This is a genomic window from Streptomyces sp. NPDC000075, from assembly GCF_040301925.1.
GTDB lineage: Bacteria > Actinomycetota > Actinomycetes > Streptomycetales > Streptomycetaceae > Streptomyces > Streptomyces polychromogenes.
This window is the reverse complement of sequence record NZ_JBEPFL010000040.1, coordinates 1-57,671: the sequence shown is the minus strand read 5'-3', so window position 1 is coordinate 57,671 and position 57,671 is coordinate 1. Positions and strand designations below refer to the sequence as shown.

Annotated in this window: 50 protein-coding genes and 1 tRNA gene (1 of these 51 running past the window's edge); 36 read left to right on the top strand and 15 right to left on the bottom strand. The window is 72.8% G+C overall.

Features of this window, described 5'->3' with window-relative positions; genetic code table 11:
• Both ABT403_RS33225 and ABT403_RS33220 read left to right on the top strand, forming a co-directional pair.
• Positions 1-1,416 carry the 3' portion of a NarK family nitrate/nitrite MFS transporter gene (locus tag ABT403_RS33225; protein WP_344151285.1) on the top strand. The gene continues 12 nt to the left of window position 1, outside the view, so only the last 1,416 of its 1,428 coding nucleotides appear in the window; its start codon lies off the left edge, out of view; its stop codon occupies positions 1,414-1,416.
• A gap of 115 nt (positions 1,417-1,531) precedes the next feature.
• Positions 1,532-1,759, top strand: coding sequence for a hypothetical protein (locus ABT403_RS33220; protein ID WP_344151288.1), 228 nt, complete (start codon positions 1,532-1,534; stop codon positions 1,757-1,759).
• A 13-nt stretch (positions 1,760-1,772) separates the two neighbouring features.
• On the opposite strand, the gene mscL is transcribed toward ABT403_RS33220, so the two are convergent.
• From mscL to ABT403_RS33185, 7 genes are all read right to left on the bottom strand, one after another.
• Positions 1,773-2,270: a large conductance mechanosensitive channel protein MscL gene (gene mscL, locus ABT403_RS33215; RefSeq protein WP_344151290.1), complete on the bottom strand. Its 498-nt coding sequence runs from the start codon at positions 2,268-2,270 to the stop codon at positions 1,773-1,775.
• A 123-nt stretch (positions 2,271-2,393) separates the two neighbouring features.
• Entirely contained in the window at positions 2,394-2,939 is a 546-nt protein-coding gene (locus tag ABT403_RS33210; protein WP_344151292.1) for a hypothetical protein, read from the bottom strand.
• A gap of 181 nt (positions 2,940-3,120) precedes the next feature.
• Positions 3,121-3,678, bottom strand: a complete 558-nt coding sequence (locus ABT403_RS33205; RefSeq protein WP_344151295.1) for a carboxymuconolactone decarboxylase family protein — start codon at positions 3,676-3,678, stop codon at positions 3,121-3,123.
• A gap of 184 nt (positions 3,679-3,862) precedes the next feature.
• On the bottom strand, positions 3,863-4,696 hold the full coding sequence (locus tag ABT403_RS33200) for an S-methyl-5'-thioadenosine phosphorylase (RefSeq protein ID WP_344151298.1): 834 nt from the start codon (positions 4,694-4,696) through the stop codon (positions 3,863-3,865).
• A 77-nt stretch (positions 4,697-4,773) separates the two neighbouring features.
• Positions 4,774-5,085, bottom strand: coding sequence for an FmdB family zinc ribbon protein (locus tag ABT403_RS33195; RefSeq protein WP_344151301.1), 312 nt, complete (start codon positions 5,083-5,085; stop codon positions 4,774-4,776).
• Between the two features lie 67 nt (positions 5,086-5,152).
• Entirely contained in the window at positions 5,153-6,484 is a 1,332-nt protein-coding gene (locus ABT403_RS33190) for an MFS transporter (protein WP_344151304.1), read from the bottom strand.
• 415 nt (positions 6,485-6,899) lie between these two features.
• Positions 6,900-8,360 (bottom strand): potassium/proton antiporter, encoded by a 1,461-nt coding sequence (locus ABT403_RS33185; RefSeq protein ID WP_344151307.1) that lies wholly within the window; start codon positions 8,358-8,360, stop codon positions 6,900-6,902.
• 281 nt (positions 8,361-8,641) lie between these two features.
• Between ABT403_RS33185 and ABT403_RS33180 the strand changes: the two genes are divergently transcribed.
• Positions 8,642-11,557 carry a penicillin acylase family protein gene (locus ABT403_RS33180; RefSeq protein WP_344151310.1) on the top strand — a complete coding sequence of 972 codons (2,916 nt, stop codon included), beginning with the start codon at positions 8,642-8,644 and terminating at the stop codon, positions 11,555-11,557.
• Here ABT403_RS33180 and ABT403_RS33175 read toward each other — a convergent pair whose 3' ends face one another.
• Entirely contained in the window at positions 11,558-12,184 is a 627-nt protein-coding gene (locus tag ABT403_RS33175; RefSeq protein WP_344151313.1) for a 5-formyltetrahydrofolate cyclo-ligase, read from the bottom strand.
• A gap of 94 nt (positions 12,185-12,278) precedes the next feature.
• Here ABT403_RS33175 and galU point away from each other — a divergent pair, with 94 nt between their 5' ends.
• The 10 genes from galU to ABT403_RS33125 all read left to right on the top strand — a co-directional run bounded on the left by galU (position 12,279) and on the right by ABT403_RS33125 (position 20,935).
• A complete protein-coding gene (galU, locus tag ABT403_RS33170) occupies positions 12,279-13,181 on the top strand; it encodes a UTP--glucose-1-phosphate uridylyltransferase GalU (protein WP_344151316.1) in 903 nt (300 codons plus the stop codon).
• Positions 13,182-13,185: 4 nt separating this feature from the next.
• A complete protein-coding gene (gene glp, locus ABT403_RS33165; protein ID WP_344151319.1) occupies positions 13,186-14,529 on the top strand; it encodes a molybdotransferase-like divisome protein Glp in 1,344 nt (447 codons plus the stop codon).
• 212 nt (positions 14,530-14,741) lie between these two features.
• Positions 14,742-15,221 carry a cyclic pyranopterin monophosphate synthase MoaC gene (gene moaC, locus ABT403_RS33160; protein WP_344151322.1) on the top strand — a complete coding sequence of 160 codons (480 nt, stop codon included), beginning with the start codon at positions 14,742-14,744 and terminating at the stop codon, positions 15,219-15,221.
• Between the two features lie 32 nt (positions 15,222-15,253).
• Positions 15,254-15,820, top strand: coding sequence for a MogA/MoaB family molybdenum cofactor biosynthesis protein (locus ABT403_RS33155; RefSeq protein ID WP_425580107.1), 567 nt, complete (start codon positions 15,254-15,256; stop codon positions 15,818-15,820).
• Positions 15,821-15,837: 17 nt separating this feature from the next.
• Entirely contained in the window at positions 15,838-16,458 is a 621-nt protein-coding gene (locus tag ABT403_RS33150) for a GNAT family N-acetyltransferase (RefSeq protein ID WP_344151325.1), read from the top strand.
• A gap of 154 nt (positions 16,459-16,612) precedes the next feature.
• Positions 16,613-17,647 carry a divisome protein SepX/GlpR gene (gene sepX, locus ABT403_RS33145; protein WP_344151328.1) on the top strand — a complete coding sequence of 345 codons (1,035 nt, stop codon included), beginning with the start codon at positions 16,613-16,615 and terminating at the stop codon, positions 17,645-17,647.
• A 128-nt stretch (positions 17,648-17,775) separates the two neighbouring features.
• Positions 17,776-17,849, top strand: a tRNA-Ala gene (locus tag ABT403_RS33140).
• A 184-nt stretch (positions 17,850-18,033) separates the two neighbouring features.
• The gene (locus ABT403_RS33135; protein ID WP_344151331.1) at positions 18,034-18,156 is read left to right on the top strand and encodes a hypothetical protein; all 123 of its coding nucleotides are present in this window, start codon (positions 18,034-18,036) and stop codon (positions 18,154-18,156) included.
• Between the two features lie 860 nt (positions 18,157-19,016).
• Entirely contained in the window at positions 19,017-19,415 is a 399-nt protein-coding gene (locus ABT403_RS33130) for a hypothetical protein (RefSeq protein WP_344151334.1), read from the top strand.
• Between the two features lie 203 nt (positions 19,416-19,618).
• The gene (locus ABT403_RS33125) at positions 19,619-20,935 is read left to right on the top strand and encodes a CoA transferase (RefSeq protein WP_344151337.1); all 1,317 of its coding nucleotides are present in this window, start codon (positions 19,619-19,621) and stop codon (positions 20,933-20,935) included.
• A 31-nt stretch (positions 20,936-20,966) separates the two neighbouring features.
• Here the strand turns inward: ABT403_RS33125 and ABT403_RS33120 are convergent, their stop codons facing one another.
• Entirely contained in the window at positions 20,967-21,482 is a 516-nt protein-coding gene (locus tag ABT403_RS33120) for a GNAT family N-acetyltransferase (protein ID WP_344151340.1), read from the bottom strand.
• 38 nt (positions 21,483-21,520) lie between these two features.
• On the opposite strand from ABT403_RS33120, the gene ABT403_RS33115 reads away from it, so the two are divergent.
• Positions 21,521-22,324, top strand: coding sequence for an exodeoxyribonuclease III (locus ABT403_RS33115; RefSeq protein ID WP_344151343.1), 804 nt, complete (start codon positions 21,521-21,523; stop codon positions 22,322-22,324).
• Here the strand turns inward: ABT403_RS33115 and ABT403_RS33110 are convergent.
• Positions 22,306-22,998, bottom strand: a complete 693-nt coding sequence (locus ABT403_RS33110; RefSeq protein WP_344151346.1) for a MerR family transcriptional regulator — start codon at positions 22,996-22,998, stop codon at positions 22,306-22,308. The genes ABT403_RS33115 and ABT403_RS33110 overlap by 19 nt on opposite strands.
• Positions 22,999-23,214: 216 nt before the next feature.
• Here ABT403_RS33110 and ABT403_RS33105 point away from each other — a divergent pair, with 216 nt between their 5' ends.
• From ABT403_RS33105 to ABT403_RS33090, 4 genes are all read left to right on the top strand, one after another.
• Complete coding sequence (locus ABT403_RS33105; protein ID WP_344151412.1) at positions 23,215-24,828, top strand: flavin-containing monooxygenase; 1,614 nt, start codon at positions 23,215-23,217, stop codon at positions 24,826-24,828.
• Positions 24,825-25,796, top strand: a complete 972-nt coding sequence (locus tag ABT403_RS33100) for an alpha/beta fold hydrolase (RefSeq protein WP_344151349.1) — start codon at positions 24,825-24,827, stop codon at positions 25,794-25,796. The genes ABT403_RS33105 and ABT403_RS33100 overlap by 4 nt, the downstream gene beginning before the upstream one ends.
• Positions 25,793-26,677, top strand: a complete 885-nt coding sequence (locus ABT403_RS33095) for an SDR family oxidoreductase (protein WP_344151352.1) — start codon at positions 25,793-25,795, stop codon at positions 26,675-26,677. The genes ABT403_RS33100 and ABT403_RS33095 overlap by 4 nt, the downstream gene beginning before the upstream one ends.
• A gap of 110 nt (positions 26,678-26,787) precedes the next feature.
• Complete coding sequence (locus tag ABT403_RS33090) at positions 26,788-26,967, top strand: hypothetical protein (protein WP_344151355.1); 180 nt, start codon at positions 26,788-26,790, stop codon at positions 26,965-26,967.
• Between the two features lie 112 nt (positions 26,968-27,079).
• On the opposite strand, the gene ABT403_RS33085 is transcribed toward ABT403_RS33090, so the two are convergent.
• On the bottom strand, positions 27,080-30,343 hold the full coding sequence (locus ABT403_RS33085; RefSeq protein ID WP_344151358.1) for a S41 family peptidase: 3,264 nt from the start codon (positions 30,341-30,343) through the stop codon (positions 27,080-27,082).
• A 214-nt stretch (positions 30,344-30,557) separates the two neighbouring features.
• Here ABT403_RS33085 and ABT403_RS33080 point away from each other — a divergent pair, with 214 nt between their 5' ends.
• Positions 30,558-31,136, top strand: coding sequence for a TetR/AcrR family transcriptional regulator (locus tag ABT403_RS33080; RefSeq protein ID WP_344151415.1), 579 nt, complete (start codon positions 30,558-30,560; stop codon positions 31,134-31,136).
• A 254-nt stretch (positions 31,137-31,390) separates the two neighbouring features.
• Positions 31,391-33,601: an MMPL family transporter gene (locus ABT403_RS33075; protein WP_344151361.1), complete on the top strand. Its 2,211-nt coding sequence runs from the start codon at positions 31,391-31,393 to the stop codon at positions 33,599-33,601.
• 98 nt (positions 33,602-33,699) lie between these two features.
• Here the strand turns inward: ABT403_RS33075 and ABT403_RS33070 are convergent, their stop codons facing one another.
• On the bottom strand, positions 33,700-34,134 hold the full coding sequence (locus tag ABT403_RS33070; protein ID WP_344151364.1) for an SsgA family sporulation/cell division regulator: 435 nt from the start codon (positions 34,132-34,134) through the stop codon (positions 33,700-33,702).
• A 176-nt stretch (positions 34,135-34,310) separates the two neighbouring features.
• On the opposite strand from ABT403_RS33070, the gene ABT403_RS33065 reads away from it, so the two are divergent.
• The 4 genes from ABT403_RS33065 (at position 34,311) to ABT403_RS33050 (ending at position 38,217) form a co-directional block, all read left to right on the top strand.
• The gene (locus tag ABT403_RS33065; RefSeq protein ID WP_344151367.1) at positions 34,311-35,366 is read left to right on the top strand and encodes an energy-coupling factor ABC transporter permease; all 1,056 of its coding nucleotides are present in this window, start codon (positions 34,311-34,313) and stop codon (positions 35,364-35,366) included.
• 1 nt (position 35,367) lies between these two features.
• Positions 35,368-36,129 (top strand): cobalt ECF transporter T component CbiQ, encoded by a 762-nt coding sequence (cbiQ, locus tag ABT403_RS33060; protein WP_344151370.1) that lies wholly within the window; start codon positions 35,368-35,370, stop codon positions 36,127-36,129.
• Positions 36,117-36,923 carry an energy-coupling factor ABC transporter ATP-binding protein gene (locus ABT403_RS33055; protein WP_425580103.1) on the top strand — a complete coding sequence of 269 codons (807 nt, stop codon included), beginning with the start codon at positions 36,117-36,119 and terminating at the stop codon, positions 36,921-36,923. The genes cbiQ and ABT403_RS33055 overlap by 13 nt, the downstream gene beginning before the upstream one ends.
• 136 nt (positions 36,924-37,059) lie before the next feature.
• Positions 37,060-38,217 (top strand): serine hydrolase domain-containing protein, encoded by a 1,158-nt coding sequence (locus tag ABT403_RS33050; RefSeq protein WP_344151418.1) that lies wholly within the window; start codon positions 37,060-37,062, stop codon positions 38,215-38,217.
• 44 nt (positions 38,218-38,261) lie between these two features.
• Here ABT403_RS33050 and ABT403_RS33045 read toward each other — a convergent pair whose 3' ends face one another.
• From ABT403_RS33045 to ABT403_RS33035, 3 genes are all read right to left on the bottom strand, one after another.
• On the bottom strand, positions 38,262-38,741 hold the full coding sequence (locus ABT403_RS33045; protein WP_344151376.1) for a YbaK/EbsC family protein: 480 nt from the start codon (positions 38,739-38,741) through the stop codon (positions 38,262-38,264).
• Positions 38,742-38,896: 155 nt separating this feature from the next.
• Positions 38,897-40,552, bottom strand: coding sequence for a penicillin-binding transpeptidase domain-containing protein (locus tag ABT403_RS33040; protein ID WP_344151379.1), 1,656 nt, complete (start codon positions 40,550-40,552; stop codon positions 38,897-38,899).
• Between the two features lie 91 nt (positions 40,553-40,643).
• The gene (locus ABT403_RS33035) at positions 40,644-42,410 is read right to left on the bottom strand and encodes a dolichyl-phosphate-mannose--protein mannosyltransferase (RefSeq protein ID WP_425580104.1); all 1,767 of its coding nucleotides are present in this window, start codon (positions 42,408-42,410) and stop codon (positions 40,644-40,646) included.
• 68 nt (positions 42,411-42,478) lie between these two features.
• Here ABT403_RS33035 and rsmI point away from each other — a divergent pair, with 68 nt between their 5' ends.
• From rsmI to galE, 12 genes are all read left to right on the top strand, one after another.
• Positions 42,479-43,375: a 16S rRNA (cytidine(1402)-2'-O)-methyltransferase gene (gene rsmI, locus ABT403_RS33030; protein ID WP_344151382.1), complete on the top strand. Its 897-nt coding sequence runs from the start codon at positions 42,479-42,481 to the stop codon at positions 43,373-43,375.
• A 161-nt stretch (positions 43,376-43,536) separates the two neighbouring features.
• Complete coding sequence (locus tag ABT403_RS33025; protein ID WP_425580105.1) at positions 43,537-44,025, top strand: hypothetical protein; 489 nt, start codon at positions 43,537-43,539, stop codon at positions 44,023-44,025.
• A 9-nt stretch (positions 44,026-44,034) separates the two neighbouring features.
• Positions 44,035-44,925 carry a TatD family hydrolase gene (locus ABT403_RS33020; RefSeq protein ID WP_344151385.1) on the top strand — a complete coding sequence of 297 codons (891 nt, stop codon included), beginning with the start codon at positions 44,035-44,037 and terminating at the stop codon, positions 44,923-44,925.
• 286 nt (positions 44,926-45,211) lie between these two features.
• Positions 45,212-46,885 (top strand): resuscitation-promoting factor, encoded by a 1,674-nt coding sequence (locus ABT403_RS33015; protein ID WP_351650480.1) that lies wholly within the window; start codon positions 45,212-45,214, stop codon positions 46,883-46,885.
• On the top strand, positions 46,882-47,799 hold the full coding sequence (gene rsmA / locus ABT403_RS33010; protein WP_344168467.1) for a 16S rRNA (adenine(1518)-N(6)/adenine(1519)-N(6))-dimethyltransferase RsmA: 918 nt from the start codon (positions 46,882-46,884) through the stop codon (positions 47,797-47,799). Before ABT403_RS33015 ends, rsmA begins: the two co-directional genes overlap by 4 nt.
• On the top strand, positions 47,796-48,719 hold the full coding sequence (locus ABT403_RS33005) for a 4-(cytidine 5'-diphospho)-2-C-methyl-D-erythritol kinase (protein WP_344168470.1): 924 nt from the start codon (positions 47,796-47,798) through the stop codon (positions 48,717-48,719). The genes rsmA and ABT403_RS33005 overlap by 4 nt, the downstream gene beginning before the upstream one ends.
• Before the next feature lie 123 nt (positions 48,720-48,842).
• Positions 48,843-50,165, top strand: coding sequence for an acyltransferase family protein (locus tag ABT403_RS33000; protein WP_344168473.1), 1,323 nt, complete (start codon positions 48,843-48,845; stop codon positions 50,163-50,165).
• A gap of 28 nt (positions 50,166-50,193) precedes the next feature.
• Positions 50,194-51,993, top strand: a complete 1,800-nt coding sequence (locus ABT403_RS32995) for an ABC-F family ATP-binding cassette domain-containing protein (RefSeq protein WP_344168476.1) — start codon at positions 50,194-50,196, stop codon at positions 51,991-51,993.
• Positions 51,994-52,170: 177 nt separating this feature from the next.
• Positions 52,171-53,781, top strand: a complete 1,611-nt coding sequence (locus ABT403_RS32990) for a proline-rich domain-containing protein (protein WP_344168479.1) — start codon at positions 52,171-52,173, stop codon at positions 53,779-53,781.
• Positions 53,782-53,819: 38 nt separating this feature from the next.
• Complete coding sequence (locus ABT403_RS32985; protein WP_344168482.1) at positions 53,820-55,538, top strand: outer membrane protein assembly factor BamB family protein; 1,719 nt, start codon at positions 53,820-53,822, stop codon at positions 55,536-55,538.
• Between the two features lie 155 nt (positions 55,539-55,693).
• Positions 55,694-56,467, top strand: coding sequence for a response regulator transcription factor (locus tag ABT403_RS32980; protein WP_344168779.1), 774 nt, complete (start codon positions 55,694-55,696; stop codon positions 56,465-56,467).
• A gap of 108 nt (positions 56,468-56,575) precedes the next feature.
• Positions 56,576-57,535, top strand: a complete 960-nt coding sequence (gene galE, locus ABT403_RS32975; protein ID WP_344168485.1) for a UDP-glucose 4-epimerase GalE — start codon at positions 56,576-56,578, stop codon at positions 57,533-57,535.
• Positions 57,536-57,671 lie beyond the last annotated feature (136 nt).

The window sequence follows — 57,671 nt, the reverse complement described above, 5'->3', positions numbered from 1 at the left end:
ACGCCCACCCCGTCCGCCGTGCGCTCGCACCGCAAGGAGACCTACAAGCCCGGGGCCGTCATCGGGGACTGGCGGCCCGAGGACGACGGGTTCTGGCAGTCCACCGGCCGCAGGGTCGCCCAGCGCAACCTCTGGGTCTCCATCCCGGCCCTGATGCTCGGCTTCGTGGTCTGGCAGGTCTGGTCGGTCACCGTGGTCAAGCTGAACGACGTCGGCTTCGGCTTCTCCAAGTCGCAGCTGTTCTGGCTGACCGCGATCCCCGGCATCACCGGCGGCACCTTCCGGATCCTGTACACCTTCATCGGCCCGATCTTCGGCGAGCGCAAGTTCACCGCCCTCAGCACGCTCGTCCTCGTCGCCCCCATGCTGTGGCTGGGCTTCGCGCTCCAGGACACCGGCACCCCGTACTGGGAACTGGCCCTCATCGCCGCCGTCTGCGGCATCGGAGGCGCCAACTTCGCCTCCTCCATGGCCAACATCGGCTTCTTCTTCCCCAAGCGGGAGAAGGGCAGCGCCAACGGCCTCAACGGCGGTCTCGGCAACCTCGGCGTGAGCGTCGTCCAGCTGGTCGCGCCCCTGGTGGTCACCGCCGCCGTGCTGGGGCCCCCGGCCGGCGGCCCGCAGCACGACGCGAAGAAGAACACGGACATCTGGCTCCAGAACGGAGCCTTCCTCTGGGTGCCGCTGCTGGTCATCATGGCGCTGCTCGCCTGGTTCCTGATGAACGACCTCAAGGTGGCCGCCGCCCCCTTCAGCCAGCAGAAGGTCATTTTCAAGCGTAAGCACAACTGGCTGATGACCTGGCTCTACGTCGGCACCTTCGGGTCCTTCATCGGTTTCGCCGCCGGCCTTCCCCTGCTCATCAAGAACAACTTCGAGGCGCAGGGATACCAGGCGACGACCTACGCCTGGATCGGACCGTTCATCGGCGCGCTGATGCGCTGGGCGGGCGGCTGGCTCTCCGACCGGATCGGCGGGGCCCGGGTGACCATGCTGTCGTTCGTCGGCATGGCGGCCGCCCTGATCGCGGTGATCTTCGCGCTGCCGTCGGGCGGGGACCAGGGCAACTTCTGGGCGTTCTTCGCCGGCTTCCTGGTGGCCTTCGCCTTCTCCGGGCTGGGCAACGGATCGACCTTCCGGCAGATTCCCGTGATCTTCCGGGACCAGCACATGCGCCAGGCCGTGGGCCAGGGCCCCGAGGCGCAGGCGGCCGCGCTGAAGCAGTCGGAGATGGAGGCGGGCGCCGTCACCGGCTTCTCGTCCGCCATCGCCGCATACGGCTTCTTCTTCATCCCGGCCATGTTCGCGGCCACCGCCGTCACGAACGCGCTGTGGATGTTCATCGGCTTCTACGCGACCTGCCTTGCGGTCTGCTGGTGGTTCTACGCCCGCAAGGGTGCGGAAGCCCCCAGCTGACCCGAGCCGGGCCCGGGGCCCAGACCGGGGACCAGGCCGGAGCCCAGACCGGAGCCCAAACCGGGGCCCAGGCCGGGGCCCGGTCCCCGGGCGGGGGCGGCCGTACCCTTGAGGCATGAGCACCGCCCCCGCCTCCGACCCGCAGTCCCCCGAGCCCGCAGCAGGGGCGACGGCCGATGCCAAGCCGGCCGCGAAGCCCAGGCCGAAGCTGGTCTTCGACGACCCGCTCGACCAGCAGTCCTCGGACGACACCGACCGCGGCTGGGGCGAGCGGCCGCCCGCCGGAGGAAGCGCGGCCGACCTGGCCCGCTTCCTCGACGAGAAGCCCCCGCACCACATCTGATCCGCCGAGGCGCTCAGAAGCCGTCGCGCGCCCCCGGCGTCCTGGCGCTCTCGCCGTTCCCGCTGCGCTGCGCGACCAGGGTGTCGCGGATCTCCTTGAGCACCTCGAGCTCGGTGATCTCGATGGTCTCCTTCACGCCCTCCCGGGCCTTGCGGCGCGCCTCCTGCCGGGACAGGTACTTCGCCATCGGCAGGACCATCAGGAAGTAGACGACCGCGGCGGTGATCACGAAGCTGAGCGTCGCGTTCAGGACCGAGCCCCACATGATGTTGACGCCGGTCGGCTCGCCCTTGGCGTCCACCCCACAAGGTGCCTTCAGACACGAGGTGTAGACATCCAGGTTTTTCGTGCCGATGGCGCCCACCACCGGGCTGATGATGCCCTTCACGATCGAGTTCACGATGTTCGTGAACGCGGCGCCGATGACCACGGCCACGGCCAGGTCCACCACGTTGCCGCGCATCAGGAAGGCCTTGAAGCCCGCCAGGACGCTCTCCTTCTTCTCGCTCACGACTGAGCCTCTCTTCGTCACTGCTGTACACGGAGCCAACGGTTCCGAAAGCTACGGCAGTCATGGCCCGCCATGTCCAATCGGCGCCCACCCCAGAGCGACTTGACTGGGCGCCAGTACGAATCAGCACAACGTCACCGCCAGCCGGGACACCGCACCCGCACCCACCAGAGCCCGCGCGGTATCCCGGGGCACCGACAGCACCACCAGCGCCCCGCCGTCCCCCAACCCCTTCTCCGGCGGCGGGACTTCGGCCACCCGGGCCCCCGACGCCACCACCCTCGGCGGTCCGGCGCGCTCCGCCGCCACCACGTCCACCCGGTCCCCGGGGCGCAGCAGCCGCACCGTGGCCCCGTCGGCGATGCGTACGGGGGCCGACACCAGGCGCACCGCCGCGGGCGACGCCTTCACCTCGGGCGGCGCCGCACCCCGGGAGGCGCGCGCGTCCGTCCCGCCGACGGCCAGGGCGGCCGCCACCACGGCCAGCCCGGCCGAGGCGAGCCGCCGCCTGCGGCGCACCGCACGGCGCAGCCGTCCCCGGGCTCCCCGGGCCCGCCCCACGCGCAACGGCGGGAACGGCGGCACGGGGCGCGCGGGGCGGCACCCGGAGGAAGGGGAGGGCGGGGGAGAGGCCGGGGAAGCGGGGGAGTTGGGAGAGGTCCTGGACATGCTGGTCACCGCCGAACGGGTCGAGATCCGGTGCCCGGGTCCATCGCCCGGACCCTCCCACGATCCGCCCCTTCGCCGCGGCCCGCTCCGGCCTGTGGACGATCCCCAGGTTGTGGACAACCCGTTCACCCGCAGGTGTGGGGCCCAGCCGACTCCGGCCGGCCAGCCGGCCGGCGCTCGGTCAGGCCCGGCCCGGCACCCGGCAGGCCTCCGAGAACCCCTGGCTGGTCAGACCGAAGGCGCTGTTGACCCGCGAGCGCCAGTTCTCGAGCGCGACGACGGCGGTGAGTTCGACGAACGCCGCCTCGCCGAGCCGCCCGACGAGGTCGGCCGCCAGCTCGTCGGTGACCGTCGGCGCGGTCTCGGTCATCGCCTCCGCGTACTCCATGACCAGTAGCTCCAGCCCGGTGAACACCTCGCGGGCCTCGCGCCACCGCGGCACCCGTTCGATCTTCTCCGGTGACAGACCCAGCTCGTGGCCCTCCCAGTAGCCGAAGTCCATGCACCACGAGCAGTTGATCAGGGCCGCGCAGGCCATCACCGCGAGGTGCTTCAGCCCGGCGTCGAGCCGGTTCCACTTCGCCGCCCGCTGCTCCATCCGGACGTACGAGAACAGCACGCGCGGGTTGTGCCCGTACGCCTGACCGGGGTCGAGCACCTTGCCGTAGGTGCGGCGCGAGTACCAGGCGCCGATGCGCATGAGGAGGGTGCGGGGCGGGGTGAGCGAGATGCGCGGCATGGCTGGCCTCTTCCGGAGGGGGGTCCGGTCGACCCCTTCGCCCTGGAGACAGGACGGCCCCGCGGAACGTGACACCGCCCGAGGAATCGTTTCCTCGGGCGGTGCCGGGGGCTCTGAGGGCCCGTACCCGGGCCCTCAGGGCCCCGACGGGCTCCGGCAGGCCTGTGGCCGGTCTCCGGCGCGCCTACGGCAGCTCGATGCCCAGGTCCCAGCCGTCATGGACACGGGTGCACAGGCAGTCGCGGTCCTCGGTCGCCGGGAGGCCCGCCACGGCGTCGAAGAGGACCTCGCGCAGCCGGCTGATGTTCTCGCCGAACACCTTCAGCACCTCCGCGTGCGAGACCCCCTCGCCCGTCTCGGCACCCGCGTCCAGGTCCGTCACCAGCGCCATCGACGTGTAGCAGAGCCCCAGCTCACGGGCGAGGACCGCCTCCGGGTGCCCGGTCATCCCGACCACCGACCAGCCGGCCGCCGCGTGCCACCGCGACTCGGCGCGCGTCGAGAACCGCGGCCCCTCGATGACGACCATGGTGCCGCCGTCCACCGGCTCCCACTCCCGCCCGCGCGCCGCCGCGAGCGCCACCGTGCGCCCCACCGGGCAGTACGGGTCGGCGAAGGTGGTGTGGACGACGTTCGGGACGCTCCCGTCCGGCAGCGGCTCCCCGTCGAAGAAGGTCTGCGCACGCGACTTCGTACGGTCGACCAGCTGGTCCGGAACCAGCAGCGTGCCCGGCCCGTACTCCGCCCGCAGGCCGCCCACCGCGCAGGGGCCCAGCACCTGCCGGACGCCGACCGAGCGCAGCGCCCACAGGTTGGCCCGGTAGTTGATCTTGTGGGGCGGCACGGTGTGGCTGCGCCCGTGCCGCGGCAGGAACGCAACCCGCCGGCCCGCCAGCTCGCCCAGGTACAGCGAGTCGCTCGGGGGCCCGTAGGGGGTCTCGACCTGGATCTCGGAGACGTCCTCAAGGAAGGAGTAGAAGCCCGACCCGCCGATTACACCGATCTCTGCGTTCACCATGCCGCCACCCTAACGGGGGACGCGCAAGGCCCCGCCGCCCAGGAGGGCGTACGGGGCCTTGCGGAAGAGGAGCGAGGTCAGGCGGCCGAGCTGGAGCTGCCGCCCGTGCTCGAGGACGTCGAGGAGGACGCGGCGGCCGGAGCCGAAGCGGTCGACGTCGTGGTGGACGACGAGGACGACGGCTTCGAGGCGGGCGTGCTGCTCGACGAGGCGCCACGGCTGTCGTTCCGGTAGAAACCGGAGCCCTTGAAGACGATGCCCACGGCGGAGAACACCTTCTTCAGGCGTCCGTCGCAGCTCGGGCAGACGGTCAGCGCTTCATCGGTGAACTTCTGCACGGCCTCAAGGCCCTCACCGCACTCGGTGCACTGGTACTGGTAGGTCGGCACGAATTTCCTCCTGGCACTCTGACTCAATGAGTGCTAACGACGCTCCATGGTGACGTATTCCGGCGGATCAGTCCACCGTCACAGGCGTGCGGTGACCGATCCCACGCTCGGCCGCGCGCTCCGGCCCGGTGCTCGCGGGCGTGGCGGCGGCCGGCGCGGACGAGTTCACGATGCGGCTCGGGCCCTGCGGCGCGAGCTTCGCGCGCAGCGCCAGCAGGGTGGCCAGCGCGAGCGCGGTGGCGGCCAGCGGCACCAGGAACCCGTACGAGGACCCGTGCGCGTCCGTCAGGCGGCCGGCCACGATCACGGCGACGGCCTGCCCGAAGGCGACCGCACCGGTCAGCCAAGTGAAGGCCTCGGTGCGCGAGGCGGCCGGGACCAGCTGCTCGATCATCGTGTAGCCGGTGATCAGCGCGGGGGCGATGCACAGACCGACGACCAGGCCGACGGCGCCCATCAGGACGGCCGAGTTCACGGCCCACAGGACCGAGGCGGCGGCGGTCAGGCCGACGTAGCCGAGGATCAGGCGGCGGCGCGGGCCGATCTTCCAGGCGACGGCGCCCATGGTGATGCCCGCGATCATGTTGCCGGCCGCGAAGACGCCGTACAGCAGGCCGTTCGCGCCCGGGTTGCCGATCTCGCTGGCGAAGGCGGTGAGCGACACCTGCATGCCGCCGAAGACGGCGCCGATGCCGAGGAACGCGACGATCAGGACGCGCAGGCCGGGGAAGGACAGGGCCGAGGCGTGCTTCTCGCCGTGGGCCGCCGTAGCGGCGGTCTTCGGCTCGGTGGCGCGCTGCGCGGCGAAGAACAGGCCGCCGAGCAGGGTCAGGGCCGCCTCGGTGGCCAGGCCGGCCGCCGGGTGGACGCCGGTGCACAGCGCGGTGGCGAGCACCGGGCCGACGACGAAGGTGAACTCGTCGGTGACGGACTCGAACGCGGCGGCCGTCGGCAGCAGCGGGGAGCCCTCGAGCTTGGCCGCCCAGCGGGTCCGGACCATGGGTCCGACCTGCGGGACGGAGGCGCCGGCCGGGACGGCGGCCAGCGCGAGCGCCCACAGCGGGGCGCCGAGGAGGGCCAGCGCGGTCAGAGCGGAGACGGCGGTGGCGTGGGCGAGGACGACCGGCACGAGGACGGCGCTCTGGCCGCGGCGGTCGGTGAGCTTGCCCATGACCGGGGCGAACAGGGCCATGGACACGCCGGTGACGGCGGAGACGATGCCCGCGTCGCCGTAGGAGCCGGTGGCGTGCTGGACGAGCAGCAGGATGCTGATGGTCAGCATGCCGAAGGGCAGACGGGCGGCGAAGCCGGGGAGGACGAAGGAGAGGGCGCCGGGCGTGCGCAGGAGCTGCCCGTAGCCGGGTCGGGCGGACGTGTCGGTCGTGACCGCGGATGTCACGGCCTGGCCTTTCCGCTGCCTGGTAGAGCGTCCCCGTCTGCGGTCGGCCGGCCGCCTTGTGAGCGACCGTACCCGTACATGTGGGAGCCCCGAGAGCTGTCCTCTTGCGCAGAACCGAGTGATACCTGGGCGCCCACTGCGGGAGGGTGCCACGGCCGCTTTGCGGTCGCGCCAGCTCTGCGTCAGGCAGAGTTGGTTCGATGTGGTGTGCCTTCATCGTACAGGGCAATCCACTACCACGCCCTGTGATTACGGTGACAAGGCATGTCTTCACCTGCGATTAACTGGAACTTCGCATTCCGACCCTCTGAAATGGGGGCAAGGCCGGGTGCAAGCCACCGAAATTGGCCGATTTAGAATGCCGCTCTAATCGAAAACCGCCGCCCGCGCCGCCCCGGTGGCCACCCTCCGGCACCTAGAGTGACGTTCCGCCACCGGTGCCCAGCCACCCCGCGAGCTTGCCCCCGCGCGCCACGGCGCGCAGCCGGGCCTCCGCCGCGTCCCGCACCGGGTCCGTCGCCACCACCAGCAGTTCGTCCCCCCGGCGCAGCACCGTCGACGGCGCCGGCACGAAGCTCTTCGCGTCCCGCACCACCAGCGTCACCGAGGCCCCGGCCGGCAGCCGCAGCTCGCCGACCTCCACCCCGTGCATCCGGGAGGCCGCGGGTATCGCGAAGGACAGCAGGTGTCCGCGCAGCTTCTCCAGCGGCGCCGACTCGATCCCCAGGTCCGCGGCGGCCTCGTCGGTCTCGCGCAGGTTCAGCTTCCGCGCCAGCCACGGCAGCGTCGGCCCCTGCACCAGCGTGTAGACGACGACGAGCACGAAGACGATGTTGAAGACCCGGTCGCTGCCCTCGATCCCGGTCACCATCGGGATCGTCGCCAGGATGATCGGCACGGCTCCGCGCAGACCCGCCCACGACATCAGCACCTGCTCCTGCCACGCGACCCGGAACGGCAGCAGGCTGACGAACACCTCCAGCGGCCGCGCCACCATCGTCAGCACCAGTCCGATGATCACGGCGGGCCAGAAGTCCCCGGCCAGCTCGTGCGGGGTCACCAGCAGGCCCAGCAGCACGAACATGCCGATCTGCGCGATCCAGCCCAGCCCGTCCGCGAACCCCCGCGTGGCCGGCCAGTGCGGCAGCTTCGCGTTCCCCAGCACCATCGCCGCCAGGTACACCGCGAGGAAGCCGGAGCCGTGCGCCATCGCGCCGGCCGCGTACGCGGAGACGGCGATAGCCATCACCGCGATCGGGTACAGGCCGGAGGCCGGCAGGGCCACGTGCCGCAGGCCGTACGCCCCCAGGAAGCCCACCGCCAGGCCTATCGCGGCGCCGATCGCCAGCTCCAGCGCGATCTTGCCGACCAGCACGTACCAGTGGTCCACCGGCCCGACCGTCGCGAAGGCCACCACCAGGATGACGACGGGGGCGTCGTTGAAGCCGGACTCGGCCTCCAGCACGCCCGTCACGCGCGAGGGGAGCGGGACCTTCCGCAGGACCGAGAAGACCGCCGCCGCGTCGGTCGAGGAGACGACCGCACCGATCAGGAGCGACTGCCGCCATTCGAGTCCGACCAGGTAGTGCGCGCCGGCCGCGGTGACCCCCACGCTGACCGCGACCCCGACCAGCGACAGGACGACCGCCTGCGGCAGGGCCGGCTTGATCTCTTTCCACTTCGTGCCCAGACCGCCCTCGGCGAGGATGACGACGAGCGCGGCGTAACCGATGACCTGCGTCAGCTCGGCGTTGTCGAATACGACGTTGCCAATGCCGTCCTGGCCTATCGCGATGCCTATGCCGAGGTAGATGAGCAGGCTGGGGAGGCCGCTGCGTGAAGAGATGCGTACCGCCGCGACCGCGACGAGCAGCACGAGCGAGCAGACCAGCAGGAGCTCATTGAGCGTGTGGACAGTCAGCGGGCGGCCCTTTCCTCAAAGCGCGCGCGGCGGAACGTTCCGCCCGCGGCGTATTCGGCAAGTGCTTCGTTACCTTACCTAATCTTTGACGGACTCTTTACGCGATACCCACATTGTGAAACGGCGGTTCCCCCCTGTCCTACGGACCTTGACCCCTGGCGGATCAACGAAGGCGGTCCTGCGCCTATGGTTGCTCCCAGCACTCCCAGGACCACCCTGCCCCTCGAAGGACAGCGATGCCCGCCAAAGAATCCGGACCTTCCGTCAAGAAGAAGGGACGACGCGCACGTCTGCTCGTGCTCGTCTTGGTCCTGGCGCTCTTGGCGGGCCTCGGCTACGGCGCGTACTGGAGCGTGGACACCGTGCGCGCTTCGTTCCCGCAGACCACCGGCTCCCTCAAGGTCCCAGGCCTGACCGGGACCGTCGACGTCAAGCGCGACGAGCACGGCATTCCGCAGCTCTACGCCGACAGCGACGAGGACCTCTTCCGCGCGCAGGGCTTCGTGCACGCGCAGGACCGGTTCTGGGAGATGGACGTACGCCGTCACATGACCTCCGGCCGGCTCTCGGAGATGTTCGGCTCCGGCCAGGTCGAGACCGACGCCTTCCTGCGCACCCTCGGCTGGCGCCAGGTCGCGCAGGAGGAGTACGACAAGAAGCTCACGCCCGAGACGAAGAAGTACCTCCAGGCCTACGCCGACGGGGTCAACGCGTGGCTGAAGGGGAAGTCCGGCAAGGACCTCTCCGTCGAGCACGCCGCCCTGAAGATCACCGACGGCTACAAGCCCGAGAAGTGGACGCCGGTCGACTCGGTGGCCTGGCTCAAGGCGATGGCCTGGGACCTGCGCGGCAACATGCAGGACGAGATCGACCGCTCGCTGATGTCGAACAAGCTCACGCAGGCGCAGATCGACGAGCTCTACCCGGCGTACCCCTTCGACCGCAACAAGCCGATCGTCGAGGGAGGCACCGTCGCGGGCGGCAAGTACGCCCCCCAGGGCACCGCGGGCGCCGGCACCGGTTCCACCGGCTCCTCCTCGACGGGCGCCACCGGCACGGGCACGGGCACCGGCTCCACCACCGGCACCGGCTCCGCCGCCGGCACGGGTACAGGCGCCGGGGCGGCCGCCGGCTCGCAGGCCAACCCCAACGGCGGCACCAACCCCGCCACCGGCCTCGCCGACAACGCGAGCGCCCAGGGCGCGACCGTCGGCCTGCGCACCCAGCTGACCGCCCTGTCCAAGACCCTGGACGACATCCCGGCCATCCTCGGCCCCAACGGCAGCGGCATCGGCTCGAACTCCTGGGTCATCTCGGGCAAGTACACGACCACCGGCAAGCCGCTGCTCGCGAACGACCCGCACCTCTCCCCGCAGCTGCCCTCGGTCTGGTACCAGATGGGCCTGCACTGCCGCGCCGTCTCGGCCCGGTGCCAGTACGACGTCGCCGGCTTCACCTTCTCCGGCATGCCCGGCGTGGTCATCGGCCACAACGCCGACATCGCCTGGGGCATGACCAACCTCGGCGCCGACGTCACCGACCTCTACCTGGAGCAGGTCCGTCCCGAGGGCTACGTCTACGACAACAAGGTCGTCCCCTTCACCACCCGTGAAGAGGAGATCAAGGTCGCGGGCGGCACCAGCAAGAAGATCACCGTCCGCAGCACCAACAACGGGCCGCTGATCTCCGACCGCAGCGACGAGCTGGAGACCGTCGGCTCCCGCGCCCCCGTCCCGAGCTCGGCCCCCGACCGCGGCACCGGCTACGCCGTCGCCCTGCGCTGGACCGCCCTGGACCCGGGCAAGTCGATGGACGCGGTCTTCAAGATCGACCGTGCCAAGGACTTCGCGAGCTTCCGCGCCGCGGCCGCGGACTTCGAGGTCCCGTCGCAGAACCTCATCTATGCCGACAACAAGGGCCCCAACGGCAACATCGGCTACCAGGCCCCGGGACGCATCCCGGTCCGCGGCCAGGGCGACGGCCGCATGCCGGCCCCCGGCTGGGACCCGAAGTACGCCTGGAAGGGCGGCCGCGACGGCAACGCCGGCTACATCCCGCAGAACGAGCTGCCCTGGGAGCTCAACCCGCAGCGCGGCTACATCGTCACCGCCAACCAGGCCGTCACCGAGTCCGGCACCGGCGCGGGCAAGTACCCGTACGTGCTGACCACCGACTGGGGCTACGGCGCCCGCAGCCAGCGGATCAATGACCTCATCGAGGCGAAGATCAAGGACAGCGGCAAGATCTCCACCGACGACATGCGCACCATGCAGATGGACAACAGCAGCGAGATCGCCGCGCTGCTGACCCCGATGCTGGCCAAGATCCCGGTCTCCGACCCGGACGTGCGCTCGGCGCAGAAGCTGCTGGAGGGCTGGAACTACACCCAGGAGAACGACTCGGCGGCGGCCGCGTACTTCAACGCCGTCTGGCGCAAGATCCTCAAGCTGGCGTTCGGCGACAAGATGCCGAAGGAGCTGCGCGTCGAGGGCAGCTGCATGAACGTCGTCGAGGAAAGCACCGGCCCCAACGACGACCTGGCCAAGACCGTCCGCGAGTGCGGCACGCGCGGCCCCGACTCCGCGCAGCCGGACGGCGGCGACCGCTGGTTCGAGGTGGTCCGCCGCCTGGTCAAGGACGAGAAGTCGCCGTGGTGGACCGCCACCCCGAAGACCGTCCACGACAAGCCCATCAAGACCCGCGACGAGCTCTTCGCCCGGGCGATGGAGGACGCGCGCTGGGAGCTGACCGCCAAGCTCGGCAAGGACCAGTCGACCTGGAGCTGGGGCCGGCTGCACCAGCTGACGCTGAAGAACCAGACCATCGGCAAGGAGGGCCCGGGCTTCATGCAGTGGCTCCTCAACCGCGGCCCGTGGAACCTGGGCGGCGGCGAGGCCACCGTCAACGCAACCGGCTGGAACGCGTCCAGCGGGTACGACGTCACCTGGGTGCCGTCGATGCGGATGGTCGTCAACCTCAACGACCTGGACAAGTCGCGCTGGATCAACCTGACCGGCGCCTCGGGCCACGCCTACGACGGCAACTACACCGACCAGACGACCCTGTGGGCCAAGGGCGAGCTGCTGGACTGGCCGTTCGGAAAGGCCGCCGTCGACAAGTCGACAGTGGACACCCTGACGCTCAAGCCGTGATCACGGCCTGAAGCGCAGCACCCCCGACGGGGTGGCGACCGCCTGGACGGGGTGGTCGTGCGGTTCCTCCGGGACCCGCGCGACCACCTCTTCGTCGTAGAGGAGCACCACCAGCGCCGGATGCGCGCCGGCCCGCTCCAGCCGCGCCAGCACCCGGTCGTACGAACCGCCGCCGCGCCCGAGCCGCATCCCGCGCCGGTCCACCGCCAGCCCGGGCAGCAGCACCGCGTCCGCCCCGGTGACGGCCTGCGGACCCAGCGGCGGACCGGAGGGCTCCAGCAGCCGCATCTTCCCCGGGTGCGCGGCCTCGGCGAGACTGCCCGGCCCCTCGTACACCGCCCAGTCGAGGTCGTTGTCCTCCAGCAGCAGGGGCAGCAGCACCCGCTTCCCGGCGTCCCGCAGCGCGTCCAGCAGTTCGCGGGTGCCCGGCTCCGCGCCGACGGAGACGTACGCGGCCACCGTCCGCGCGCCGGCCAGTTCGGGCAGCGCCAGCGCGGAGCGCGCCAGCGCGCCGGCCGCCGTACGGCGGGTCTCGGGGGACAAAGCCCGGCGTGCGGCCAGGAGTTCCCGGCGCAGGGCGGACTTCTCGGGAGGGACCGGGAGATCTCCGGCTGAGCTCTTTACCACAGTTGAGTCACAATTCCTTTTCTATCCGGACAGAGTTGGATGTATTTACCGGAATCTGGCTGGGTGTTCGGTACGACCCACTATGGTTCTGCCCATGACTCAGTCGCACCCTGTGATCAAGAAAGCCGTCATTCCGGCCGCAGGCCTCGGTACCCGGTTCCTCCCGGCGACCAAGGCGACCCCCAAGGAAATGCTCCCGGTCGTGGACAAGCCGGCCATCCAGTACGTGGTCGAGGAGGCCGTCTCGGCCGGACTCGACGACGTCCTCATGATCACAGGACGTAACAAGCGCGCTCTCGAGGACCACTTCGACCGCAACTACGAGCTGGAGTCGGCCCTGATCGCGAAGGGCGACGACGACCGGCTGAAGAAGGTCCAGGAGTCCAGCGACCTCGCCACCATGCACTACGTCCGCCAGGGCGACCCGCGCGGCCTCGGCCACGCCGTCCTGTGCGCCGAGCCCCACGTCGGCGAGGAGCCCTTCGCCGTCCTCCTCGGCGACGACCTCATCGACCCGCGCGACCCCCTCCTGCGCCGGATGGTCGAGGTCCACGAGAAGACCGGCGGCACCGTCATCGCCCTGATGGAGGTCGACCCCGCCAACGTCCACCTCTACGGCTGCGCCGCCGTCGAGACGACCGGCGAGGACGACGTCGTCCGCATCACCGGCCTCGTCGAGAAGCCGGAGCCCGCCGAGGCGCCCAGCAACTACGCGGTTATCGGACGCTACGTACTGCACCCCGCGATCTTCGGCATACTGCGGGAGACCGAGCCGGGCCGCGGTGGGGAGATCCAGCTCACCGACGCCCTGCAGAAGCTGGCCGCCGACGAGACCGTGGGCGGCCCGGTGCACGGCGTGGTCTTCCGAGGCCGCCGCTACGACACCGGGGACCGGGGGGACTACCTGCGGGCCATCGTCCGACTCGCGTGCGAGCGTGAGGACCTGGGCCCGGAGTTCCGCACCTGGCTTCACCGTTACGTCACGGAGGAGATGTAGCACCTTGAGCAGCAGAGCACCGCAGGACACCGGCCACCACCGCCTGTGGTCGGTGGACGAGCACCTCGCGGACGTCCTCGCCGCCGTCCGGCCGCTGGAGCCCATCGAGCTCCAGCTGCTCGACGCCCAGGGCTGCGTCCTGGTCGAGGACGTCACCGTGCCCGTCGCCCTCCCGCCCTTCGACAACAGCTCCATGGACGGGTACGCCGTCCGTACGGCCGACGTCCAGGGTGCGAGCGAGGAGTTCCCCGCGGTGCTCACGGTCGTCGGCGACGTCGCGGCGGGCAGCGGCGAGCTGCCCACCGTCGGCCCCGGCCAGGCCGCCCGCATCATGACCGGCGCCCCCCTGCCGCCCGGCGCGGAGGCCGTCGTACCGGTCGAGTGGACCGACGGCGGCACGGGCGGCGGCGCCGCCTCCGGGATGACCCCGGCCAGCGCCGCGCCCGAGGGCGCGGCCGGCGAGGTACGGGTCCACCGGCCGGCGGAGGCCCGCGCGCACGTGCGCGCCCGCGGCAGCGACGTACAGGCCGGAGACCTGGCGCTGGCCGCCGGCACCGTCCTCGGCCCGCCGCAGATCGCGCTGCTGGCGGCGATCGGCCGGGGCACCGTACGGGTCCGGCCGCGCCCGCGCGTGGTCGTCCTGTCCACCGGCAGCGAGCTGGTCCAGCCGGGTGAGGCACTGGCCGCCGGGACCATCTACGACTCCAACAGCTTCGCGCTGGCCGCCGCCGCCCGCGACGCCGGCGCCATCGCCTACCGTGTCGGCGCGGTCGCCGACGACGCCGACACGCTGCGCTCCACCATCGAGGACCAGCTGATCCGCGCCGACCTGCTGGTCACCACGGGCGGCGTCAGCGTCGGCGCGTACGACGTGGTCAAGGAGGCCCTGACCACGGCCGGCACCGGCGACGGCGAGGAGCCGCAGTCCGGCGGCGTGGACTTCCGCAAGCTCGCCATGCAGCCCGGCAAGCCACAGGGCTTCGGCACGGTCGGCCCCGACCACACCCCGCTGCTGGCCCTGCCCGGCAACCCGGTGTCCTCGTACGTCTCCTTCGAGCTGTTCGTGCGTCCCGCGATCCGCGCCCTCATGGGGCTGCCGGCGGCGCAGGTCAGCCGGCCGAGCGTGCGGGCCGTGCTGAAGGCCGACGCGCCGCTCGGCTCCCCGGCCGCCCGGCGCCAGTACCTGCGCGGCACGTACGACCCCGAGGCGGGCACGGTCAGCCCGGTCGGCGGATCGGGCTCCCACCTGATCGCCGCGCTGGCGCACGCCGACTCGCTGATGGTCGTACCGGAGGACGTCACCTCGGTGGAACCGGGCACCGAGCTGGAAGTGATCCCGCTGGGCTAGCCGCCCCGCCCGTCCGGCGGTCCCGTCCGGCCGCCCGCACCGCGCGGCCGGCGGTCCCGCTCGTGTGTTGGTTGCGTCCGGGCGGGCCGCGCGGGCGCACGTGCTGTTTCGGCCAGTGGTCCTGCCCGGCTCGGGAGCGCCCGGTGCGGGTAGCGTGTTGCATCACACAGGCCCCGGGGTTTCGGGGCCCGGAGCGGGAGCGGCACGTAGACATGAGTACGCAGAGCAGGCTGACGCACATCGACGAGGCCGGCGCGGCCCGGATGGTCGACGTATCGACAAAAGACGTCACCACCCGCACGGCGCGCGCCAGCGGCCGCGTCCTGGTCTCGCCCCGGGTGATCGAGCTGCTGCGCGGCGAGGGCGTGCCGAAGGGCGACGCCCTCGCCACCGCGCGGATCGCCGGGATCATGGGGGCGAAGAAGACCCCCGACCTGATCCCGCTCTGCCACCCGCTGGCGGTCTCCGGGGTGAAGGTGGACCTCAAGGTCGCCGACGACGCCGTCGAGATCCTCGCCACCGTCAAGACCACCGACCGCACCGGCGTGGAGATGGAGGCGCTGACCGCGGTCGCCGTCGCCGGGCTCACCGTGATCGACATGGTGAAGGCCGTCGACAAGGGCGCGGTCATCACCGACGTCCGGGTGGAGGAGAAGACGGGCGGCAAGTCCGGCGACTGGACCCGCTCGTGACGCCCCCGCGCGGTGGCGAGGTCCACAGCCACGTGCCGCCCGCCGCCGCCGAGGGCGGGGCCGGGGACGCGGCGCCGGCCGCCGCCGGGGCGCCCGCGCCCCGCGGCCTGGTGGTCACCGCCTCCAACCGCGCCTCGCAGGGCGTGTACGCCGACAAGGGCGGCCCGCTCCTGGCCGAGGCGCTGGAGAAGCTGGGCTTCGCGGTCGACGGCCCGCGCGTCGTCCCGGACGGGGACCCCGTCGAGCGGGCGCTGCGCGAGGGCGTGGCCGCCGGGTACGACGTCATCCTGACCACCGGCGGCACCGGCATCTCGCCGACCGACCGCACGCCGGACGCGACCGCCCGCGTGCTCGACTACGAGATCCCCGGCATCCCGCAGGCGATCCGCGCCGAGGGTCTCGCCAAGGTGCCGACCGCCGCCCTGTCGCGGGGCCTGGCGGGCGTGGCGGGCCGCACGCTGATCGTGAACCTGCCCGGTTCCACGGGCGGCGTCAAGGACGGCCTCGCGGTGCTGGCGCGGATCCTGCCGCACGCCGTCGACCAGATCCGGGGCGGCGACCACCCCAGACCGGACGCGGCCGCCGGGAGCCCGAGCTGAACGGCCCGTCCTGGCCGGTGGTGCTGGCGGACGGCGACGTCACGCTGCGGCCCATAAAAATGCGCGACCAGCGCGCCTGGCGCGAGGTCAACCGCCGCAACCGCGACTGGCTGCGGCCGTGGGAGGCCACGATCCCGCCGCCCGCGCCGTGGGGGCCGGTGATCCACCGGCCGACGTACCGGCAGATGGTCCGCCACCTGCGGGCGGAGGCGAACGCCGGCCGGATGCTGCCCTTCGTCATCGAGTACCGGGGGCGGCTGGTCGGCCAGCTGACGGTCGCCGGGATCACCTGGGGCTCGATGTGCGCCGCGCACGTGGGCTACTGGGTGGACCGGGACGTGGCCGGCCGAGGGGTGATGCCGACGGCGGTCGCGCTCGCCGTCGACCACTGCTTCCTGAAGGTCGGGCTGCACCGCATCGAGGTGTGCATCCGTCCGGAGAACGGCCCCAGCAGGCGGGTGGTCGAGAAGCTGGGCTTCCGCGAGGAGGGGCTGCGGCCGCGTTATCTCCATATCGACGGAGCGTGGCGCGACCACCTGGTCTTCGCCCTCACCGCCGAGGAGATCCCCGAGGGGCTGCTGCGGCGCTGGAGCCGGGTGCGCAGGAAGGAAAGCCCGCCGCCGGCGACCGCACCGTAAAACAGGTAATCGCAAAAGCGTTCGAATTATTGCTCGGTTCGCCCATAACCTGATCCGAAGAATCACAAAAAAAGTCGGTGATATCAGCCGGATCGTGCGACACACCGGCCCAATTGGCTGATCCGGTCGGCCGCGCCCCTCTACGGTGTGGGGTGTGAGCAGCAGCGGCCTCATCTACGCAGTCATCGTCGGGGCCTGGGCCGCCTACTTGGTGCCCATGTGGCTCCGGAGGCAGGACGAGCTGAACGAAGCCCGTCCGACGGAACGCTTCTCCACTGCCATTCGGCTGCTTTCCGGCCGGGCGGGAATGGAGCGCCGTTACGCCAAGGGGCTGCGTGAGCGCGGTGAAGTCCAGGCGCAGCCCCAGCCCCACGCGGACCCGGAAGCGGCGACGGAAACGGTGAATTCCGTGGACGCCGACGCCCGGGCCCTCGGCGTGTCCCCGACCAGGGCCGAACCGAGATCCGCCGAGGTCGAACGGGTCGAGCGGGTCCGGCGCCAGCAGCGCCTCCAGGTCCTCGCGCGCCGCCGGCGCACCACGGCACTCCTCTTCCTCGCCTTCAGCGGCGGCGCGATCGCCGCGGCCGTGGGCGGGCTGCGCTACCTGTGGGCACCGGCCGTGCCGGCCCTCCTGCTGAGCGCGTACATCGTGCACCTGAGGGTCCAGGAGCGGCGGCGCTACGAGTTCACCATGGACCGGCGCCGCGCCGAGGCGGCCGCCCGCGCCCTGCGCGAGAGCCGCCCCCGCCACCGCGACCGCGACCCCGAGCCGGCCGGCGCCGCCGAACCGGACCCCGCGCCGCCGGTGTCCCCCCAGGAGGCCGGCCGCCGTGCCCTCGTCGAGCAGACCGACCACGCCGAGTGGGTCGACCAGCAGCGCGAGCGCGAGCGCGGGCCGGTGCGCGGCGACAGCTGGGAGCCCGTACCGGTCCCGCTGCCGACGTACGTGACCGCCCCCGTCGCCCCGCGCGCCACCGGGCCGGTCAACCCGGACGGCTGGAGCGCCACCCGTTCCAGCACCGCCGAGCCGACCAACCCGCGCCTGCGCACCCAGCCGGGCCCGGCCCCCGTCAAGCCCGACCCCAAGGCCCAGCCGGCCCCCCCGCGCCCGCGCGGCCGCGAGGCCGGGCGCACGCCGCTCTTCGACCAGTACGAGAGCGACGACCGGCCGCGCGCCGCGAACGAGTGACACCCCGGGCATCCGGCGGGTGACCTGCAGGGACCCTGCCGGCCGCCGCGACCGCGACCGGCGGGCCGCCGCCCGGGAACGCGTTTTGGAGCAGCGGCGCGGGGATGCTAATGTTTCACACGTCGCAAGGGCCTGTGGCGCAGTCTGGTAGCGCACCTCGTTCGCATCGAGGGGGTCTGGGGTTCAAATCCCCACAGGTCCACAGACGACAGTTCTTGAGTAGCTCTCAGGAATCGTCACGAGATCCCGTTCCGCCGCAAGGCGGGGCGGGATCTCGGCGTTTCCGGGGTGTGTGCCCTCGGCGGTGCCACCCGTCAATGCCGCGCGCTCGCGGCCGCGCTTCCCTTCCGCTCGCACCCTCAGCCGGGGCGAGTGCGAACCAGGCTGTGGGTTCCTCCACGACCCGCCCCTCCTTCACCAGCCGCTTCAGCCGGGACCGGGTCGTCTCCACCCGCCGCCCCTGCGAGGTATCCGAGACGTCCTCGCCGATCGCCGCAGCGATGTCCTGAGCCTTCATCGCCCGCCCGGCCCCCGCCAGCAGCACCAGCAGCCGCTCACGGGCCACCGCCAACTCAAGCGGCCCCGGACGAGACCGGCGGGGCACCGGGATCCGGGACGCCGCCGGGCGGTGCTTCGGACGTCGGCGCATCCGCGGAGTCCACGCCACCTGCCGGAGTCTGCTCCGGCGCCTGAGGTCCGGTGCTGCCGTCGTCAGCGCTCCTCGCCTGTGAGGGAACTCAGGGTCTCGCGCGTGATCGTCAGGTGGACCAGCCGTTCCTCGGCTGCGGCGACCTTCTCGCGAAGCACGGACAACTCCCGCGCACGATGGCCTCTTCCGTGTCCAGACGGCACTGGAAGCCCCAGCCAAACCTAGGGCGAGTCACAACAAGATCGCAGAAGGAGGCCGCAGATGCTCCCAAACGACCAAGGCCGCCCACCTGGCGCCCGCTGTCCTTCGCTGACAGACGACTCCCGCTCGCACTGCAGGCCACACCCTGTGCTCACAGCAGACGGCGTCAGCTGTCGCAAGTGGCGGTAGAAGGCCGGTCTGACCTGCTTCGTTCCCACGCCACCCGAAGACCCAATGTCGGTGACGCCGGATACGTTGCGCCCAAACGAGCACAGTGCTGGAGGAGCCATGCCGCCTGAGGAAACACCTCTCGCCGCACTTCTGTCCGTCATGCCCGCCCATGACGGTGCGGATGAGCAGGTGGACTGGGACGCGATGCGACGAGCTTGGGGAGTCGGATTCCCTTCCGACTACACAGCCTTCATGGCCACCTACGGCGCTGGAGGCATAGATGACGCGTTCGGCGTTTTCACTCCCGAAGCGACTACGCAGGCACCAGACGGCCCGGGGCACGGAAGCATGGCGGGTGAGACCGCCGTCATGCGGCACATATGGGCGACCGAAGGAGGCCCCGACGGTGTCAGCGCAAGCCCTGATTCCGTCATCGCCTGGGGCGGCAGCTGCGGAGCTGACATCCTCGGCTGGGTTGCCGTTGATGAGGACCCCGACAAATGGCAGGTCATCGTCTGGGAACGGCACGGCCGGCCCCACTGGAAGATCTACGACTGCGGAATGGTGGAGTTCCTCCGCCGTCTGTTCGCCGAGGGCTTCGACAAGTGCCCGCTCAGCGACGCGTCCCTCTGGGGAGAGCCCGCGCCGCACTTCGTCCACTGGCGCGAGGAGCAACGACGCTGGGAGACCGGCATCGACCCCTACACAGGCGAACCCAACCCGTACTTCGGCATGGAGTTCGACTGACCGCGCGTTCCTACCTCCAGCCCAACCACCCTGCCCACGGGAAACGATCTACGGTTGACTGGGAAGCGATCTCCGATCGCACTCAACGTGCCCTGGTCAGGTGCACTCGTGAACAGCCCACAGACGATGAAGGCCCCGTCCGGTCGGGAGATCGGACGGGACCTTCGTGTTTTCCTGAAGCGGTGTCACGTCACACTGGGCGCATGACGAGCCAGGACGGCGCTACGGCGCAAGCGTGGAAGGCACTCGGCGGGGCGGACGGGCTCGCCGGGCGGGTGGGATACCGGGGGCCGAGCGGCCTGGAGGGCCCGCTTCCGGTGAGGGAGTTGGCGCGCGCCACCGTCGGGGTGTGCGCGCTCGCGGCAGCCGAGCTGGCCGCCGTACGGGCCGGGGGGACGGCGCGGGACGCGGAGCCCGTGGTGGTGGAAGAGGGGGCCGTGGCGACGGCGTTCGTCAGCGAGCGGCATCTGCGGGTCGAGGGCCGTGCGCCGGTCAGCTTCGCGCCGCTGTCCGGGTTCTGGCGGGCGGCCGACGGGTGGGTGCGCACCCACGCCAACTATCCGCACCACGAGGCGGCCCTCGTCCGGGCGCTGGGTGTTTCCGCGACCCCGGAGGCGGTGCGCGGGGCGATCGCGGCCCGCGGTGCGGCGCAGGTGCAGGAGCTGGTCTACGCCGGGGGCGGGCTGGCCGTCGCGGTGGCGCCGGAGTACGGGGAGCCGCAGCCGCTGGTGGAGTGGGTACGGGGGGAGGCGCGCGAGCCGGCGGGCGCGGCGGCGGGCCTTCCGGCCGCCGGGGTGCGGGTGCTGGACCTGACCCGGGTCATCGCCGGTCCGGTGGCCACCCGCACGCTCGGCGTGCTGGGGGCGGACGTGCTGCGGATCGACCCGCCCGGGCTGCCGGAGGCGGACGACGCGTACGCGGACACCGGTTTCGGGAAGCGGTCCGCGCGACTGGACCTCGCGCGGCCTCAGGACCGGGCGGTGCTGGAGGGGCTGCTGGACGGGGCCGACGTGGTGGTGACGGGATACCGGCCGGGGGCGCTGGAGCGGTTCGGGCTGGGCGGGGAGCAGCTGCTGGAGCGGCGCCCGGGGCTGGTGGTGGCCGAGCTGTGCGCGTGGGGGTGGCGCGGGCCGTGGGCCGGGCGGCGGGGGTTCGACTCGCTGGTGCAGGCCGGCTACGGGATCGCCGCGCGCTGCGCGGGCCCGGACGGCGCGCCGGGAGTGCTGCCGGCGCAGGCCCTGGACCACGGGACGGGGTACCTGGTGGCGGCGGGCGTCCTGCGGGCCCTGGCCGGCGGGGCCGGGGGGCTGCTGCGGTTCTCCCTGGCGGGCACGGCGTCGTGGCTGGTGCGGGAGGTGCCCGGGGCGGGGGCCGGGGTGGCGGGGTACGAGGCCGGGCCGTGGCTGCGGGAGGCCGCTTCCGGGTACGGGGTGCTGCGGCACGCCGCGAGCCCGCTCGGGGAGTGGGGCCGGGGGCCGTCCCGGTGGGGGAGCGACCCGGCGGTGTGGCTCGGGCGGTAGGGGCCCGGGTTCCCGCCCCGGACCCCGCGCCTCACGTGCCGGCGGGGGCGTCCGGGGACGGCAGGGGCTTGGCCATGCAGAGGCTGGAGTCGTAGTGGCGGTAGTAGCCGAACTTGGCCGACGTCGCGTACCCCGACGACAGGTACAGCGCGATGGCCTCAGGCTGCTGGTCGCCGGTCTCCAGGACCATCCGCCGGCGTCCGGCCGCCGTCGCGTCGGCCTCCAGTTCGGCCAGGATGCGGCGGGCCAGCCCCTTGCCGCGGGCGCCGGGGACGACGTACATGCGCTTCACCTCGGCGTCGCCGTCGGAGTAGCCCTCGTCATTGTGATCCTGGGCACGCCAGCCGCCGCTCGCCACCGGGGTGTCCGCGGCGTCGTAGGCGAGCAGGTAGAGGCCGGCCGGCGGGGCGAACATCGCCGGGTCGAGGAAGGTGGCGTCACCCTCGCCGTCGTAGCGGGCCTGGTATTCGAGCTGTACCTGGGCGTCGAGTTTCAGCGCGTCCGGGTGGTCGTACGGTACGGCGCGCAGGTGTATCCCGTGAGACATCCGAACATCGTACGGAAGGCTGCGGTTATGGTGCTGGGATGCTCACCGTGACCTCCGTGAATGTGAATGGGATCCGCGCCGCAGCCAAGAAGGGCTTCGTGGAGTGGCTCGCCGGATCCGACGCCGACGTCGTGTGCCTGCAGGAGGTACGGGCCGAGGAAGCGCAGATTCCGGTGGAGGCCCGGGAGCCGGAGGGCTGGCACACCGTGTTCGCGCCGGCGGCCGCCAAGGGCCGGGCCGGCGTCGCCCTGTATACGCGGAACTCACCTGAACGGGTGCAGGTGGGCTTCGGCAGTGACGAGTTCGACGCGAGCGGGCGGTACCTGGAGGTCGACCTGCCCGGGGTGACGGTGGCGAGCCTGTACCTGCCCTCCGGCGAGGCCGGGACGCAGAAGCAGGAGGAGAAGTACCGCTTCATGGCGGAGTTCGACACCTACCTCCGCGAGCTTCGGGTGCGGGCCGCCGCCGACGGGCGTGAGGTCGTGGTGTGCGGTGACTGGAACATCTGCCACCAGGAGGCCGACCTCAAGAACTGGAAGACCAACCGGAAGAACGCCGGCTTCCTGCCCGAGGAGCGGGAGTGGCTCGGGAAGGTCTACTCGGAGGCCGGGTACGTGGACGTCGTGCGCGGGCTGCACCCCGACACGGAGGGCCCGTACTCGTGGTGGTCCTACCGCGGGCGGGCCTTCGACAACGACGCCGGCTGGCGCATCGACCTCCAGGTCGCGACGCCGGGGCTGGCGGCCAGGGCCGTCAAGGCGTTCGTCGAGCGGGCCGAGACGCACCCGGAGCGGTGGTCCGACCACGCGCCGGTGACCGTGGTCTACGAGCTCGGCGTCTGAGGCTCCGCAGGGGCGTGCGCGGCCGGGCCGGCGTTGCGGCGCTGGTGGAGACGGTCCATCGCCATCGTGAGTTCGGCCTCGACCACGCTCTTGGCCAGGGGACGAAGCCGGGCGACGGCCTCCTCCCCGAGGCGGGCGGTGATCAGCTCGGTGAACAGCGCCGCCAGCGCGTCCGCGTGCTCGCGCACCAGCCGGCCCGTCTCCAGTACCGCCGCGAGCGGTACGCCTTCGCGGACCAGGGCCGAGGAGGCGTCGAGCAGGCGCCGGCTGACGTGCACGATCTCCTCGCCGTCGGCGGCGAGGTAGCCGAGGTCGAGGGAGGCCGCCAGGTTCTCGGGGGTGGCCTCGCCCTCGAAGTAGTCGGCCAGGGCCTCGGGCGTCAGCCGGACGGGCGTCTCCTCCGACCAGCCCATGCCCAGCAGCTCGCCGAGCTGGCCCACGTCGCGGCCCTTCTCGAACGCGGCGGTCAGCTCTGCGATGCCGCCGAGGGTGTGGCCGCGTTCCAGCAGGGCGGCGATGGTGCGCAGCCGGGCCAGGTGCTGGTCGTCGTACCAGGCGATGCGGCCCTCACGGCGGGGTGGCGGGAGCAGCTTGCGCTCGCGGTAGAAGCGCAGGGTGCGCACCGGTATGCCGGCGGCCTCGGCCAGCTCCTGCGTCCGGTACTCGCGCGTCACAGCCGCCTCCGCCTCCACGTCCCCGGGGTCTCCACATGCGCAGCCTAGGGCGTACCCCCGGTAACTTTCCGGGCGCTACCCCTACCCATGAGTACTGGGCTGCTCTACCCTCCCGATTGTGCCAGTGATTGCTGGCAGCGTTGTGATGAGTGTGACGGCGTGGCTTGACGTGGCTGGGACGGACTGCGGAAGCGGGAGGCGGCGGGCATGAGCGGCATGGACGGGCACGGGCACGGACGCGAGCACGGACGCGAGCACGTACGGGTGGCGGTGATCGGGTCCGGATTCGGCGGCCTCGGCGCGGCCGTGCGGCTGCGGCGCGAGGGGATCACGGACTTCGTCGTCCTGGAACGGGCCGACTCCGTCGGCGGCACCTGGCGGGACAACAGCTATCCCGGGTGCGCCTGCGACGTCCCCTCGCACCTCTACTCCTTCTCCTTCGCACCCAACCCCGACTGGCCCCGCACCTTCTCCGGGCAGCCGGCCATCCGCGCCTACCTGGAACACGTCACCGACACCTTCGGGCTGCGCCCGCACATCCGCTTCGGCCACGAGGTCCTGATGATGCGCTGGGACAACGAGGAGCTGCACTGGGAGATCGACACCTCGGCGGGCGCGTTCACCGCCGACGTCGTGGTGTCGGCGACCGGGCCGCTGTCCGACCCGAAGACGCCGGACGTCCCCGGGCTGGACGGGTTCCCCGGCAAGGTGTTCCACTCCGCGCGCTGGGACCACGACTACGACCTGAGCGGCAAGCGCGTCGCGATGATCGGCACGGGCGCCTCCGCGATCCAGATCGTGCCCGCCATCGCCCCGCGGACGGAGCGCCTCACCCTCTTCCAGCGCACACCCCCGTGGGTCATGCCCCGCACCGACCGGGCCATCAGCTCCCTCGAACGCCGGCTGCACCGGCAACTGCCCTTCACCCAGGCCGCACGGCGAGGACTGCTGTGGGGGATCCGGGAACTGCAGGTCAGCGCCTTCACCAAGCGGCCCCACCAGCTCGGGCTCATCGAATCGCTGGCCAAGGCCAATATGGCGCGCTCCATCAAGGACCCGGTGCTGCGGGCCAAGCTGACGCCCTCCTACCGCATCGGCTGCAAGCGGATCCTGCTCTCCAGCGAGTACTACCCGGCGCTCGCCCGGCCGGACGTGGACCTGGTCGCCTCCGGGCTGAAGGAGATCCGGGGCTCGGTCCTGGTCGCCGACGACGGGACGGAGACCGAGGCCGACGCGATCATCTTCGGCACCGGGTTCCACGTCACCGACATGCCGATCGCCGACCGCGTCGTCGGCGCGGACGGGCAGACCCTCGCGGACACCTGGAAGGGCGGGATGCAGGCGCTGCGCGGGGCGACGGCCGCCGGCTTCCCCAACTGGATGACGATCATCGGACCGAACACCGGCCTCGGCAACAGCTCGATGATCCTGATGATCGAGTCCCAGCTGAACTACATGGCGGACTACCTGCGCCAGCTGTCCCTCCTCGGAGGCGGCGGCCGGGGCGGGCGCACCGCGCTGGCCGCCCGCCCCTCCGCCGTCAACCAGTGGAACCGGCACGTGCAGGCGCGGATGGAGCGGACGGTGTGGAACACCGGCGGCTGCACCAGCTGGTACCTGGACGCACAGGGCCGCAACACCACGGTGTGGCCGGGTACGACGGGTGAGTTCCGGCGCGCCACGTTGACGGTCGACCTGGCCGAGTACGAGGTCGTACGGGTACGGGCACGCGAGGACCAGGCCCCCCGGGTTGCGGCCGCCGCGGCCTCCGCAGCGGCCGTGACCACCGCGGGCACCGCCGTAGCCGCCGACGGCGAGGGCGAGCGGTGAGCCGCCCGCCGCACGTCACCGCCGGGCGGTACGCCCCGCCGGCCGCCGCCCGCGAACTGGTCGCCGTCTCCGCCGACGGATCCCGTCTGCACGTCGAGGTGCACGGACCCGAAGGCGCCCCGGCCGTGGTCCTCTCCCACGGCTGGACCTGCTCCACCGCCTTCTGGGCCGCCCAGATCCACGACCTGGCCCACGACCACCGCGTCATCGCCTACGACCAGCGCGGCCACGGCCGCAGCCCGGCCGCCGCCGCGTACGGCACGGACGCCCTCGCCGACGACCTGGTCGCCGTACTGGAGGCCACCCTGGAGCGTGGCGAACGGGCCGTCGTCGCCGGGCACTCCATGGGCGGCATGACCGTCATGGCCGCCGCCGGCCGTCCCCGGTTCACCGAACACGCCGCGGCCGTCCTGCTGTGCAGCACCGGCAGCTCGCGGCTGGTCGAGGAGGCGACCGTGCTGCCGCTGCGCCCCGGGCGCGCCCGGACCCGTATCACCCGGGGCCTGCTGGGGTCGCCCGCCCCGCTCGGTCCCGTCACGCCCGCCACCCGGGCGGTGCTCAAGTACGCGACCATGGGCCCGGGCTCCGCCCCCGACCGGGTGGAAGCCTGCGCCCGGATCGTGCACGCCTGCCCCGCCGGGGTGCGCCGCGCCTGGTCGCACGTCCTGGCCGGCCTCGATCTGGACGCCGGGGTGGCGGGCCTGACGGTGCCCACCGCCGTCATCGTGGGCCGCGACGACCGGCTGACCCCCGTCGTGCACGCCCGCCGGCTCGCGGCCGCGCTGCCGGACTGCGTGGGGCTGACCGAACTCACCGGGATGGGCCACATGACGCCCGTCGAGGCACCCGAAGCGGTGAGTTCCGCGGTGCGCGAGTTGACGTCCCGGTACCTGACCGCGCCGGCGACGGCCACCCCGGCGGCTCCGGCCGCGACCACCACCGAGACCGAGAAGGAGAAGACGCCGTGAGCGCTCGCAGGAGTCTGGAAGGCCAGGTCGCCGTCATCACCGGCGCCGCCCGCGGGGTCGGCGAACTGCTCGCCCGCAAGCTGTCCGCGCGCGGCGCGAAGGTCGCGCTGGTCGGGCTGGAGCCGGAGGCGCTCAAGGAGGTCTCCGAGCGGCTGCACTCCGACAGCGACCACTGGTACGCCGACGTCACCGACCACGAGGCGATGGCCCGGGTCGCGCAGGAGGTCAAGCGGCGCTTCGGCAAGGTGGACATCGTCGTCGCCAACGCGGGCGTCGCCTCCGGCGGCCCGTTCGCCGACTCCGACCCGGAAGCGTGGCGGCGGGTCATCGAGGTCAACCTGGTCGGCGGTGCGGTCACCGCCCGCGCCTTCCTGCCCGTCCTCATCGAGAGCCGTGGCTACTTCCTCCAGATCGCCTCGCTCGCCGCGATCACCCCCGCGCCGATGATGAGCGCGTACTGCGCCTCCAAGTCCGGGGTCGAGGCCTTCGCGCACTGCCTGCGCGCCGAGGTCGGCTACAAGGGCGTCAAGGTCGGCGTCGGCTACCTCTCCTGGACCGACACCGACATGGTGCGCGGCGCCGACCAGCACGACGTCATGCGCGAGCTGCGCGGCCGCCTGCCCTGGCCGGCGAACCGCACCTACCCGCTCGGGCCCGCCGTGGACCGGATCGTCGCCGGCATCGAGCGGCGCTCGGCGCACGTGTACGCGCAGTGGTGGCTGCGCGGCATGCAGGGCGTACGCGGCTACCTGCCGGCGGTCATCGCGGCGGGCGGGCAGCGCGAGATGAAGCGGTTCGAGCCCCGGCTGGCCGGCGTGCCCAAGGGGCTGGTGGGCGCGGGCGGGGCCGCCGACGAGCAGCGGCGCTCCCAGAGTCGCTAAATCGACATGGTCGGTGCCGTGACGGCGGCCGCTGATCGAAATGCGCCCTTCGTCACCCCGTGCAAGTCTGGTCGGGGCCCCACCGCCAACACCCCTCATGGAGTGCACGTATGGGTATCAAGGACCAGTTCCAGGACAAGGCGCAGGAACTCAAGGACAAGGCGCGGAAGACCCAGCAGGCCGCGAAGGACGAGGCGTCCTCGCGTGCTGGCCAGGCCGAGGAGAAGAAGCGGCAGGCGCGGCGGCCGGTCGACGACGTCCGCGACGAGCTCGACGACCGCTGGGACTAGCCGGGACCGGCTCCGCACACGGCGCCGAGGGGCGCGACCCGTACCTGATACGGGTCGCGCCCCTCTCGCTTGCGCCGGTCCGGGGCCGCGCCGGACCGGCGCGAGGCGGCGGTTACGGCCGCGGCGGCAGCTTCGGCCGGCGGCCGTCCGGGACGTCCGTGTAGCCGGGCGGGATCGCCGCCGGGTCCTGCTCCAGGAGTTCCAGCGCCAGGTACACCGCGTCGTCCAGCTGCGCGTGCCGGCCCTCCGCCCAGTCGAGCGGGGTGCGCATGATCTCCAGGTCCGGCTCCACGCCGTGGTTCTCGACCGACCACCCGTACTCCGGGAACCAGGCCGCGTTCATCGGCACCGTGATGACCGTGCCGTCCCCCAGGGTGTGCCGGCCGGTCATGCCGACCACCCCGCCCCAGGTGCGCTGGCCGACCACGGGGCCCAGGCCGAGCAGTTTGAACGCCGCGGTGATCATGTCCCCGTCCGAGGAGGTCGCCTCGTCGGCCAGGGCCACGATCGGTCCGCGCGGCGCGTTGGAGGCGTAACTGACCGGCTGCGCGTCGCGCGTCAGGTCCCAGCCCAGAATCGATCGGGTGAGTTTCTCGACGACGAGTTCACTGATGTGGCCGCCGGCGTTGCCGCGCACGTCGACGATCAGGGCGGGCCGGGACATCTCCATCCGCAGGTCGCGGTTGAACTGCGCCCAGCCCGAGCCGCCCATGTCGGGGATGTGCAGGTAGCCGCAGCGGCCGCCGCTGACCTCGCGGACCACGGCGCGGCGCTTGGACACCCAGTCCTGGTAGCGCAGCGGCCGTTCGTCGACCAGCGGTACGACCGCGACCCGCCGGGAGTGGCCCTCGCCGTCGGCCGGGGTGAACGTCAGTTCCACGGTGGTGCCCCCGGCCGCCGCGAGCAGCGGGTAGGGGCCGGCGACCGGGTCCACGGGCCGGCCGTCGACGTGGGTGAGCACCGCGCCGTCGCGGATGCCGGTGCCGGCGAGCGGGGAGCGGGCCTTGGAGTCGGAGGACTCGCCGGGCAGGATCCGTGCGACCACCCACCCCTCCTCCCGGCGCACCAGGTTGGCGCCGAGCAGGCCGATCGCCCGCTGGTAGTGGGGCGGGCCCTCGTTGCGGCGGGCGGGGGAGACGTACGCGTGCGAGGTGCCGAGTTCGCCGAGGACCTCGCGCAGCAGGTCCGCGAACTCGTCGGGGGAGGCGACCCGTTCGACGAGCGGGCGGTACTGGGTGAGCACCGCGTCCCAGTCGATGCCGCACATGTTCGGTTCCCAGAAGTACGCGCGGATGAGCCGGCCGGCCTCCTCGTACGCCTGCCGCCACTCGGCCGCCGGGTCCACCTCGTGCAGGATGCGGCGCAGGTCGAGGTAGACGGTGGAGTCGCCGTCACCCGATTCGGTGGCCGGCACGGCGCGGAGGTCACCGTCGTCGTTGACGACGAGCCGGGTGCCGTCGCCGCTGACCTCGAACCAGTCCAGACCGGAGGCCAGTTCCGTCTTGCGGGCCTTGGTCATGTCGAAGTGCTCCAGCGTGGGCTTGCCGCTGGTGTCGGCCGGGTTGGCGAAGGTCTCGCCGAGCGCGCCGGAGATGGGCCAGCGCAGCCACACCAGTCCGCCGCCGTGGACGGGGTGCAGGGCCGAGTACTTCGAGGCGGTGACGGGGAAGGGCGTGACCCGGCTCTCCAGGCCCTCGACCTCCACGGTCACCGTCCCGTCGCCCTCCCCGGGTTCCCCCTCGACGGGGTCGAGCCCGCCCGCCGCCGGGCGGCCGTCGGGGGAGAAGGCGAACGGGGAGGGGGTGGCGGAGGACAGGGGCACCAGGTAGGGGCGGCAGCCCAGCGGGAAGGACAGGTCGCCGGTGTGGACGTCGTACACCGGGTCGAAGCCGCGCCAGGACAGGAAAGCGAGGTAACGGCCGTCCCGGGTGAAAACCGGGTTCTCGTCGACGAAGCGGCCGTTGGTGACGTCGACGACGGCGCGTGCGCCCGGCCCGGAGATCTTCGCCATCTTGATCTGCCGCAGCGAGCGGCCGATGCCGGGGTGCGACCAGGTCAGCCAGCAGCCGTCGGGGGAGAAGGCGAGGTCGGTGACCGGCCCGTTGATGGAGCGGATCAGCTCGGTGACCTCGCCGTCGGACTCCTCCGTCGCGTCGAGGAGCAGCAGCCGTCCGTCGTTGGAGGCGATGGCGAGCCGTTCGCCGGCCGGGTCCGACAGCAGTTCGGTGACGTGGCCCAGCTCGCCCGAGGCGAGCCGGCGCGGTTCGCGCTCCCCGGAGGCGCGGGGGAGGTAGGCGATCTCGATGGCGTCCTCGCCCTCGGCGTCGGTGACGTAGGCGACCTGGCCGCCGCCGCCGAGCATCTCGGGGAGGCGGACCCGTACGCCGGGGGTGTCGGCGATGGTGCGGGCCGGGCCGTCGCGGTGGGTGAGCCAGTACAGGCTGCCGCGGACGACGACGGCACTGGCCCGGCCGGTGGTGTCGACGGACAGCGAGTCGACGTTGCTGGCCGCGGGCACCTGGTACGTACGCCGTCCCGCGCGCGGGCCGCCGAGGCGGACGTCGAGCCTGCGCGGGGAGGCGTCCTCGTCGAGGGAGTCCACGAGCCAGAGGTCGCCGGCGCACTGGTAGACCACGCGGGAGCCGTCGCTGGAGGCGTGGCGGGCGTAGAACTCGTCGTGGTCGGTGTGGCGGCGCAGGCCGGTGCCGTCGGGCAGGCAGGAGTAGAGGTTGCCGACGCCCTCGTGGTCGGAGAGGAAGGCGATGCGGCCGCCGACGAACATCGGCGCCTCCAGGTGGCCCTCGATGTCCTCCAGCAGGCGCTTGCCGTGCAGCCAGAGCCGTCCGGTGGCGCCGCCCCGGTAGCGCTTCCAGGCGGCGGGCTCGTGCGGGGGCTTGCCGGTGAGCAGCAGGCTGCGGTGTTCGCCGTCGGTGTCGGCGACCTGGATGTCGGAGACCGGGCCCCAGGGCAGGCGGCCGCCGGGGCTGCCGTCCGTGGGCAATTTGTAGGCCCAGGAGTAGTAGGAGAACGGCTGTCCGTGGGAGGAGACGGCGAGGACGTTGCCGTCGGGGTCCCAGCCGCAGACGCGGGTGTCGGTGGAGCCCCAGTAGCTGAGCCGGCGCGCGGGCCCGCCGTCCACGGGGGCGAGGTGGATCTCGGGGTCGAGGCTGCGCCAGGTGGTGAAGGCGATGTGCCGTCCGTCGGGGGAGAAGCGCGGGTGGCCCACCCGGGTGCGGTCGACGGTGATCCGCCAGGCCCGGCCGGGGCTGTGGCCTGCGGGGACCAGGGGGGCGACCCACAGATCGTCCTCGGTGGCGAAGCACAGGAGTTCGTCGTGCAGGTGCGGGAAGCGGAGGTACGCGACGTCGTGACTCACCCCACAATGCTTTCCGCGCCAGGGGGGCCCGGCAACTCGTACAGGTGCTCCATCGGGTGTGCGCGGGCGCGACCGGTGTGTGACCGACGCCACCGCCGAAGCGAAACGGAACGGTTTCGTTTCGTTAAGCGTGCCGGTAGGCTCTCAGGTGTACGAAACCGTTTCGTTCGGATGGGTGGTCGTGATGAAGGGAAGCTGCCGGGTCACCGACGCGATGTCGGCGCGGCGCAGCCGGATCACCCCCGAGCGGGAGGCCGAACTCCACGGGGCGGTCCTCGACCTCCTGCGCGAGGTCGGCTACGAGGCGCTGACCATGGACGCGGTCGCCGCCCGTACGAAGTCCAGCAAGGCCACCCTCTACCGCCAGTGGGGGAGCAAGCCGGAGCTGGTCGCGAAGGCCCTTCGATGTACCCAGCCGGTCTCCCTCAGGGAGATCGACACGGGCACCCTGCGCGGGGACTTCGCCCGTATGGTCGCGCACTCCGACGACGCGCAGATGGCCAAGGACACCGCGCTCATGCGGGGTCTGGCCCATGCCGTCCACGAGAGCCCGGAGCTGCACCGGGCGCTGCGCGAACTGCTCGTCGACCCGGAGATCAACGGTCTCCAGGCCATGCTCCGGCGTGCGGTGGAGCGGGGCGAGGTCCGTCCGGACTGTCCGGCGCTGGACTTCGTACCGCACATGCTCATCGGGGCGTTCATCGCGCTCCCGCTGATCGAGGACCGGTCCGTCGACCGGGTGTTCCTCACCCAGTTCATCGACGCCGTGGTCTTCCCCGCCCTCGGCGTCTGAGTCCCCAGTCACTCCCCAGCTACTCCCCAGCGCTTCCTGAGCGCCGGCGGGTACTGTCCGGTTCCGCCAGCGCCGGCTGTACCCCACGGGGCCGCCGCCCGCACTCCCCGCACCCCAGCAAGACCGCCTGCTGCTCCTGACACGCCGCTCTCGTCGTCGGGCCGGCTCTACACGCCCTGATCCGCCCGTGCGCGCCCCCGCGGTCCGCACGGGCGCAGGATCCATCCCACGACCTGAAACGGGAGAACCACGACGTGGCCACCTTCCTCTACCGGCTCGGGCGCGGCGCCTTCAGGCGCCGCGGCCTCGTCGCCCTCATATGGGTGGCGCTGCTGTTCGCCGCGGGCTTCGGCGCCGCGACGGCCGCCGCGCCGACCTCCGGTTCGTTCTCGATCCCCGGCACGGAGGCCCAGAAGGCCTTCGACCTGCTGGACAAGAAGTTCCCGGGCATGTCCGCCGACGGCGCGACCGCCCGTATCGTCGTCAAGGCCCCGGCCGGCGCCAAGGTCACCGACCAGGGCCCCAAGTCCGAGGTCCAGAAGCTGATCTCGGGCCTGAAGCAGGGCGAGGGCGCCGCGCAGGTCGCCACCGTCGACGACCCGTACCAGATGCAGGCGGTGAGCCAGGACGGCTCCACCACCTACATCACGGTGAAGTACAAGGTCAGCGGCATGGAGCTGAAGGACGTCACGCGTGACGCCCTCAAGGACTCCGGGCACGACGCGCAGAAGGCCGGCCTCCAGGTGGAGATCGGCGGCGACGCGCTGATGGAGGCCCCCGAGACGGGCTCCGGCGAGGCCATCGGCATCCTGATCGCCGGCATCGTCCTGGTCATCACCTTCGGCTCGCTGGTCGCGGCCGGGCTGCCGCTGCTGACCGCGCTGATCGGCGTCGGCATCGGCGTCTCCTCGATCACCGCGCTCGCCAACGTGCTGGACCTCGGCTCCACCACCTCCACACTCGCGATGATGATCGGCCTCGCGGTCGGCATCGACTACGCGCTGTTCATCGTCTCCCGCTACCGCGTGGAGCTCGCCGAGGGCCGTGAGCGCGACGAGGCCGCGGGCCGCGCCGCCGGAACCGCCGGGTCCGCGGTCGTCTTCGCCGGTCTGACCGTGGTCATCGCCCTGGTGGGCCTGGCCGTCGTCAACATCCCGATGCTGACCAAGATGGGTGTCGCGGCCGCCGGAACGGTGGTTATCGCGGTGCTCGTCGCCCTGACGCTGGTCCCGGCCATCCTCGGTTTCGCGGGCAAGAAGGTGCTGCCCGCCGGCCAGAAGAGCAGGCTCTTCGGCAAGGGCCGTCCGGCCGGCGCCGAGGCGAAGCCGAACGGCGGCACCCGCTGGGCCCGCTTCGTGCTGCGCCGCCCGGTGATGGTGCTGCTGATCGGTGTGATCGGCCTGGGCGCGATCGCGGTGCCGGCGAGCAAGCTGGAGATGGGCCTGCCGGACGACGGCTCCAAGCCGGTCTCCACCAGCCAGCGCAAGGCGTACGACATGCTGTCCGAGGGCTTCGGCCCCGGCTTCAACGGTCCGCTGATGGTGGTCGTGGACGGCGACAAGGCGCTCGCCGACAAGACCGTCGACCGGATCAAGGGGCTGGAGGGCGTGGTCGCGGTGACCCCGCCGCACCAGAACGAGGCCAAGGACGCCGCTGTCATCAGCGTGATCCCGAAGGAGCGCCCGTCCTCGACCGAGACCGAGAGCCTGGTCCACAAGATCCGCGAGGGTAACGGCGGCGACGTGTTCGTCACCGGTGCGACCGCGATGAACATCGACTTCTCGCAGAAGATGAACGACGCGCTGCTGCCCTACCTGGCGCTCGTGGTCGGCCTGGCGTTCCTGCTGCTGATGCTGGTGTTCCGCTCGATCCTGGTTCCGCTGAAGGCGGCCCTCGGCTTCCTGCTGTCGGTCGTCGCGGCCCTCGGCGCGGTCGTCGCGGTCTTCCAGTGGGGCTGGCTCGGCTCCGTGTTCGGGGTGGAGCAGACCGGTCCGATCATGTCGATGATGCCGATCTTCATGGTGGGTGTCGTCTTCGGCCTGGCGATGGACTACGAGGTCTTCCTCGTCACCCGGATGAGGGAGGCGTACGTCCACGGCGAGCGCCCGGGTCAGGCCGTGGTGACGGGCTTCCAGTTCAGCGCCCGTGTGGTCGTGGCCGCCGCCGTCATCATGATCGCCGTCTTCTCCGGCTTCCTGGGTGCCAGCGACGCGATGGTCAAGATGATCGGCTTCGGCCTGGCCGTCGCGGTCCTCTTCGACGCCTTCGTGGTGCGCATGGCGATCGTGCCGGCGGTGCTGGCGCTGCTCGGCCACAAGGCCTGGTGGCTGCCGGGCTGGCTGGACCGGATCCTGCCCAACGTGGACGTGGAGGGCGAGAGCCTGCGCAAGCACCTCGGGGAGTCCGGCGCGGAGGCCGGGTCCCCGGAGGACCCCGACAAGCGGCGCGAGCTGGTCAACGCCTGACCAGACGCCCGCGCGCGGCTAATGCCTTAATGGCGCCGCGAAGCATGTGACGAAAGGCCCCGCATCTGGAACCCCAGGTGCGGGGCCGCTCGCGTCCGCTACGCCGTACGGGTGGCCGCGGGTCGCGCGGGGGTGCCCGGTCTCGTGCCGCCGGCGGTGGGTGCGGCGTACGTACGGCGCAGGAAGCGGCGCAGGACCGCGCTGTCGAACTGGATGACGGCGACACCCTCGGGGGAGTGGAACTCCACCACCGCCTGGACCCGGCCGCAGGGCCAGACCCGTACGTCGCCCGTCCCGGTCGGCGCGAGCAGTCCGGCTTCCAGGAGGGCGCGGGGGAAGACCCACTCGTTGTCGGTGCCCTCGGGGGACAGCTCGGCGGGGAAGACGATCCGTACGGCCAGGGGCTCGGCGGGGGTGAACCGCAGGGCGACCGGGATAGCGCGGTAGAGGGGGTCGTCGGTGATCACGCGGGCGCTGACCCGCTCGTCGACGGCCACGGCGGTGGCTGGTGGATTCTCGGCGGTGGCTGACATCGACCGGACTCCTCGAATCGGAACGTTGACGTCCGTTTGCCCGTCCAGCCTCGCACATTCCCACGAAACCGCACGTATGTATTTGTGCGGCGCCAGCTCTTGCCAATCGTTTGCAAGTGGGCACTACTCTTGAACGGTTAAACACTCATGTGAGGAAGAGGAAGCGGAGCCGCTCCATGCACGTGCCCGACGGATTCATCGACGCGCCCGTCTCGGTGGCCGCAGGAGTGGCGGCCACCGCCGCTGTCGCGGTCAGCCTGCGCGGCGCCCGCCGCGAGCTCGACGAACGCACCGCCCCCCTGGCCGGCCTCGTCGCCGCCTTCATCTTCGCCGTGCAGATGCTGAACTTCCCCGTCGCCGCCGGCACCAGCGGCCACCTCCTCGGCGGCGCGCTCGCCGCGATACTCGTCGGCCCCTACACCGGCGTGCTCTGCGTCTCCGTCGTCCTGCTGATGCAGGGCATCCTCTTCGCCGACGGCGGCCTGACCGCGCTCGGCGTCAACATCCTGAACATGGCCGTGGTGACCGTCCTCGTCTCCTACGCCGTCTTCCGCGTCCTGCTGAAGCTCCTGCCCGCCGGCCGGCGCTCGGTCACCGTCGCCGCCTTCGCCGGAGCCCTGCTCTCGGTGCCCGGCGCGGCCGTGATGTTCACCCTCCTCTACGCCCTCGGCGGCACCACCGACGTCCCGATCGGCAAGGTGTTCACCGCCATGGTCGGCGTCCACGTGCTCATCGGCATCGGGGAGGCCCTGATCACCGCCGCCACCGTCGGCGCCGTGATCGCCGTACGGCCCGACCTGGTCCACGGCGCGCGCGGCCTGGCCGCCCCGCTGAAGCTGCGCGTCGGCGGCGAGCTCGTCGACGCCCCCGCCGCCGCCCCCGTCCCGGCCGCCGCCCGCTCCACCCGCAAGCTCTGGCTGACCGGCCTGGCCACCGCCCTCGTGCTCGCCGGGTTCGTCTCCTTCTACGCCTCCAGCAGCCCCGACGGCCTGGAGAAGGTCGCCGCCGACAAGGGCATCGACGCCAAGGCGCGGGCGCACGCCAGCGCCGACTCCCCGCTCGCCGACTACAGCGTCAAGGACGTCGACGACGCCCGCCTGTCCGGCGGCCTGGCCGGCGTCATCGGCGTCGGCGCGACCGTCGCCGTCGGCAGCGGGATCTTCTGGACCGTGCGCCGCCGCCGCGCCCAGGACCTGACCGCGTCCTCCACGGCCGCCCCGTCGGCGAGCTGACATGGGGGCGGGTCACGCGCACAAGCTCTACCGACACGGGCACTCGCCCGTGCACGAGCTGCCGCCGCACTGCAAGATCGCCGCGACCGCCGGCTTCGTGGTCGTCGTCGTGTCGACACCGCGCGAGGCGATGTGGGCCTTCGGCCTGTACGCCCTCCTGGTCGCCGCCGTCGCGGCGGCGGCCCGGATCCCCGCCGGGTTCCTGCTGCGGAGGCTGCTGATCGAGGTGCCGTTCGTGCTGTTCGCCGTGCTCATGCCCTTCGTGTCGCAGGGCGAGCGGGTGGACGTCCTCGGCATGTCCCTGAGCGTCTCCGGGCTGTGGGGCGCCTGGAACGTGCTCGCCAAGGGCACCCTCGGCGTGGCCGCCTCCGTGCTCCTCGCCTCCACCACCGAACTGCGTGCGCTGCTGCTGGGCCTCCAGCGGCTGAAGCTCCCGCCGCTGCTCGTGCAGATCGCCTCGTTCATGATCCGGTACGGCGACGTGATCACCGACGAGCTCCGCCGGATGTCCATCGCCCGGCGCTCGCGCGGCTTCGAGGCGCGCGGCATCCAGCACTGGGGGGTGCTCGCCAAGACCGCCGGCGCCCTGTTCATCCGCTCCTACGAGCGCGGCGAGCGGGTCTACCTCGCGATGGTCAGCCGCGGCTACGCCGGTTCCATGCCGGTGATCGACGACGTGACGGCCACCCGCGCCCAGTGGGCGTACTCGGCCGTGCTCCCGGTGACGGCGCTCGCCGTCTGTCTGATGGGATGGACGCTGTGACCGCTCCTTCCGCCTCTAATGCATCCACTACCTCTGGTGACGTTAGCCCCGCGCCCTCCCTGGAGGTCTCCGGAGTCGCCTACGCCTACCCGGACGGGCACCAGGCCCTCTTCGGGGTCGACCTCACCGTCGGGCGCGGCGAGCGCGTCGCCCTCCTCGGACCCAACGGCGCCGGGAAAACCACCCTGGTCCTGCACCTCAACGGCATCCTGGGCGGCGGCGTCGGCTCCGTCACCGTGGCCGGGCTGCCCGTGGAGAAGCGCAACCTCGCCGAGATCCGCCGGCGCGTCGGCATCGTCTTCCAGGACCCCGACGACCAACTGTTCATGCCGACCGTCCGTGAGGACGTGGCCTTCGGCCCGGCGGCCGCCGGCCTGCGCGGCGCCGAACTGGAGACCCGCGTCCGCGAGGCCCTCGAACAGGTCGGCATGGCCGGCTTCGCCGACCGCCCCCCGCACCACCTGTCCTTCGGGCAGCGGCGCCGGGTGGCCGTGGCGACCGTACTCGCGATGCGGCCCGAGATCCTCGTCCTGGACGAGCCCTCCTCCAACCTCGACCCCGCCTCGCGCCGCGAGCTGGCCGACATCCTGCGCGCGCTGGACGTCACCGTGCTGATGGTGACGCACGACCTGCCGTACGCCCTGGAGCTCTGCCCGCGCTCGGTCATCCTCAGCGAGGGGGTCATCGCCGCCGACGGACGCACCCGCGACCTGCTGTGCGACGAGGAGCTGATGGGCGCGCACCGGCTGGAGCTGCCGTTCGGCTTCGATCCGCGGTCGGTGGCCACGGCGTAACCCGCCCGGAGGAGAGCCGGAGCGGAGCCGGTGGGGTGCCTGTGGGGCGCCGGTGCCCTGCCTGAGACGGGCCGGAGTGCCGGCGGGGGTCTCGTAGGCGCGGCATAAGCGCAGGTCTTCGGTTGTTGGGGTGCTCGTGAACATCCAGGGTGTGGTGACCGAGGGCTTCGAGCCCGTACGTGAGGCCTTCGCGCGCAACTTCGAGGTCCTCGGGGACCGGGGCGCGGCCGTGACCGTGTACCGCGACGGCCGCAAGGTCGTCGACCTGTGGGGCGGCACGAAGGACGCGGACGGCACCGAGCCCTGGGCCGAGGACACCGTGACGATCGTGCGGTCCGCGACCAAGGGCGTGGCGGCGGCCGTCCCGCTGCTGCTGCACCAGCGCGGGCTGCTGGACCTGGACGCCCCCGTGAGCTCGTACTGGCCGGAGTTCAAGGCCGGGGGCAAGGAGCGGACGCTGGTCCGCCACCTGCTCGCGCACCAGGCCGGCGTCCCCGCCCTGGACCGGGGCCTGACGACGGCGGAGGCCGCAGACGGCGTGTCGGGTGCGCGTGCGGTCGCCGCGCAGCAGGCGTTCTGGGAGCCGGGCAGCGCGCACGGCTACCACGCGCAGACCTTCAGCTGGCTGGTCTCCGAGCTGGTACTGCGGGCCACGGGGCGGACCGTCGGCGGGATCCTGGCCGAGGAGATGGCCGAGCCGCTGGGGCTGGACTTCTGGATCGGGCTGCCGGAGGGCGAGGCGCACCGGGTGGGCCGGGTGGCGCCGGTCGAGCCGCCGCCGGGTGCGGGACTGCTGAAGACGCGGCCGAGGAGAAACGTTTCGGAGGCGTATGCCGACCCGGAGTCCCTCACCCGCCGCGCCTTCGCCGCCATCGACCCGCAGCCGGACGAGAACGATCCCGTCTACCAGGCGGCGGAACTCCCCGGCTCGGCCGGCATCGGCACGGCGCGCGCCCTGGCCCGGTTCTACGCCGCGACCATCGGGGTGGTGGAGGACGGGGCGCGTATCTTCACGCCGGCGACGACCGCGCTGGCCGGCACCGAGTTCGCGGCGGGACCGGACCGGGTGCTGGTCGTGGGGACCCGCTTCGGGCCGGGCTACATGCTGCACGGGCCGGCGTCCCCGCTGCTGTCCCCGGCCTCCTTCGGCCACCCGGGCCGCGGCGGCTCGCTGGCCTTCGCGGACCCGGAGGCGGGCGTCGGCTTCGGCTACGTCACCAACGCGCACGCCAAGTCGGTGACCGCCGATCCGCGCGCGCAGGCGCTGGTGCGGGCGTTGCGCGGCTGCCTGTAGAGATTTGTCGCTTTGGCGCTTTTCGCGGGAACGCCGGCCGTCCGTCAGTTCCGTTCGCGGACGTCGGCCAGTTCGGCGGCGGCGTGCGTGACGAGTTCGCGCGGGGGCATCGGGAACACGGTGTGCGGGGTGCCGGCCGCCGCCCAGACCACGTCGTGCTCCAGCAGGCCCCGGTCCGCCAGGACGCGGGTGCGGGTGCGGTGGCCGAAGGGCGGGACGCCGCCGATGGCGTAGCCGGTGGTCTCGCGGACGAGTGCCGCGTCGGCGCGGGTGACTTTCGCGGCGTCGAGTTGACGCCGCACCGCCTCGACGTCGACCCGTGAGGCCCCGTCCATGAGGACCAGGACCGGGACGCCGTCCGCCGCGAAGATCAGTGACTTCACGATCTGGCTGAGTTCGCAGCCGATCGCGGCCGCGGCGTCGGCGGCGGTGCGGGTGCCTTCGGGGAAGGTGCGGATGGCGAGGTCGAGGCCGAGGTCGGTGAGGGCCCGGGCGAACAGGGGGTGCGGGGTGCTCGTCGTCATGGCGGGACGCTAACGCCCTGCCGGGCCGCAGGCGAGGTGTTTTGTCCCCGACCCGCCCTCCCCCCGTTCCCCGGAGCTCCGCCCTGGACCCCGACGGCCGGACTCCGACCCCGGACCCCGGCCCCGTACCCGCGCCCCGGCCCGCCTCCCGGCCGTCAGGAGGCGTTGAGGACGGTGGCGACGATCGGGCCCGCCGCGTCGCCGCCGTGGCCGCCGCCCTCGACCATGGCCGCCGCCGCCACGTCGCCGCTGTAGCCCGTGAACCAGCTGTCCGGGGCGGCCGCGCCGTCGACCTCCGCCGAGCCGGTCTTCGCCCCCTTGTCGGATCCATGGACCGGAGCCATCGCCTTCGCCGCCGTCCCGCTCGACGCCGTCTGCCGCATCATCCGCACCAGCTGCGCCGACACCCCCGGCGCCAGCGAGCGCGGGGCGGTGGCCAGGGAGCGGCCGTCCAGGGAGGCCTTGACCAGGACCGGCTGGCGGAACACGCCGGTGCGGGCGGTCGCCGTGACGGAGGCCATGTTCAGCGGGTTCATCTGGATCGCGCCCTGGCCGATGTATTCGGCGGCGGCGGCCGCACCCGAGGTAACCGGAACGGTGCCGTCCTGCGAGGGGATGCCCGTCTTCCAGTCCAGCCCGATCCCGAAGGCCTCCTTGGCCGTCCTCGGCAGCGCGCCGTTGTCCTTCACGTCGTCGATCAGGCTGACGAAGGCGGTGTTGCAGGACCGGGCGAAGCTGGTCGAGAAGGGCTGGCCCTGGAGCGAGAAGCCGTCCTGGTTGCGGAAGACCTTCCCGTCCCACGAGGCGCTCGGCGGGCAGGCGGCCGGCCGGTCGGCGGCGACCAGGCCCTTCTCCAGCAGCATGGCCGCCGTCACGATCTTCATCGTGGAGCCGGGCGCCCGCCGCCCCAGCATCGCCGCGTTGAAGCCGTCCTGCCGGTGGTTGGCCACCGCCAGGATGTCGCCGGTGCTGGGCTGGACGGCGACGACCGAGGCCTCGGCGTACTGGCCGACCGCCTTCTCCGCCGCCGCCTGCACGTCGGCGTCGAGGACGGTCTGGAGCTGTCCCGGCCTGCCCTCGACCAGCGTCGCCAGGGTCCGCTTGGGGGCGTCGGCGGTGGCCGGTTCGATCCACACCTCGACGCCTGGGGTGCCGCCCGCCTTCTCCCCGTACGTCTTGCGCAGCGCGTCCAGCACCGGCCGCAGCGACGGGTACCGCTCGGGGGTGAGTTCCTTGCCGTTGCGGTCCACGGCCTTGACCGGCGGGCTGGCCGGGGTGCCGGCGCGCAGCCGTTCGTCCTTCTGGAGCTGCGGGTGGATCACCGACGGCTGCCAGTCGACGAGCGGCTTGCCGCTGCTGGCGCCGCGGACGACGGTCAGCTGCGAGTCGTAGGCGAACGGCTTGGCCGTTCCGTCGTGGGCGATCTCGGCCTCGACCTTGAAGGGCACGGTGGTGCCGTTCGGGGTGCCGGGCGTGATGACGGCCTTGGAGACGAGCGCCTTGGCCCTGAAGTCGGCCACCGCGGGCTGTGCGGCCTGCGCGTTGTTGGTCAGGGCGGCGGCCGTGGAGGCGTCGCCGGCCGCCCACGCGGCCAGGAAGTCCTTGGCCACCTCGGCCGCCTCCCGGTCGGTGACCGGCCCGGTCGTCTTCTGCGCCGTCGCCGAACCGTTCTTCCCCGCCCCGGCCCCGCTCCCGCCCGGGCCGGTGCGATCGCCGCTGTCACCCACCAGGGTGACCACCCCGTACGCCGCACCGCCGGCCATCGCCAGGAACACCCCGCCGACGATGGCACCCTTCGCCGCCCCGTTCACTACGTCCCCTCCCCAGGAGCCACGGTTCCCTGAACGTGTTCAAAGAGCCTGTGGGGCACACCTTACGCGTGGGTAAAGGGCCGGATCCAGGTCAGATCCACGTATCCAGCCACATCCGGCCACGCCACGAGTCCATGGGCAGGGTCTGGCCGGTGTAGATCGGCCAGAAATAGATGAAGTTCCAGACGATCAGGAGGACCAGCACGCCCGCCCCGATCGCCCCCAGCGCCCGGCGCCGCTCCGAGGATCCCGAAGGCCCCAGCAGGGCGCCGGTCATCATCGCCACCGCCAGGCACAGGTAGGGGACGAAGACCACCGCGTAGAAGTAGAAGATGGTCCGCTCCTGGTAGTTGAACCAGGGCAGCAGGCCCGCGCCCAGCGCGCACGCGATCGCCCCGGCCCGCCAGTCGCGCCGGAAGAACCACCGCCACAGCACGTACAGCAGCGCGAAACAGCCCGCCCACCACAGCAGCGGGGTGCCCAGCGCCAGTACCTCGCGGGCGCACTTGCCCGCCTCGGTCGCCGGACAGCCGTCGGTGCCGGGGGAGGGGGACTCGTAGAAGTAGGAGACGGGCCGCCCCAGGATCAGCCAGCTCCACGGGTTGGACTCGTAGGTGTGGCCGGAGGTCAGGCCCACGTGGAACCTGTAGACCTCCGTCTCGTAGTGCCACAGGCTGCGCAGCCACTCCGGCAGGAAGGAGAAGGCGCTGTCCTGGTCGTTCTTGGCCGCCCAGTCGCGGAAGTAACCGCCCTTGCCGTCGTCCGGGCTCAGGATCCAGCCGAGCCAGGAGGTCAGGTACACGGCGATCGCCACGGGCACCGTCGACAGGAAGGCGGGCAGCGCGTCGCGGCGCAGCATCGCCGCGTACGGGGCGCCGGCGCCCGCGGTGCGGCGCGCGGCCGCGTCCCACAGCACGGTGAGCACCCCGAAGAAGGCCAGCACGACCAGGCCGTTCCACTTGGTGCCGAACGCCAGGCCCAGGCAGACGCCGGCCAGCAGCCGGTACGGGCGCCAGCCCAGGCGCAGGGTCTCCGCGACGTCCGCGTCCGGGCGGGCGCGGCCCTCCTCGTCGACGGGCAGCGCCGCGGCGAGCCGGGCCCGTGCCTTGTCGCGGTCGACGACCAGCGCCCCGAAGGCGGCCAGGACGAAGAACATCAGCACCAGGTCGAGCAGGGCGGTGCGGCTCATCACCAGGTGCAGGCCGTCGACCGCCAGCAGTCCGCCCGCCAGGCAGCCGAGGAAGGTGGAGCGGAACAGGCGCCGGCCGATGCGGCAGAGCATCAGCACGGACAGGGTGCCGAGCAGTGCCGTCATGAACCGCCAGCCGAACGGGTCGAACCCGAACATCCACTCGCCGAGCCCGATCACCCATTTGCCGACCGGCGGGTGCACCACGTAGCCGGGGTCGGACGGCAGCGGGACGGCGTCGGGGTTCGCGAGGATCGACTTGTCGACATCCTTGGGCCAGCTGGCCTCGTAGCCCTGCCGGATGGTGGCCCACGCGTCCTTGGCGTAGTACGTCTCGTCGAATATCACCGCCTTCGGGCTGCCCAGGTGGGTGAACCGCAGCACGCCCGCCACGAGCGTCACCAGCAGCGGACCCACCCACGCCATGGCCCGCTCCCAGGCGCGCCGGCTCGCCTCCGGGATCCCGAGCGCCGCCCAGAGCTGGGCGGACGGCCGGGCGTACGGGGGCACGAGGCGGGTGCGGACATCGGCCGCCGGCGCGGCGGGCAGGTAGCCGAACCCCCGCAGGCGGCGCAGCCACACGGGCGGCTCGTGCTCGGGGCCGCCTCCGCCCGGCGGAACGGGCGGGGCCCCCGCGGGGCTGGGCGGCGGCGTCGCGGTACTGGTCACCGGGTCATCGTAGGGAACGCCCCTGTGCGAGCCCCAGTCCCCACGAGCCCCAATGAGAGGATGAGGCGGTGACAGCAGACCAGCCCCGCGCCGACCGTTCCCCCTCCAGCGACGGCGTACTCGTCCTCGCCGGGACCCCGATCGGCGACCTCGCCGACGCCCCGCCCCGGCTCGCCGCCGAGCTGGAACGGGCCGACGTGATCGCCGCCGAGGACACCCGGCGGCTGCGCCGGCTCACCCAGGGCCTCGGCGTGCACACCACCGGGCGCGTCCTGTCGTACTTCGAGGGCAACGAGTCCGCCCGCACCCCCGAGCTGGTCGAGGCCCTGGAGGCGGGCCGGCGGGTGCTGCTGGTGACCGACGCCGGCATGCCCTCGGTCTCCGACCCCGGCTACCGGCTGGTCGCCGCCGCCGTCGAGAAGGACCTTCGCGTCACGGCCGTCCCCGGACCCTCCGCCGTCCTCACCGCGCTCGCGCTCTCGGGGCTGCCCGTGGACCGCTTCTGCTTCGAGGGGTTCCTGCCGCGCAAGGCGGGCGAGCGCCTCGGCCGGCTCCGTGAGGTGGAGGGCGAGCGGCGCACGCTCGTCTACTTCGAGGCCCCGCACCGGCTCGACGACACCCTCGCGGCCATGGCCGAGGTGTTCGGCGCCGACCGGCGGGCCGCCGTGTGCCGGGAGCTCACCAAGACGTACGAGGAGGTCAAGCGCGGCGGCCTGGGCGCGCTGGCCGCATGGGCCGCCGAGGGCGTGCGCGGAGAGATCACGATCGTCGTCGAGGGCGCCCCGGCCGCGGGCCCCGCCGACCTGGACGACGAGGAGCTGGTGCGCAGGGTGCGGGTGCGCGAGGAGGCGGGCGAGCGGCGCAAGGAGGCCATCGCGGCGGTGGCGGCCGAGGCCGGGGTACCCAAGCGCGAGGTCTTCGACGCGGTCGTCGCGGCAAAGAATGCGGCACAAAAGATGCCGTAGATCGGTAAAGGGCTAACCTGAAAAGCAAAGCTCAGACCGCGCACCGGCCGCTTTGAGACATGACTGGCCCAAAGAGAGTCCAACACTGGACAGGGCCTGATGCGCTCCCGCCCGAAGAGGCGTCCACTGTCAATGGCACCAGTGGAACAAGAGGAGCTGGCATGAGTGAGATCGCAGACACCCCGGTACCCGTCCCCGCCGCAGGTCCTGCCGCCGTTTCCACACCCGATGTGCAGACCGTGCACGAGGCCTACTCCTTCGCGTGCATGAAATGCGGGTACGGGTGGGAGCAGTCCTACGCGATCGAGCACCACACCGACGGCAACGGCCAGCCGTTCATCATGTACAAGGTGAACGGCGAGCGGGTGCCCTCCCCGCTGTCCAACCCGACCTGCCTGAACTGCGGCGGCCACGTCGTGCGGATCATGCGGGCCGGCACGGTCTCCCAGGTGAACGCCACCATCGACCGCCTCTACCACCACCGCATCGCCCCCGGGATCGCCGGACCGGTGCCGGCCGGCGAGAACCCCCCGCGCGCGCCGCGCCAGCGCAGGCCCTCGCACGACTCGCCGGGGCCCGTCGCGGTCAACGAACCCGGGCGGCGTCCCGGCCTGCTCGCCCGCCTGCTGGGGCTGCTGCGCCGGTCATAAGATCGGCCCATGAGCCCTAGCCCTTCCTCCGCCGCCGCCAAGGACGCCCCGCCCCCGCTACCCGAACCCCTCCGGGTGGCGGTGGCCGATTCGCACACCCACCTCGACATGCAGTCCGGCACCGTCGAGGAGGGACTGGCGAAGGCGGCCTCGGTGGGCGTCACCACCGTCGTCCAGGTGGGCTGCGACGTGAAGGGCTCGCGCTGGGCCGCCGAGACCGCGGCGGCCCACGCCAACGTCCACGCGGCGGTGGCGCTGCACCCGAACGAGGCCCCCCGCATCGTCCTCGGCGACCCGGACGGCTGGTCGCGCCAGGGCGCCCGGGCGGGCGGCGGGGAGGGCGCGCTGGACGAGGCGCTCGCCGAGATCGAGGCGCTGGCCGCCCTCGGCCACGTCAAGGCGGTCGGCGAGACCGGGCTCGACTACTTCCGCACCGGACCGGAGGGCATGGCCGCGCAGGAGCGTTCCTTCCGGGCCCACATCGAGGTCGCCAAGCGGCAGGGCAAGGCCCTCGTCATCCACGACCGCGACGCCCACGCCGACGTGCTGCGCGTGCTGCGCGAGGAGGGCGCGCCCGAGCGGACGGTCTTCCACTGCTACTCCGGGGACGCCGAGATGGCCCGGGAGTGCGCGGCCGCCGGCTACTACATGTCCTTCGCCGGGACGGTCACCTTCAAGAACGCGGCGCCGCTGCGCGAGGCCCTGGCGGTGGCCCCCCTGGAACTGGTGCTGGTCGAGACCGACGCCCCGTACCTCACGCCGGCGCCCTACCGGGGGCGGCCCAACGCGCCGTACCTCATCCCGCTGACGGTGCGGGCGATGGCGGCGGTGCGCGGCATCGACGAGGACGCCATGGCCACGGCCCTCGCCGCGAACACGGCCCGAGCCTTCGACTACTGACCCGGCTGCCGACCGGCTGCCGGGCAGCCGCTGACCAGCCGCTGACCAGCCGCTGACCGGCTGCTGACCGAGCGCCGGCCGGCGGGTGCACGTGTATGTGGATAAACCCGTGTAACGACATGACGCCATGGCGATGTGCCGACATTTCCGTATGGCCGTGGCGACACCTTCGGTACATCCGTTCGTTCGACACGCTGGGTAGTCGAACGGCTTTGGTGCGTGACGGCCGCTCCCGCTAGGGTGCCGTGCCCGAACCAGCCGGGGCCGGACCAGTGGAGCGAGCGACGTGAGCGATACACAGGGCAGTCACCGCCGTGTCTCCTGGCCGGAGACCGGGCCGGACACGTACACGGATACGGGCCCGGCCGCAGGCCCGGCCGCGGTCCGGGACGCCTTCGACCCCGCCGTCCCCGGCCCCCGCACCGAAGGCCGCCGGGCGCGGCGCCGGGCGGCGGCCGGCGCCGACCGCACCGCCACCTCCCCGGCCCCGGGCGACGGCGCCGCCCCCACCCCGCCCCCCGCCCGCCGGGCCGGCGGAGGCGGCCGCCGCAGGGCCACCGCCCCGGCCACCGCCGCCCCGGCCCCCGCCCCGGCCGAGCCGCCCCCCGCCGCCGCGCCGCCCCCGCCCCCCGCCGACGGCCGCCGCGCCCCCGGCCGCCGCCGCGCCGCACCCCGGCCCGACGCCGCCCCCGCCCCCGCGGGCCCCGACCGCACCGCCCCCACCGGCCGCCGCCGCGCCGCCCCCCGCCCCCCGGCCGACCCCGAACCCGGGCCGCCCGGGACCGCCCCCGCCCCAGCCCCCGCCCCGGCCGACGCCCCCCACGGCCGGCGCCGCCGCACCCGTACCGCCGACCAGGGCCCCGCCGCCCGCGACAGCTGGCGGCGCATCGTCCCCCAGGCCCTCGTCGTCGCCTTCCTCGCCGGCGGCACCACCGCCTTCGTCGCCGCCGACAAGTCCGTCCACCTCACCGTCGACGGCGAACCCCGCACCCTGCACACCTTCGCCGGGAACGTCGAGGACCTCCTCGACGCCGAAGGCCTCGGCGTCGGCCCCCACGACCTCGTCGCCCCCGCCCGCGACTCCGCCCTCGAGGACGGCGAGGAGGTCGTCGTCCGCTACGGCCGCCCCCTGCGCCTGACCCTCGACGGCAGCAGCCGCCAGATGTGGACCACCGCCCGCACCGTGGACGCCGCCCTGCGCCAGCTCGGCGTCCGCGTCGAGGGCGCCTACCTCTCCACCCCCCGCACCGCCCCCGTCCCCCGCACCGGACTCACCCTCAGCGTCCGCACCGAACGCGGCGTCACCTTCATGGCCGACGGCCGCGAAACCACCATCCGCACCAACGCTGCCACCGTGCGGGAAGCCCTCGACCAGGCCGGCATCACCCTGCGCGGCGAGGACACCACCTCCGTCCCCCCGGACTCCTTCCCGCGCGACGGCCAGACCGTCACCGTCCTGCGCATCACCGGCACCCGCGAGGTCCGCGAGGAACGCATCCCCTACGAGACCGAACGCGTCGAGGACGACACCCTGTTCGCCGGCACCGAGGTCGTCGAACGCGCCGGGCGTCCCGGCGCGCGCCGGGTCACGTACGGGCTGCGCACCGTCAACGGCGTCCGCCAGCCCGCCCGCAAGATCGCCGAGGAGGTCGTCCGCGAGCCCGTCAGCCAGCTCGTCAAGGTCGGCACGAAAGCACTGCCGACCTCCGTCGCCGGAGCCGACGGACTCGACTGGGGCGCGCTCGCCCAGTGCGAATCCGGCGGCCGGCCCTCCGCCACCGACGCCTCGGGCACCTACGGCGGCCTCTACCAGTTCGACGTGACCACCTGGCAGGCCCTCGGCGGCAGCGGCCGCCCGCAGGACGCCCCCGCCGGAGAGCAGACGTTCCGGGCGAAGAAGCTCTACGTGCAGCGGGGGGCGAGTCCGTGGCCGCACTGCGGCCGTAGGCTTTACCGGTGAGCACCGCAGAGCAGCAGCAGCCCCACGGGACCCCCGGGACCCCCTCCGACGCCCTCCTCGGGCCGGCCGACATCCGAGAGCTGGCCGCCGCCCTCGGCGTGCGCCCGACGAAGCAGAAGGGCCAGAACTTCGTCATCGACGCCAACACGGTCCGCCGGATCGTGCGCACCGCCGAGGTGCGCCCCGACGACGTCGTCGTCGAGGTCGGCCCGGGCCTCGGCTCGCTGACGCTCGCCCTGCTGGAGGCCGCCGACCGCGTCGTCGCCGTCGAGATCGACGACATCCTCGCCGCCGCGCTGCCCGCCACCATCGAGGCGCGGATGCCGCGGAAGAAGGACCGCTTCGCCCTGGTGCACTCCGACGCCATGCTGGTCACCGAACTGCCCGGCCCCGCCCCGACCGCGCTCGTCGCGAACCTGCCGTACAACGTGGCCGTGCCGGTGCTGCTGACCATGCTCGACCGGTTCCCCAGCATCGAGCGCACCCTCGTCATGGTCCAGGCGGAGGTCGCCGACCGGCTCGCCGCCCGCCCCGGCAACAAGGTGTACGGCGTCCCCTCCGTCAAGGCGAACTGGTACGCCGACGTCAAGCGCGCCGGGTCCATCGGCCGCAACGTCTTCTGGCCCGCCCCCAACGTGGACTCCGGACTCGTCTCCCTTGTCCGCCGCACCGAGCCGGTCCGGACCAGCGCCTCCAAGGCCGAGGTGTTCGCCGTCGTCGACGCCGCGTTCGCGCAGCGCCGCAAGGGCCTGCGCTCCGCGCTCGCCGGCTGGGCCGGCTCGGCCGCCGCCGCCGAGGCCGCGCTCGTCGCCGCCGGGATCAACCCGCTCGCCCGCGGCGAGTCCCTGACGGTCGAGGAGTTCGCCGCGATCGCCGAGCACAAGCCCGCCGACGCGCTGAAGCCCGCGCTGTGAGCGCCGCGCCGCGCACGGCGGTGACCGTACGGGTCCCCGCGAAGGTCAACGTCCAGCTCGCGGTGGGCACGGCCCGCCCCGACGGCTTCCACGACCTGGCCAGCGTCTTCCTCGCCGTCTCCCTGTACGACGAGGTCACCGCGACCGCGACCACCGGCGACGGGCCCACCGTCAGCTGCGAGGGCCCCGACAGCGACCAGGTCCCGCTGGACCGTACGAACCTCGCGGCGCGCGCCGCCGAGGTCCTCGCCGCCCGGGCCGGGATCACCCCCGCCGTCCACCTGCACATCGCCAAGAACATCCCCGTCGCGGGCGGCATGGCCGGCGGCAGCGCCGACGGCGCCGCGGCCCTGCTCGCCTGCGACGCGCTGTGGGGGCTCGGCACCCCGCGCGAGGAACTCCTGGAGATCTGCGCCGGCCTCGGCAGCGACGTCCCCTTCAGCCTGGCCGGCGGCGCGGCGCTCGGCACCGGCCGGGGGGAGCTGCTGACCCCGGTCGAGACGGGCGGCTTCCACTGGGTGTTCGCCGTCGCGCACGGCGGGCTGTCCACCCCGGCGGTGTTCCGCGAGTTCGACCGGCTGACGGAGGGCACGGAGGTACCCGTCCCGCAGGCCTCCCCCGAGCTGCTCGCCGCCCTGGCCTCCGGCGACCCCGACGCGCTCGCGGCCGTCCTGCCGCGCTCCAACGGGCTCCAGCCGGCGGCGCTGTCGCTGCGCCCGGAGCTGGCGGAGACGCTGGAGGCGGGCATCGCGGCCGGGGCCCTGGCCGGGCTGGTGTCGGGGTCCGGGCCGACGACGGCGTTCCTGGTGCGGGACGCCGATGCGGCGGCGAAGGTGGCGGCCGAGCTGGAGGCCTCCGGCACGTGCCGGGCCACGCGGGTGACGGCTTCGCCGGCGGCCGGGGCCACGGTCCTGGCGTAGCCGGTCCCGCCGGGGTGCGGGCGGTGCCGCCGGGGGTGCGGCCGGTGCCGCCACGGGTACCTAGGCCGCACCTGAGTAGCCGCGCCCTGTTGCCGGCCGGGCGCGGCCGCGAGCGTAGGGGGCATGACAGCCAGCGCACGCGACCTCGCCGCCGCCACCCCCGCCACGCGCGACCGGTACGCCGACCTGCTCCGGGTCGCCTCCCTCGGCACCGTCGTCCTCGGCCACTGGCTGATGGCCGCCGTCAGCGCCGACGGCATAGGGAACCTGCTCGCGCTCGTCCCCCCGCTCCAGGTGCTCACCTGGGGACTCCAGGTCATGCCCGTCTTCTTCTTCGTCGGCGGGTTCTCCCACGCCCTCTCCCACCGCTCCCTGGAGCGCCGCGCGGACGGCCGGCCCGTCTACGCGGCCTTCCTGCGCGCCCGGCTGCGCCGCCTGCTGCGGCCCACCCTGGTGTTCGTCCTCGTGTGGGCCGCGCTCGCCCTCGTCGTCCAGCTCGCCGGCGCCGACCGGGGGCCGCTGGCCGGGGCGGCGCTGCGGATGGTTACGCAGCCGCTGTGGTTCATCGGGATCTACCTGGCCATGGTCGCCTTCACCCCGCCCCTGCTGCGGGCACACGCCCGCTGGGGATGGGCCGCCTTCGCCGCCCTGGCCGCGGCCGCCGCCCTGGTCGACGTCCTGCGCTTCGCGCTCCACGTCCCGTACGCGGAGTTCCTGAACTTCGCCTTCGTCTGGCTCGCCGTCCACCAGCTCGGCTTCCTGCGCGCCGACGGCCGCATCCGCCGCCCCGCCCTCCTCGGCGCCGCCGGCCTCGCCGGGGCGGTGCTGCTGGTCGCCGCCGGCCCGTACCCGCTGTCGATGGTGGGGATGCCCGGCGAGAAGGTGTCCAACATGGCCCCGCCCACCCTGGCCCTGCTCTGCCACGGCATGTGGCTGGTCGGCGCCGTCCAGCTCGCCGCGCGGCCCGCCGCCGCCCTGCTCGCCCGGCCCCGCGTCTGGCGCGGGGTGGTCGCCGCCAACGGGGTCGCCATGACCGCGTTCCTGTGGCACCTCACCGCCATGCTCGGCGTGTACGCCGTCCAGCTCGCCCTCGGCCTGCGCCTGCCCGGGCCCGCCACCGCCGCCTGGTGGGCGCAGGTGCCGGTGCGGCTCCTCGCGGCGGCCGTCCTCACCGCCCTCCTCGTGGCCTGCTTCCGCCGCTTCGAGGCACCGTCGCCGGCCGGGAACGCCCCCGGCAGCGGCCCTGCCGCCGCCCTCGGCACCACCCTGGCCCTCCTCGGGATCCTCGGCCTGTCCATGACCGGTCTCGGCGGGCTGCTGGAGGGGCACACCGCCACCCTCGTCGCCCTCCCGGTCACCGCGCCCGCCGCCATCGGCATGGCCCTGGCGGGCGCCTGGCTGGTGGAACGGTCGGCGTCGGCGCGGAGGGTTAGGCTGAGGGGCTGATCCACACCCTTTCCCTGGAGCGCGTCTGATGGCCGTCAATCTGGTCAATGTCGAGGCAGTCAGCAAGGTGTACGGCACCCGTACCCTGCTCGACGGCATCTCCCTCGGCGTATCCGAGGGCGACCGGATCGGCGTGGTCGGCCGCAACGGCGACGGCAAGACCACCCTCATCCGGATGCTCGCCAAGCTGGAGGAGCCCGACAGCGGCCGGGTCACCCAGAGCGGCGGCACGCGGATGGGCGTCCTGACCCAGCACGACTCCCTCGACCCCACGGCCACCATCCGCCACGAGATCATCGGCGACATGGCCGACCACGAGTGGGCCGGCAACGCCAAGATCCGCGACGTGCTGACGGGCCTCTTCGGCGGCCTCGACCTGCCCGGCTTCGGCCAGGGCCTGGACACCGTCATCGGCCCGCTCTCCGGCGGCGAGCGCCGGCGCATCGCGCTCGCCAAGCTGCTCATCGCCGAGCAGGACCTCCTCATCCTCGACGAGCCGACCAACCACCTCGACGTCGAGGGCATCTCCTGGCTGGCCGGCCACCTCCAGACCCGCCGCAGCGCCCTCGTCTGCGTCACCCACGACCGCTGGTTCCTCGACCAGGTCTGCACCCGCATGTGGGACGTCCAGCGCGGCTCCGTCTACGAGTACGAGGGCGGCTACAGCGACTACGTCTTCGCCCGCGCCGAGCGCGAGCGGATCGCCGCCACCGAGGAGGCCAAGCGGCAGAACCTGATGCGCAAGGAGCTGGCCTGGCTGCGGCGCGGCGCCCCCGCCCGGACCTCCAAGCCCCGCTACCGCATCGAGGCCGCCAACGAGCTGATCGCCGACGTGCCGGAGCCGCGCGACAAGTCGGAGCTGATGCGCTTCGCCAACGCCCGCCTCGGCAAGACGGTCTTCGACCTGGAGAACGTCACCGTCACCGCCGGCCCCAAGACCCTCCTCAAGCACCTCACCTGGCACCTGGGCCCCGGCGACCGCGTCGGCCTCGTCGGCGTCAACGGCGCGGGCAAGACCTCCCTGCTGCGGGCCCTCGCCGAGGCCGCCCGCACCCAGGGCGAGACCCAGCCCGCGTCCGGCGAGATCACCGTCGGCAAGACCGTCCGCCTCGCCTACCTCTCCCAGGAGGTCGGCGAGCTCGACCCGTCGCTGCGCGTCCTGGAGGCCGTCCAGCGCGTCCGCGACCGGGTCGACCTCGGCAAGGGCCGGGAGATGACGGCCGGCCAGCTGTGCGAGCAGTTCGGCTTCACCAAGGAGAAGCAGTGGACGCCCGTCGGCGACCTGTCCGGCGGTGAGCGGCGCCGGCTGCAGATCCTGCGCCTGCTGATGGACGAGCCCAACGTCCTGTTCCTCGACGAGCCCACCAACGACCTCGACATCGAGACCCTCACCCAGCTGGAGGACCTCCTCGACGGCTGGCCCGGATCGATGATCGTGATCTCCCACGACCGGTTCTTCATCGAGCGCACCACCGACACGGTGATGGCCCTGCTCGGCGACGCCAGCCTGCGGATGCTGCCGCGCGGCCTGGACGAGTACCTGGAGCGCCGCCAGCGGATGATCGAGGCCGCCGCCCCGGCGCCGGCCCCGGCCGCCGCCGCCAAGTCGACGTCCTCCGGCGACTCGCGCGCCGCGAAGAAGGAACTCCAGAAGATCGAGCGCCAGCTCAACAAGATGTCCGACCGCGAGTCGAACCTGCACGCGCAGATCGCCGAGCACTCCACCGACTACGACAAGGTCGCCAAGCTCGACGCGGAGCTGCGCGAACTCATCTCGGAGCGGGACGAATTGGAGATGCGCTGGCTGGAACTGGCCGAAGAGGCCTGATCCGAGGGGCTCGTACCGCCGGATAACAGGCACGTCACGGGCCGGTCCTCCCTTGGGAACAGGGGTGCGACCGGCCCGTTGCGTACCGGCCACGAGTGATAGAAAGGGTCGGTTCTTTTCGATCTCCGCCGGGTCCCTCCCGGTCCACCGACCGCCTGAAGCCGAAGGTATGCGCTGATGACCGAGCCGCCCCAGCCGCCGAACCAGCCGCCGCCCCCTTCCGGTTACGGCCACCTCCCCGGGCCGCCGCAGCCGGCGTACGGCTACCCGCCCCAGGGCGGCAACCCGTACGCGCAGCAGCCGCCGACCGTCCCGCAGCCGCTGGCCCAGCCGGGCGGCCCCGGCTTCCCGCCGCCCGCCGGCCCGCCGTCCGGCGGCCGCCGCAAGGGCGCCGTGATCGTCGCGGCGGCCGTCGCGGGCGTCCTCGTCCTCGGCACCGGCGCCTGGTTCGCCTTCGCCGGCGACGACGAGCCGAAGAAGCCCGCCGCGCAGGCCTCCGCCCCCGCCGACCCCAAGCCCGCCGGCTCCCCGTCCGTGGACAAGGGCGACGGCAGCGGCAACGGCGCCGCCGAGCAGACCGACCTCAACGCGGGCCGCAAGCCCGGCGAGGACAGGGCGCTGTGGCTCAAGACCGTCAAGATGCAGGGCCCCGGCGCCGGCATCCCCGCCAAGGGCCAGTGGGTGGTCGGCGACACCGTCGTCAAGACGCTCGGCACGACGCTCATCGGCTACGCCGTGACCGACGGCAAGGAGAAGTGGAATCTCGACGTCCACACGGAGATCTGCGCGCTCACCGGCCAGACCGCCGCCGACGGCAAGACCGTCATCGCCGTCAAGGACGGCACCGCCTCCAACGCCTCCTGCACCCAGCTCAAGCTGATCGACCTCAAGGCCGGCAAGGAAGGCTGGACGAAGGCCCTCGACAAGGAGAGCATCTTCGACGGCGGCATCAGCGCCACCATCAGCCTCAGCGGCGACACCTTCGCCGTCAACCGGCTCGGCGGCACCAGCGTCCACCGCGTCAGCACCGGCGACAAGCTTTTCACCGGCAACGTCCCCGAGGGCTGCCAGCCGACCGACTACGCCGCCGGCAACGGCAGGATGCTCGGCATGGCCATGTGCATGGACAACGACCACACGCGCGAGGTCCAGGACGTCGACCCGGTCACCGGCAAGAAGACCTGGACCTACCGGCTCCCCGCGGGCTGGCAGGTCAACGCCGTCTACTCCGTCTCCCCGGCCGTCCTCGACATCGGCAACCGCGACACCAAGCAGCGCGCCGTCATCTCCCTGACGGCCGACGGCAAGAAGCGCGCCAGCATGGGCGCCGAGGGTGACTTCGAGGTGAACTGCGACGGCGGCGGCAGCACCGACGGCCTCCAGTACTGCGGCGACCGGGCCGTCGACGGCGACACCCTCTACCTGAGGGCGACCGCGAAGGACGGCAAGACCAGCGAGATGGTCGCCTTCGACATCGGCACCGGCAAGGCCAGGTGGCGCCACGCCGCCGGCGACAAGCGCACCATCCTCCCCGTCAAGGCCGCCGGCGGTCAGCTGATCGCCTACCTCCACACCGGCTACGACGTGCCCGGCGAGCTCATCTCCCTCCAGGCCGCCGACGGCGGGGCCAAGACCCTGATGCGCCTGCCCTCGGGCCCCGCCGCGAAGATCGAAGCCTCCTTCCTGTCCGCCAAGCGGTCCTTCGAGGACGGCCGCTTCTTCATGTCCGTCGACTCGCTGAACGGCGACGGCAAGGACGAGAAGCTCCTGATGGCATTCGGCAAGTGAACGAGTCCACCGAGCCGCCCACCGAGAGGCAGTAGCAGATGAGTACCCCGCCGCCCCCCAGCCAGCCGCCCGCCGGCGGTTTCGGCGGCCCCCCGCCGCCGCCCGGCCCGCCGCCGGGGCAGCCCCCGGCCGCCCCCCAGGCCCCCGGCACCCCGCCGCCGCCCCCGCAGGCCGCCACGCAGCCCGCCCAGCCGGCCGTGCCCCCGCCCCCCGGCGGACAGCCCGGCTACGGCTACCCCCAGCAGCAGCAGGCCGGCTACGGCTACCCCCAGCAGCCCCCGCAGCCCAGCACCCTCCAGGCCCCGGCCCCGCAGCCGCCGGCCCGCGCCACGGGCGGCTCCAACGACGTGCGCAACCAGCTGGTGATCGTCGGCGCGGCCCTCCTGGCGATGGCCCTGATCATCGGCGGCGGCTTCTGGTACACCTCGGACTCGGGCGGCGGCGACCAGCCGGCCGTCGCGGCCAACGGCTCGCCCGACCCCAAGGCCCCGGCCGTGGCCGGCAGCGAGAAGGTCCCGGCCAACCCCAAGTCCAAGACCCTGGTCAACGTGACCACCCAGACGCCCGCCGACGTGGCCGACGTCAAGGGCTCCTGGCTGACCGACACCACCTACGTCAAGTCCGACCTGGGCAAGGTCGTCGGCTACAACCTCGTCGACGGCGGCAAGAAGTGGGAAATCCCGCTCAACGCCAACGTGTGCGGCGCCACCCGGCACATCTCCGACAACAAGACCGCCATCCTCTTCGAGGAGGGTCCGGCCACCGCCGACCGCAAGTACCCCCAGTGCACCCAGGTCGGCGTCGTCGACCTGAACACCGGCAAGCTCCTGTGGTCCGCCACCGCCAAGTCCGCCACCGGCGGCGACAAGCCGGTGTCCTTCGAGGAGGTCACCCTCAGCGGCCAGACCGTCGCCGCCGGCGGCCTCTACGGCGGCGCCGCCTGGAACCTCGCCGACGGCAAGCCCCTGTGGACCCCCAAGACCGACGCCCAGGGCTGCTACGACCTCGGCTACGGCGGCGGCGACGCCCTCGCCGTCCTGCGCAAGTGCGGCCACAGCGCCGACGAGACCCTCTACGCGCAGGCCCTCGACCCCGTCAGCGGCGCGCCGAAGTACTCGTACAAGCTGTCCGCGGGCATCGAGTGGGCCGGCATCATCTCCACCAAGCCGCTCATCGTCGCCGCCAACGTCGGCAACACCGCGAAGAACGCCACCAACGTCAGCGACCTCTTCGTCCTCGACGACGCCGGCCAGCTCAAGACCCGCATCGGGCTCTCCTCGGGCAGCTACGCGCCCCGCTGCCCGGCCACCGAGGTCGAGCAGTGCACGAACCTCGTCGTCGGCAACGGCAAGGTCTACCTGCCCTCCTACGAGCACCAGGGCTCCTCGCCCACCGGCCGCACCAACGAGATCGTCTCCTTCGACCTGGAGACCGGCAAGGCCACCAGCGACCGCGCCGACGCCGGCGAGAAGTACGTCATGTACCCGCTGCGCATGGACGGGTCGAACATCATCGCCTACAAGGTGCCCCCCTACGACGGGGGCGGCCAGGTCGTCAGCATCGACGGCAAGACGATGAAGGAGACCCTCCTCATGCAGAACCCGCCCGGCACCCGGAGCCTGGAGGCCGGCTTCGCCCCGGACCGCTCCGAGATCCGCTACCGCAACGGGCGCCTGTTCATGGCCGAGTCCCTGGCCAGCAAGCCCTACTCGGACAAGGAGAAGGACTACCTGTTCATCTCCTTCACGGCGAGCTGACGCCCACACGCCCACGCCCGCGCGCCCACGGCGCGCGCAGCCGCGAAAGCCCCCGGCCGGTGCCACCGATCGGGGGCTTTCGCGCGGTAACCACCGCGCCCCGTCGAACAAGCGTGTAGCTTGCCGGGTCAGAAGGATCTGGGGTGGGAGCCTTGATGGGCGTACGCGTCATGGTGGTCGACGAGCACCGTCTGCTGGCCGAGGCCCTCGCCTCGGCCCTGAAACTGCGCGGGCACCGGGTGCTCGCGGCGGCCGCGCCGGCGGCCGGAGCCGCCGAACTGGTCATCAGCCGCGCCCCGGAGGTGTGTCTGTTCGGCACCGCCACCCCCGCGGAACCCGGGGTCTTCGAGCCCGTCGTGCGCATCAAGCGCGAACGCCCGCAGATCGCCGTGGTGGTCCTCGGCCCGGTGCCGAGCCCGCGCGGGATCGCGGCCGCCTTCGCCGCCGGCGCCTCGGGCTACGTACGCCAGGACGAGCGCATCGAAGGCGTCGAACGGGCCCTGGCCAAGGCCCGGGCCGGGGAGGTGGCCATCTCCCCCCAGCTCCTCCAGGGGGCCTTCGCCGAGCTCCTCAACCCCGCCGCGCAGCCCGACGACGAGGGCACCCGGCTGCTGCGGCTGCTGACGCCGCGCGAGGTGGAGGTGCTGGTACGGGTCACCGAGGGTGAGGACACCCGGCTGATCGCCGCCGGCATGGACATCGCGCCGAGCACGGCGCGCACGCACGTCCAGCGGGTCCTGATGAAGCTGGGCGTGGGCTCCCGGCTGGAGGCGGCCGCGCTGGCCGCCCGCACCGGCCTGCTCGACCGCGCCGGCCTGCTCGACCGAACCGGCCTGCTCGACCGCACCGGGCTGCCCGACCGCGCCGCGCCGCCCGTGCCGCGGCAGTCGCAGGAGCCCGGCGGCCGGCCGCAGCCGGCCGCCGGCTAACCCGCCCCGGGCGGCGGTACCCCCGCGATTTTGGCCGGAGGCGCGGAATCCGGTAAGCCAGACACCAGCACGCGCAGTCGCGTGCGTCCGCGAGAGGTAGGAGTACGAGTGAGCAAGTACCTGGTCACCGGTGGTGCGGGATACGTCGGCAGCGTCGTCGCCGCCCATCTCCTGGAGGCCGGACACGAGGTCACCGTCCTCGACGACCTCTCCACCGGCTTCGGCGAGGGCGTCCCCGCCGGCGCCACGCTCGTCAACGGCCGGATCCAGGACGCCGGACGGTACCTGGACTCCTCCTACGACGCCGTCCTGCACTTCGCGGCCTCCTCGCAGGTCGGCGAGTCCGTGGTCAACCCCGGCAAGTACTGGGACAACAACGTCGGCGGCACCCTCGCCCTGCTCACCGCGATGCGCGAGGCCGGCGTACGCACCCTCGTCTTCTCCTCCACCGCCGCCACCTACGGGGAGCCCGCCGAGGGCGCGCTGACGGAGACCTCGGTGACCGCGCCCACCAACCCGTACGGCGCCTCCAAGCTGGCCGTCGACCACATGATCGCGGGGGAGTGCGCGGCGCACGGCCTCGCCGCCGTCTCGCTGCGCTACTTCAACGTGGCCGGCGCCTACAAGGAGTTCGGCGAGCGCCACGACCCCGAGACCCACCTGATCCCCCTCGTCCTCCAGGTCGCCCTGGGGGAGCGCGAGTCCATCTCGGTGTTCGGGGAGGACTACCCGACCCCCGACGGCACCTGCGTGCGCGACTACATCCACGTCGCCGACCTCGCCGAGGCCCACCTCGCCGCGCTGCGCGAAGCGGCTCCGGGTGAGCACCTGGTCTGCAACCTCGGCAACGGCAGCGGCTTCTCGGTGCGCGAGGTCATCGAGACGGTCCGCAAGGTCACCGGCCGGGACATCCCCGAGGTCATCGCCCCGCGCCGGGCCGGCGACCCGGCGGTCCTGGTCGCCTCCGCGCGCACGGCGCACGAGCGCCTCGGCTGGACCCCCACCCGCTCGGACCTCACCGAGATCGTGACGGACGCCTGGAACTTCGCCCGCGGCCGCCGTTCCTGACCCTCCGGCACCGACGGGCCCGCGCCCCCTGCGCCCCCCGTGCGCCGGACCTCCGGCGCACCGCCGCGCCCCCCCCCCCCCCCCCCGGGGGGGGGGCCCGCCCAGGGGAGAGGGGCGGGGTGGGGAAAAGGGTGGT

What these genes read in the sequence shown, in the direction of transcription:
- cbiQ (WP_344151370.1), top strand. Translation starts at nt 35,368, where the DNA reads ATGGGGGCGGGTCACGCGCACAAGCTCTACCGACACGGGCACTCGCCC.
- ABT403_RS33200 (WP_344151298.1), bottom strand. Translation starts at nt 4,696, where the DNA reads ATGGTGAACGCAGAGATCGGTGTAATCGGCGGGTCGGGCTTCTACTCC.
- ABT403_RS33120 (WP_344151340.1), bottom strand. Translation starts at nt 21,482, where the DNA reads ATGTCTCACGGGATACACCTGCGCGCCGTACCGTACGACCACCCGGAC.
- ABT403_RS33055 (WP_425580103.1), top strand. Translation starts at nt 36,117, where the DNA reads ATGGACGCTGTGACCGCTCCTTCCGCCTCTAATGCATCCACTACCTCT.
- ABT403_RS33025 (WP_425580105.1), top strand. Translation starts at nt 43,537, where the DNA reads ATGAGTGAGATCGCAGACACCCCGGTACCCGTCCCCGCCGCAGGTCCT.
- ABT403_RS33220 (WP_344151288.1), top strand. Translation starts at nt 1,532, where the DNA reads ATGAGCACCGCCCCCGCCTCCGACCCGCAGTCCCCCGAGCCCGCAGCA.
- ABT403_RS33205 (WP_344151295.1), bottom strand. Translation starts at nt 3,678, where the DNA reads ATGCCGCGCATCTCGCTCACCCCGCCCCGCACCCTCCTCATGCGCATC.
- ABT403_RS32985 (WP_344168482.1), top strand. Translation starts at nt 53,820, where the DNA reads ATGAGTACCCCGCCGCCCCCCAGCCAGCCGCCCGCCGGCGGTTTCGGC.
- ABT403_RS33045 (WP_344151376.1), bottom strand. Translation starts at nt 38,741, where the DNA reads ATGACGACGAGCACCCCGCACCCCCTGTTCGCCCGGGCCCTCACCGAC.
- ABT403_RS33020 (WP_344151385.1), top strand. Translation starts at nt 44,035, where the DNA reads ATGAGCCCTAGCCCTTCCTCCGCCGCCGCCAAGGACGCCCCGCCCCCG.
- ABT403_RS33125 (WP_344151337.1), top strand. Translation starts at nt 19,619, where the DNA reads ATGACGAGCCAGGACGGCGCTACGGCGCAAGCGTGGAAGGCACTCGGC.
- ABT403_RS33065 (WP_344151367.1), top strand. Translation starts at nt 34,311, where the DNA reads ATGCACGTGCCCGACGGATTCATCGACGCGCCCGTCTCGGTGGCCGCA.
- ABT403_RS32995 (WP_344168476.1), top strand. Translation starts at nt 50,194, where the DNA reads ATGGCCGTCAATCTGGTCAATGTCGAGGCAGTCAGCAAGGTGTACGGC.
- ABT403_RS33080 (WP_344151415.1), top strand. Translation starts at nt 30,558, where the DNA reads ATGTCGGCGCGGCGCAGCCGGATCACCCCCGAGCGGGAGGCCGAACTC.
- ABT403_RS33000 (WP_344168473.1), top strand. Translation starts at nt 48,843, where the DNA reads ATGACAGCCAGCGCACGCGACCTCGCCGCCGCCACCCCCGCCACGCGC.
- ABT403_RS33090 (WP_344151355.1), top strand. Translation starts at nt 26,788, where the DNA reads ATGGGTATCAAGGACCAGTTCCAGGACAAGGCGCAGGAACTCAAGGAC.
- galU (WP_344151316.1), top strand. Translation starts at nt 12,279, where the DNA reads ATGACTCAGTCGCACCCTGTGATCAAGAAAGCCGTCATTCCGGCCGCA.
- moaC (WP_344151322.1), top strand. Translation starts at nt 14,742, where the DNA reads ATGAGTACGCAGAGCAGGCTGACGCACATCGACGAGGCCGGCGCGGCC.
- ABT403_RS32980 (WP_344168779.1), top strand. Translation starts at nt 55,694, where the DNA reads ATGGGCGTACGCGTCATGGTGGTCGACGAGCACCGTCTGCTGGCCGAG.
- ABT403_RS33210 (WP_344151292.1), bottom strand. Translation starts at nt 2,939, where the DNA reads ATGTCCAGGACCTCTCCCAACTCCCCCGCTTCCCCGGCCTCTCCCCCG.
- ABT403_RS33115 (WP_344151343.1), top strand. Translation starts at nt 21,521, where the DNA reads ATGCTCACCGTGACCTCCGTGAATGTGAATGGGATCCGCGCCGCAGCC.
- ABT403_RS33070 (WP_344151364.1), bottom strand. Translation starts at nt 34,134, where the DNA reads ATGTCAGCCACCGCCGAGAATCCACCAGCCACCGCCGTGGCCGTCGAC.
- ABT403_RS33180 (WP_344151310.1), top strand. Translation starts at nt 8,642, where the DNA reads ATGCCCGCCAAAGAATCCGGACCTTCCGTCAAGAAGAAGGGACGACGC.
- ABT403_RS33105 (WP_344151412.1), top strand. Translation starts at nt 23,215, where the DNA reads ATGGACGGGCACGGGCACGGACGCGAGCACGGACGCGAGCACGTACGG.
- ABT403_RS33130 (WP_344151334.1), top strand. Translation starts at nt 19,017, where the DNA reads ATGGCGGGTGAGACCGCCGTCATGCGGCACATATGGGCGACCGAAGGA.
- ABT403_RS32990 (WP_344168479.1), top strand. Translation starts at nt 52,171, where the DNA reads ATGACCGAGCCGCCCCAGCCGCCGAACCAGCCGCCGCCCCCTTCCGGT.